The sequence below is a fragment of the Marinifilum sp. D737 genome, assembly GCF_026672275.1.
Classification (GTDB): Bacteria; Bacteroidota; Bacteroidia; order Bacteroidales; family Marinifilaceae; genus Marinifilum.
This window is the reverse complement of sequence record NZ_JANQCD010000011.1, coordinates 1-57,671: the sequence shown is the minus strand read 5'-3', so window position 1 is coordinate 57,671 and position 57,671 is coordinate 1. Positions and strand designations below refer to the sequence as shown.

45 protein-coding genes and 1 tRNA gene (1 of these 46 running past the window's edge) are annotated in these 57,671 nt (G+C 34.6%); 29 read left to right on the top strand and 17 right to left on the bottom strand.

The window, feature by feature from the left end; translation table 11 throughout:
• The 9 genes from NQ163_RS08620 to NQ163_RS08580 form a co-directional block, all read left to right on the top strand.
• Nucleotides 1-1,668 carry the end of a SusC/RagA family TonB-linked outer membrane protein gene (locus tag NQ163_RS08620; RefSeq protein ID WP_268189929.1) on the top strand. It extends 1,962 nt beyond the left edge of the window, so only the last 1,668 of its 3,630 coding nucleotides appear in the window; its start codon lies beyond the left edge, outside the window; it ends in the stop codon at nt 1,666-1,668.
• A 21-nt stretch (nt 1,669-1,689) separates the two neighbouring features.
• A complete protein-coding gene (locus tag NQ163_RS08615) occupies nt 1,690-3,111 on the top strand; it encodes a RagB/SusD family nutrient uptake outer membrane protein (RefSeq protein ID WP_268189928.1) in 1,422 nt (473 codons plus the stop codon).
• Between the two features lie 2 nt (nt 3,112-3,113).
• Nucleotides 3,114-4,022 (top strand): substrate import-associated zinc metallohydrolase lipoprotein, encoded by a 909-nt coding sequence (locus NQ163_RS08610; RefSeq protein ID WP_268189927.1) that lies wholly within the window; start codon nt 3,114-3,116, stop codon nt 4,020-4,022.
• A gap of 89 nt (nt 4,023-4,111) precedes the next feature.
• Complete coding sequence (locus NQ163_RS08605; protein WP_268189926.1) at nt 4,112-5,125, top strand: GntR family transcriptional regulator; 1,014 nt, start codon at nt 4,112-4,114, stop codon at nt 5,123-5,125.
• A gap of 126 nt (nt 5,126-5,251) precedes the next feature.
• Nucleotides 5,252-6,415 (top strand): galactokinase, encoded by a 1,164-nt coding sequence (locus tag NQ163_RS08600; protein WP_268189925.1) that lies wholly within the window; start codon nt 5,252-5,254, stop codon nt 6,413-6,415.
• A gap of 17 nt (nt 6,416-6,432) precedes the next feature.
• Entirely contained in the window at nt 6,433-7,479 is a 1,047-nt protein-coding gene (locus NQ163_RS08595; RefSeq protein WP_268189923.1) for a UDP-glucose--hexose-1-phosphate uridylyltransferase, read from the top strand.
• Between the two features lie 87 nt (nt 7,480-7,566).
• A complete protein-coding gene (locus NQ163_RS08590) occupies nt 7,567-9,228 on the top strand; it encodes a sodium/sugar symporter (protein WP_120240956.1) in 1,662 nt (553 codons plus the stop codon).
• 80 nt (nt 9,229-9,308) lie between these two features.
• Complete coding sequence (gene galE / locus NQ163_RS08585) at nt 9,309-10,325, top strand: UDP-glucose 4-epimerase GalE (RefSeq protein ID WP_268189921.1); 1,017 nt, start codon at nt 9,309-9,311, stop codon at nt 10,323-10,325.
• A 27-nt stretch (nt 10,326-10,352) separates the two neighbouring features.
• Nucleotides 10,353-11,360, top strand: coding sequence for an aldose epimerase family protein (locus tag NQ163_RS08580; RefSeq protein WP_268189919.1), 1,008 nt, complete (start codon nt 10,353-10,355; stop codon nt 11,358-11,360).
• Between the two features lie 410 nt (nt 11,361-11,770).
• Here the strand turns inward: NQ163_RS08580 and NQ163_RS08575 are convergent, their stop codons facing one another.
• Both NQ163_RS08575 and NQ163_RS08570 read right to left on the bottom strand, forming a co-directional pair.
• On the bottom strand, nt 11,771-12,754 hold the full coding sequence (locus NQ163_RS08575) for a LuxE/PaaK family acyltransferase (RefSeq protein ID WP_268189918.1): 984 nt from the start codon (nt 12,752-12,754) through the stop codon (nt 11,771-11,773).
• 172 nt (nt 12,755-12,926) lie between these two features.
• Complete coding sequence (locus NQ163_RS08570) at nt 12,927-14,114, bottom strand: phosphoglycerate kinase (RefSeq protein WP_268189917.1); 1,188 nt, start codon at nt 14,112-14,114, stop codon at nt 12,927-12,929.
• A 352-nt stretch (nt 14,115-14,466) separates the two neighbouring features.
• Between NQ163_RS08570 and NQ163_RS08565 the strand changes: the two genes are divergently transcribed.
• From NQ163_RS08565 to NQ163_RS08520, 10 genes are all read left to right on the top strand, one after another.
• Complete coding sequence (locus NQ163_RS08565) at nt 14,467-15,591, top strand: DNA polymerase III subunit (RefSeq protein WP_268189916.1); 1,125 nt, start codon at nt 14,467-14,469, stop codon at nt 15,589-15,591.
• A 95-nt stretch (nt 15,592-15,686) separates the two neighbouring features.
• Nucleotides 15,687-16,841, top strand: a complete 1,155-nt coding sequence (locus NQ163_RS08560; RefSeq protein WP_268189915.1) for a PSP1 domain-containing protein — start codon at nt 15,687-15,689, stop codon at nt 16,839-16,841.
• A complete protein-coding gene (locus tag NQ163_RS08555) occupies nt 16,838-17,311 on the top strand; it encodes a gliding motility lipoprotein GldH (RefSeq protein WP_268189914.1) in 474 nt (157 codons plus the stop codon). Before NQ163_RS08560 ends, NQ163_RS08555 begins: the two co-directional genes overlap by 4 nt.
• Before the next feature lie 18 nt (nt 17,312-17,329).
• Nucleotides 17,330-18,073, top strand: a complete 744-nt coding sequence (gene trmB / locus NQ163_RS08550) for a tRNA (guanosine(46)-N7)-methyltransferase TrmB (RefSeq protein WP_268189913.1) — start codon at nt 17,330-17,332, stop codon at nt 18,071-18,073.
• On the top strand, nt 18,074-18,412 hold the full coding sequence (locus NQ163_RS08545) for an MGMT family protein (protein WP_268189911.1): 339 nt from the start codon (nt 18,074-18,076) through the stop codon (nt 18,410-18,412).
• 233 nt (nt 18,413-18,645) lie between these two features.
• Nucleotides 18,646-19,743, top strand: coding sequence for an Mrp/NBP35 family ATP-binding protein (locus NQ163_RS08540; RefSeq protein WP_268189910.1), 1,098 nt, complete (start codon nt 18,646-18,648; stop codon nt 19,741-19,743).
• Nucleotides 19,744-19,969: 226 nt separating this feature from the next.
• Nucleotides 19,970-23,551 carry a type IX secretion system periplasmic lipoprotein PorW/SprE gene (gene porW / locus NQ163_RS08535; RefSeq protein WP_268189909.1) on the top strand — a complete coding sequence of 1,194 codons (3,582 nt, stop codon included), beginning with the start codon at nt 19,970-19,972 and terminating at the stop codon, nt 23,549-23,551.
• 27 nt (nt 23,552-23,578) lie between these two features.
• Nucleotides 23,579-25,138, top strand: coding sequence for a T9SS response regulator signal transducer PorX (gene porX, locus NQ163_RS08530; protein ID WP_268189908.1), 1,560 nt, complete (start codon nt 23,579-23,581; stop codon nt 25,136-25,138).
• Nucleotides 25,139-25,159: 21 nt separating this feature from the next.
• Nucleotides 25,160-25,576 carry a tRNA (adenosine(37)-N6)-threonylcarbamoyltransferase complex ATPase subunit type 1 TsaE gene (tsaE, locus tag NQ163_RS08525; RefSeq protein WP_268189906.1) on the top strand — a complete coding sequence of 139 codons (417 nt, stop codon included), beginning with the start codon at nt 25,160-25,162 and terminating at the stop codon, nt 25,574-25,576.
• Nucleotides 25,577-25,670: 94 nt separating this feature from the next.
• Nucleotides 25,671-26,894, top strand: a complete 1,224-nt coding sequence (locus NQ163_RS08520) for an alanine dehydrogenase (RefSeq protein ID WP_268189905.1) — start codon at nt 25,671-25,673, stop codon at nt 26,892-26,894.
• 4 nt (nt 26,895-26,898) lie between these two features.
• Here NQ163_RS08520 and NQ163_RS08515 read toward each other — a convergent pair whose 3' ends face one another.
• Nucleotides 26,899-27,747, bottom strand: coding sequence for an HAD family hydrolase (locus NQ163_RS08515; RefSeq protein WP_268189904.1), 849 nt, complete (start codon nt 27,745-27,747; stop codon nt 26,899-26,901).
• A gap of 70 nt (nt 27,748-27,817) precedes the next feature.
• Complete coding sequence (locus NQ163_RS08510; RefSeq protein ID WP_268189903.1) at nt 27,818-31,267, bottom strand: hypothetical protein; 3,450 nt, start codon at nt 31,265-31,267, stop codon at nt 27,818-27,820.
• A gap of 139 nt (nt 31,268-31,406) precedes the next feature.
• Here NQ163_RS08510 and NQ163_RS08505 point away from each other — a divergent pair, with 139 nt between their 5' ends.
• From NQ163_RS08505 to gltX, 4 genes are all read left to right on the top strand, one after another.
• Nucleotides 31,407-32,636, top strand: a complete 1,230-nt coding sequence (locus NQ163_RS08505; protein ID WP_268189902.1) for a 3-deoxy-D-manno-octulosonic acid transferase — start codon at nt 31,407-31,409, stop codon at nt 32,634-32,636.
• Between the two features lie 369 nt (nt 32,637-33,005).
• A complete protein-coding gene (locus tag NQ163_RS08500; protein WP_268189901.1) occupies nt 33,006-35,558 on the top strand; it encodes an adenosylcobalamin-dependent ribonucleoside-diphosphate reductase in 2,553 nt (850 codons plus the stop codon).
• 416 nt (nt 35,559-35,974) lie between these two features.
• Nucleotides 35,975-36,361 (top strand): response regulator, encoded by a 387-nt coding sequence (locus tag NQ163_RS08495; RefSeq protein WP_268189899.1) that lies wholly within the window; start codon nt 35,975-35,977, stop codon nt 36,359-36,361.
• An 80-nt stretch (nt 36,362-36,441) separates the two neighbouring features.
• Entirely contained in the window at nt 36,442-37,974 is a 1,533-nt protein-coding gene (gltX, locus tag NQ163_RS08490; protein ID WP_268189898.1) for a glutamate--tRNA ligase, read from the top strand.
• Nucleotides 37,975-38,041: 67 nt separating this feature from the next.
• On the opposite strand, the gene NQ163_RS08485 is transcribed toward gltX, so the two are convergent.
• On the bottom strand, nt 38,042-38,638 hold the full coding sequence (locus NQ163_RS08485; protein WP_268189897.1) for a hypothetical protein: 597 nt from the start codon (nt 38,636-38,638) through the stop codon (nt 38,042-38,044).
• A 480-nt stretch (nt 38,639-39,118) separates the two neighbouring features.
• The gene (locus tag NQ163_RS08480) at nt 39,119-40,831 is read right to left on the bottom strand and encodes a glutamine--tRNA ligase/YqeY domain fusion protein (protein WP_268189896.1); all 1,713 of its coding nucleotides are present in this window, start codon (nt 40,829-40,831) and stop codon (nt 39,119-39,121) included.
• A gap of 304 nt (nt 40,832-41,135) precedes the next feature.
• On the opposite strand from NQ163_RS08480, the gene folB reads away from it, so the two are divergent.
• Nucleotides 41,136-41,486: a dihydroneopterin aldolase gene (gene folB / locus NQ163_RS08475; RefSeq protein ID WP_268189895.1), complete on the top strand. Its 351-nt coding sequence runs from the start codon at nt 41,136-41,138 to the stop codon at nt 41,484-41,486.
• A 118-nt stretch (nt 41,487-41,604) separates the two neighbouring features.
• Nucleotides 41,605-41,675, top strand: a tRNA-Cys gene (locus tag NQ163_RS08470).
• 344 nt (nt 41,676-42,019) lie between these two features.
• On the opposite strand, the gene NQ163_RS08465 is transcribed toward NQ163_RS08470, so the two are convergent.
• The 10 genes from NQ163_RS08465 to NQ163_RS08420 all read right to left on the bottom strand — a co-directional run bounded on the left by NQ163_RS08465 (nt 42,020) and on the right by NQ163_RS08420 (nt 53,274).
• Nucleotides 42,020-42,760 carry a DUF2971 domain-containing protein gene (locus NQ163_RS08465; protein WP_268189894.1) on the bottom strand — a complete coding sequence of 247 codons (741 nt, stop codon included), beginning with the start codon at nt 42,758-42,760 and terminating at the stop codon, nt 42,020-42,022.
• A gap of 127 nt (nt 42,761-42,887) precedes the next feature.
• Entirely contained in the window at nt 42,888-43,943 is a 1,056-nt protein-coding gene (locus NQ163_RS08460; protein ID WP_268189893.1) for a hypothetical protein, read from the bottom strand.
• Between the two features lie 39 nt (nt 43,944-43,982).
• A complete protein-coding gene (locus NQ163_RS08455; protein WP_268189891.1) occupies nt 43,983-46,946 on the bottom strand; it encodes a type I restriction enzyme HsdR N-terminal domain-containing protein in 2,964 nt (987 codons plus the stop codon).
• A gap of 166 nt (nt 46,947-47,112) precedes the next feature.
• The gene (locus NQ163_RS08450) at nt 47,113-48,336 is read right to left on the bottom strand and encodes a hypothetical protein (protein ID WP_268189890.1); all 1,224 of its coding nucleotides are present in this window, start codon (nt 48,334-48,336) and stop codon (nt 47,113-47,115) included.
• A gap of 1,157 nt (nt 48,337-49,493) precedes the next feature.
• Nucleotides 49,494-49,787 carry a hypothetical protein gene (locus tag NQ163_RS08445; RefSeq protein ID WP_268189889.1) on the bottom strand — a complete coding sequence of 98 codons (294 nt, stop codon included), beginning with the start codon at nt 49,785-49,787 and terminating at the stop codon, nt 49,494-49,496.
• A gap of 23 nt (nt 49,788-49,810) precedes the next feature.
• On the bottom strand, nt 49,811-50,161 hold the full coding sequence (locus tag NQ163_RS08440; RefSeq protein WP_268189888.1) for a hypothetical protein: 351 nt from the start codon (nt 50,159-50,161) through the stop codon (nt 49,811-49,813).
• A 130-nt stretch (nt 50,162-50,291) separates the two neighbouring features.
• Nucleotides 50,292-50,921, bottom strand: coding sequence for a recombinase family protein (locus NQ163_RS08435; RefSeq protein ID WP_268189887.1), 630 nt, complete (start codon nt 50,919-50,921; stop codon nt 50,292-50,294).
• Entirely contained in the window at nt 50,918-52,276 is a 1,359-nt protein-coding gene (locus NQ163_RS08430; RefSeq protein ID WP_268189886.1) for a hypothetical protein, read from the bottom strand. The genes NQ163_RS08435 and NQ163_RS08430 overlap by 4 nt, the downstream gene beginning before the upstream one ends.
• A gap of 423 nt (nt 52,277-52,699) precedes the next feature.
• Entirely contained in the window at nt 52,700-52,993 is a 294-nt protein-coding gene (locus tag NQ163_RS08425) for a helix-turn-helix domain-containing protein (RefSeq protein ID WP_268189885.1), read from the bottom strand.
• Between the two features lie 44 nt (nt 52,994-53,037).
• Complete coding sequence (locus NQ163_RS08420; protein WP_268189884.1) at nt 53,038-53,274, bottom strand: helix-turn-helix domain-containing protein; 237 nt, start codon at nt 53,272-53,274, stop codon at nt 53,038-53,040.
• 134 nt (nt 53,275-53,408) lie between these two features.
• Between NQ163_RS08420 and NQ163_RS08415 the strand changes: the two genes are divergently transcribed.
• The 4 genes from NQ163_RS08415 to NQ163_RS08400 all read left to right on the top strand — a co-directional run bounded on the left by NQ163_RS08415 (nt 53,409) and on the right by NQ163_RS08400 (nt 57,340).
• Nucleotides 53,409-54,068, top strand: coding sequence for a helix-turn-helix domain-containing protein (locus NQ163_RS08415; RefSeq protein ID WP_268189882.1), 660 nt, complete (start codon nt 53,409-53,411; stop codon nt 54,066-54,068).
• A 316-nt stretch (nt 54,069-54,384) separates the two neighbouring features.
• Nucleotides 54,385-55,185, top strand: a complete 801-nt coding sequence (locus NQ163_RS08410) for a hypothetical protein (protein WP_268189881.1) — start codon at nt 54,385-54,387, stop codon at nt 55,183-55,185.
• A gap of 297 nt (nt 55,186-55,482) precedes the next feature.
• Complete coding sequence (locus NQ163_RS08405; protein WP_268189880.1) at nt 55,483-55,755, top strand: hypothetical protein; 273 nt, start codon at nt 55,483-55,485, stop codon at nt 55,753-55,755.
• A gap of 619 nt (nt 55,756-56,374) precedes the next feature.
• The gene (locus tag NQ163_RS08400; RefSeq protein WP_268189878.1) at nt 56,375-57,340 is read left to right on the top strand and encodes a hypothetical protein; all 966 of its coding nucleotides are present in this window, start codon (nt 56,375-56,377) and stop codon (nt 57,338-57,340) included.
• On the opposite strand, the gene NQ163_RS08395 is transcribed toward NQ163_RS08400, so the two are convergent.
• Nucleotides 57,302-57,671 (bottom strand): hypothetical protein (locus tag NQ163_RS08395; RefSeq protein WP_268189877.1); only part of this gene is annotated, 370 nt, incomplete at its 5' end. The two genes, NQ163_RS08400 and NQ163_RS08395, sit on opposite strands and share 39 nt — an antisense overlap.

Sequence of the window (57,671 nt, the reverse complement as noted above, 5' to 3'; positions counted from 1 at the left end):
GATCCAGATCATCCGGAAAAAGAGCCGTATTCGGTTTTAAATCAGGGAGGGTTTTATAACACCACTAAAAATTCATTAACAGGTTATTTTATCAGAAATATTGTTGATTGGAATTTAAAATCAGACCAGGACCATATTGTCAATCTGTTGTTCGGACAAGAAATAAGATATACAAATAGAAAGGAGACTCATAATGAGATTTGGGGGCATTTGTACGATAAGGGAGGGATTAGTATTACCGATCCAATGGTTGTAAAATACCTAAAATTTCGTGATCAAACAGATTATTACAGAAGAAAAGAAAAGTACAGGTTTGCAGGAGTATTTTTAACTGGAGCATATTCTTACAAAGGGAAATATATTTTGAACTCTACTTTTAGGTTCGATGGAGATAATCGACAAGGGAAAAATAGTGATTCAAGGTATCTGCCTACATGGAATGTTAGTGGGGCTTGGAATGTTCATGGTGAGAATTTTATGAAGTCAATTGGTTTTGTGGATCGCTTAAAGTTAAAGGCAACTTATGGATTGTCTGGAGATAATGGAATTGGAGCGAGCCCCTCCCTAATTTTAAAGTCAGGAGAACCATTGAGGCCGAATGATGAGGATGGAGAAGATGTTTTATATATAGATGAGCTGGCCAATAAAAATCTTACCTGGGAAAAATTATATGAATTTAATTTAGGGATAGAGTTAGAAATATTAAATGGAAGATTTTATACTGATATAGAGCATTTCAGAAGAAGATCAAAAGATTTACTTGGTTTTGTTACAACAAGTGGGATTGGAGGCATAAGAAAGAAATACGGGAATGTTGGTGAAATGAAAATTAATGGAATTGAATTTACAATTAGTTCTCAAAATATAAAAACTAAAAACTTCAATTGGGATACACGATTTACCTATTGTTATGCCAAGGATAAAATTACCAAATACTTTGATGAACCTAGAATTGCAGATGCCATTCAGTCATTGGGAACAAATTTTAAAGCTTACTCTTCCAACAGTTTATTTTCTATCCCATTTGCAGGCTTAGATGGTAATGGAGTTCCTCAGTTTTTTGGACCAAATGGTAAGACCATTCAAAAGCTTAATTTACAGAAGAGAATAGATATTTTAAAATATCTGAAATATGAAGGACCAACTACACCAACTGGTTTTGGAGGTTTGGAGAATATTTTTAATTACAAAAATTGGACTTTATCAGTAGGATTAAATTATCGATTTGGAAATAAAATCAGGCTTGAAGATGCTTTCAGTGACAACTATGATGATTATTCAAGCCTACCTGGTGGGCTTAAGAATCGTTGGAAAAAAGCTGGCGATGAGAATAAAACGAATATACCCGTAATATTAACACGGTGGAAATCTGAAGAATTAAATGATAGCGGATTAAACCCATATCAACTTTATAATAAAAGTACTGCTCGTGTTGCTGATGGCAGTTTTGTAAGGCTCAAAAATATTGGGATAGTGTACCAATTGCCCAAATCTTGGTTAAATTCAATGAATTTGAGTTCGGCAAGTTTAAAATTTCAAGCCTATAATATTGCCTTGCTTTATTCAGATAAAAAGTTAAATGGAGTTGATCCTGAGTTTTTTCAATCAGGAGGAATTTCACTTCCAATGTCCAGAACTTATAGTTTTTCTGTTAACTTAGCCTTCTAAGTTTAAACTGATTGCTCTTTCATGAACAGACTTTTTGGCATATTACTTATAACTATACTTTCGATTTCTTGTGATTCTTATTTAGATGAAAACCCAGATGACAGAAAGGAGTTGCAAACAGTTAAAGATATTGCCAAGTTAGTTGCTAATTCGTATAATGAGAGCACATATCTTTTTATTGAATGGATGACGGACAATGTGTCGGCTATTCCTGATAATACCCAAAAAGATCATATGACTGAAGCTTTTCAATGGATTTCAATGGATTCTTATGAAGCTCAGGAGTCTACCACTTATTTTTGGGAAAATACATATTATGCAATTGCTCATTGTAATGAGGCACTGGCTGTTATTGATAAAGTTTCAGGAGATGATGATCATAGATCTGTAGTGAGAGGTGAAGCACTAATTTCAAGAGCTTATAATCATTTTTTGCTCGTGAATGTTTTTTCAAAACATTACAGAGGTGAAACATCCGAAGATGAGCTTGGCATTCCTTATGTCGAAGTAGTGGAGGATAAACTGTTTGAGAATTACTCAAGAGGATCGCTTAAACAGGTTTACGATAAAATCGAAAGAGACTTAATTACCGGACTCTCTTTACTAAAAGATGATTATTTTATTGGATCAAAAAAATACCATTTCACAAGAAAAGCAGCTTATGCATTTGCTGCTAGATTTTATCTTTATAAGAAAGATTATTCAAATAGTTTAAAGTATTGTAATTTGATTCTCGATGATAATCCCAATGATTATGTGAGGGATTTATTTAAAATTTATCAAGGGACTACTTTTGATGAAATGGCGGCTAAAAATTCCAATGTAAAAGAAAAATCCAATTTAATTGCAATACGAAAAGAATCGTTCTATGCCAGAGCTAATTATGGTTACAGGAGTGACAAAAAGATTTTTAATGAACTATTTAATAATAATGTTCAAGAAGAAATAGATGTTAGGGATCAAAGATGGAGTTATAGTACTGGAGCTGTTGTTGTTCCGAAATACCATGAGCTGTTCCGCTATACAACTTCTAATACCGGATTTCCTTATTTTATTCAAAGTGAACTAAAAGGAGAAGAGGTGCTTTTGAATAGAATGGAGTGTTACATTATGCAAGGAGAGTATGAAAATGCATTGCATGATTATCATATCCTTGCGGCTAAGAGATATATAGAGGGTGGTAAATTGGATCTGAATAAGATTAAAGAGCATTATTCTTTGTCAGATACAAAAAATGCTATGAAACTTTTTTTATTGGATGAAAGAAGAAAAGAGTTTTTAGATGAGGGATTGAGATGGTTTGATATTAAAAGATTCGAACTTTCGATTACCCATAAAGACATTCAGGGCAATACTTTTCAACTTATCCCAAATGATATAAGAACAGCAATACAAATACCACAATCTGCCATTGTAAATGGCTTAAAGCCTAACCCAAGATAGTGATGAAATACACGAACTTTAATATTGCACTTTTTTTAGTTGGTATTGTAATGGCAATATTAATTATAGCCTGCAATAAATCAGAGGATGTCGAATATAAAGTACCTGATATAAAACTGTCTGATCATCCAAATGATGTTTATATTAGGGAGAATATTCTTGAAAAATATGGAACTGCAATAAGGTGGGAGTGGGATCAGCGGTTTTTAAATAAAGATCAAACAGCAGATCCGATTAAAGAAGATTTGGTGATTCCAGTTACTAAATTGATAGATGAGCTTTGGGTAAAACCTTTTCTTGTATTGTCTGAAGAATCAAAATTATTTATACAGGAATATATGCCTAAAGAGTTGGTATACATAGGATCATATATTTATGAAAGCGAAGGGGAAAGAATGTTGGGGTATGCCGAAAATGGTGCCAGGGTAATTTTAATAAATTTAAATGCTTTTGATTTGGATGATCGAATTTGGTTAGAAAATCAATTGATTACAATGCATCATGAATTTTCCCATATTGTTCATCAAAAGAAAGGATTACCCAATGGGTTCAATAGCATTTCACCTCTAGGATATATTGGAGAAGGTTGGAGAAATGGTGTATCATTATCAGATGCAATTAGGCGAGGGATGGTGAGTGCTTACGGGACGAAAAATCAATTTGAAGATTTTGCTCAATTAACGTCTCACTTTTTAGTTCAGGATACGGTATATTTTAATTCAACCTACCTAAAAGATTGGAATTGTGAGGATTTTTCCGATCCTAATTCATGTATTGAATTAAACAAAGGAAAGGAATTAATAAGACAGAAGCTGGATTTGATTAGAAAGTATTATTCGGAAGAGTTTAGTATTAATATTGATGTATTAAGAGATACAATTCAAAGTAGAATGACTGCATATAAGAATTAAAATCGAATCTTTCATCTACCCTACTGGTTCGTATCAGTTGTGAATTTATTACCTTTGTATTGATACATATGCAAATAAATACACTTAAGATGCCTTCTAAAATATTTAATGTAACTACTGATTCGGGCACTCCGAAATACAAACAACTTATCAACTCTTTACTGCAATCTATTGATAAAGGACTTGTAAATGTTGGGGATAAGATCCCTTCGATTAATGCAATTTGTAATGAGTTTGGTTTATCCAGAGATACCGTTCTTGTTGCATATAATGAATTAAAAATTCGAGGAGTAATATCCTCTGTTCCTGGTAAAGGTTACTACCTGGCAAGTACTTCAACTCGATTTAAAAGGAATATTTTTCTACTCTTTGAGGAGTTTAATGTTTTTAAAGAGATATTATATAATTCCTTTATTGAGAATTTAGGTGATAAGGCAAATGTTGATATTTTTTTCCATCACTTTAATCGTAAAGTTTTTAAAGAATTAATCGATAATAACAATGGCAAGTATACTTCTTATATAATTATGCCTGCAAAGTTTAATGATGCGTATAATATATTACAGTATTTGCCTAAAAATGAGGTTTATATACTTGATCAAACTAATGCTGCCTTAAAAAAACATTACCCTGCTGTTTATCAGAATTTTGAAAAGGACGTGTTTTCTGCATTGGAATCAGGACTAAATTTGTTGGAAAAATATAAGAAAATCTATTTTGTTTATCCGGGTGGAAAAGAGCCAATAGGACAATTGAAAGGCTTTAAAAAGTTTGCAAGTTGTTATCAGGATAGATGGGAGCTTGAAGTAATTGAATCTTTAGAAAATCATAAAATTGAAAAAGGCGAGGTTTATATAGTTCCTAGTGATAATGATTTGGTAACTCTTGTAAAAGAAGCTAAATCTGAGAAATTGAAAATTGGTTCAGATTTAGGAATAATTTCTTACAATGATACGCCATTAAAAGAAGTAGTTGCCGATGGAATTACCACAATTAGTACAGATTTTAAAGAAATGGGTAGGTTATTGGCTGATATGGTTATCAATTCTAAAAATGATTTGATAGAAAATCAATCTAAATTGATAAAAAGAAACTCCTTATAGAAAATAATTAAACAAGTTGTGAAGCTCTGATTCATATGAATTAGGGCTTTTATTTTTTAATTTTTTTTGCATTTGTATAAAAAAGATCTAAATTTGCCTACCAGTACCAACCAGTAAGATAGTCATATGCAAGTTGAAGAATTAAAAACGGAGTTTGAAAAATTATATGGACAAGGTGATTGTCATGTGTATTTTTCTCCGGGTCGTGTAAATTTAATTGGAGAACATACCGATTACAACGGAGGATTTGTTTTTCCATGTGCATTGTCATTTGGAACCTATTGTTTGATAAGGAAAACAGATAATGATTATATCCAACTTAGATCTTTAAATCAGGATAAATTCTATAAGTTATCACTTGAGGAAATAACTAAACGATTAGGAAAAGGGAATTGGGCAAATTATGTTCTTGGCGTAATTGCTCAATTTAAAAAGGATGGGCAATTTCCTAATTGCGGTGCAGATTTATTATTCTGGGGAAACGTGCCCAATGGTGCAGGTTTATCATCTTCGGCTTCTTTAGAGGTAGTTACAGGGGTAGCAATTAACGAAGAATATAATTTTGGCAAAGATCAGTTGAGTATTGTGAAATATAGCCAAAAAGCTGAGCATGAATTTGCTGGTGTAATGTGTGGTATAATGGATCAATTTGCATCTGGAATGGGACAGAAAGACCATGCCATATATTTGAATTGTGATAATCTTGAGTACGAATTAGTGCCTGTAAATTTAGAAGGTGCTAAAATCGTTATTGGAAACACCAATAGTCCTCATAGTTTAGATGAAGGAAAATACAATGAACGAGTTGCTGAATGTCAGGCAGCTGTTGAGGCAATCAACCCCTCCAGAAAGATTGCTAATTTAGGTGAATTGTGCCTGACAGAATTCAACTCATTAGAAAAGCTGATTGATGATAATGTTATAAGAAGAAGAGCGCGTCATGTGGTTAGCGAAATTGAAAGAACAAAGAAAGCTGTAGTAGAACTTAAAAAAGGAAACCTAAAAGAGTTTGGTCAGTTAATGAATGGTTCTCACGATTCACTTCGTGATGATTATGAGGTAACAGGTCATGAATTGGATACTATGGTTGAAGCAGCAAGAAAGATTGAAGGAACGATTGGTTCCAGAATGACAGGAGGTGGTTTTGGAGGATCAACTGTTAGCCTGGTAAAAGATGAGTATGTTGAAGAGTTTATTGAGAGAGTAGGAAAGGAATATACCGAGAAGACAGGTATTGTTGGAGAATTTTATGTCGCTGAAATCGGTGACGGAGGAAAAAGAATAGAATAATCAAGAAAATGTTCCAGATGGCGAAATTTGATTACATTGAAAATCCACATCGTAGATATAATCCATTAACGGGGGAGTGGATATTAGTATCACCTCACAGGTCGAAAAGACCATGGCAAGGTCAGGTTGAAAAAGTAGTTGAGGAGAAAAGACCTGAATATGATTCACAATGTTATTTGTGCCCGACTAACGAAAGAGTTGGTGGAGAAAAGAATCCAAACTATGAGGACGTTTATTCATTTCAGAATGATTTTAGTGCTTTGTTGCAAGATACTCCTGAGGGAGAATTCTCAGATGGAGATTTGTTTAAAGCCCAAAGTGAATCCGGAATTTGTAAAGTAATTTGCTTTAGTCCAAACCATAGCCTTACAGTTCCTGAAATGAAAGTAGAAAATATCCGTAAGGTAGTTGATCTTTGGATCAAGGAATATAAGGAATTGGGAGACAGAGAGGATATTGGCTATGTGCAGATATTTGAGAACAAAGGTTCTATTATGGGATGCTCTAATCCACATCCTCACGGACAAATTTGGGCTTCTAAACTGGTGCCTCTAGAGACTTCAAAAGAATCTGAAAATCAATTGGCTTATTTCGAAAAGTATGGAAGAACCATGTTGTCTGATTATCTAAAATCGGAACTTGAGAAAAAAGAAAGAATTTTGGTTGAGAATAATTCTTTTGTAGCTTTAGTACCGTTTTGGGCAGTTTGGCCTTTCGAAACAATGATTATAAGTAAACGAGAGGTGTCGAATCTATTGCAACTGACTGATGAGGAAAAAACAGATTTGGCTGATGTTTACAAGAAATTAACGATTATGTACGACAACTTGTTTGAGGTGTCGTTTGCATATTCTGCAGGATTGCATCAAGCTCCAACAGATGGAGAAGAACATCCTGAGTGGCATTTACACATGCATTTCTATCCACCTTTGTTACGCTCGGCTAGTGTTAAGAAATTTATGGTAGGATACGAAATGCTGGGTACGCCACAACGTGATATTACTGCCGAAGGTGCAGCGAAAAGATTAAGAGAACTATCAAAAACACATTATAAATTGAGGTAATAATCAGTTTGGTATGGATGTTAGGGAGAAAATTTGTACTCGCCTAAAGCTTCCAAAAAACTTTAACCTCAACTAAAATCAAATACAATGGCTAATACATTTTCTTTTCTCGATTATGTGATTTTTATCGTTTACGGTATTGTAATCGTTGGAGTAGGTTTATGGGTGTCGCGTGATAAAGAAGGGCATCAAAAAAATGCAGATGATTATTTTTTAGCTTCAAAATCTTTGCCTTGGTGGGCAATTGGGGCTTCATTAATCGCTGCAAATATTTCCGCAGAGCAATTCATAGGAATGTCTGGATCTGGTTTTGCAATTGGGTTGGCAATTGCTTCTTATGAGTGGATGGCTGCTTTAACTTTAATTATTGTAGGTAAGTACTTTCTGCCAATTTTCATTGAGAAAGGATTGTATACGATTCCTGAATTTGTAGAGAAACGTTATTCAAAAAACCTTAAAACCATTTTGGCTGTTTTCTGGATTGCATTGTATGTATTTGTAAATCTTACCTCTGTATTGTATTTAGGTGCTTTGGCGCTTGAAACTATCATGGGAATTCCAATGATTTATGGAGTATTAGGTTTGGCCTTATTTGCAGCTAGTTATTCGCTTTATGGTGGTCTTTCTGCAGTTGCATGGACAGATGTAATTCAGGTTGTTTTCTTGATTTTAGGAGGATTGGTAACTACTTATCTTGCATTAGATACTGTTTCAGGAGGTGAAGGTGTACTTGCTGGTTTTAAGCACATCTACGAAGCTGCTCCAGATTCTTTCCATATGATTTTAGATAAAGCTCACGATCAATATAAAAACCTTCCGGGACTTGGAGTAATTGTTGGTGGAATGTGGGTTGCTAACCTTTATTATTGGGGCTTCAACCAGTATATTATTCAAAGAACTTTAGCAGCTAAGTCATTGCAAGAATCTCAAAGAGGGATTGTATTTGCCGGTTTCTTGAAGTTAATCATTCCTTTGATTGTTGTAATACCTGGAATTGCTGCATATGTAATGGTGAACGATGGAACAATTATGACATCTTTAGGAGATGCAGCTCAGAATAATATTCCAACAATGGAATCTGCAGATAAAGCATATCCATGGTTGTTGCAATTTTTACCAACAGGTTTAAAAGGTGTGGCGTTTGCAGCATTGGCAGCAGCTATTGTATCCTCATTAGCATCTATGCTAAACTCTACATCAACCATTTTTACAATGGACATTTACAAGCCATATTTTAATCCAAATGCAAGTGATAAACAAACGGTAAATACTGGTAGAATTTCTGCGGCAGTTGCATTATTAATTGCAGGATGTATTGCTCCCCAATTGGCAGGTTTAGATCAAGCTTTTCAATTTATTCAGGAATACACAGGAGTAGTTAGTCCGGGTATCCTGGCCGTATTTATGTTGGGATTATTCTGGAAAAAATCAACAAATAAAGGTGCTATTGCAGGGGTGTTGGCATCTATTCCAATTGCCATGTATTTTAAAGTGGCTCCTAATGGATGGGTAGCTGGTACAAGTCTCGAATCTATATTTGTTAATGTTCCATTTATGGATCAAATGGGTTATACAGCAGTTCTTTCAGCATTGGTTATCATTTTGGTTAGCCACCTACAGAATAAGGGTGCTGATGATGAAAAAGGTATAGAGATTAGCAGAAAAACATTTGCAACAGGTAAGGTATTTAATATTGTTGCTTATACCATTTGCATTTTATTGGTTGCTTTGTACGCAATCTTCTGGTAGAGAAAAAATAAAACAAAATATTGCGATGACACACTTGCTCAATGAAGTGTGTCATTGTTGTGAAGTATCAAACTATAAGGATGAAAAAAAAGGTTTTAGTTACTGGAGGAACTGGTTATATAGGTTCTCACACTGTTGTAGAATTGCAAAATAGTGGATTCGAAGTTGTAATTGCTGATAATCTCTCAAATTCTAAGATTGAAGTTTTAGATGGAATCGAAGCTATTTCCGGCATTCGTCCATTATTCGAGCAAATCGATTTAAGTGTTGAGAGTGAATGCAATGAGTTCTTTAAAAAGCATAGAGGAATTGATGCCATTATTCACTTTGCAGCATCAAAAGCTGTTGGCGAATCGGTTGAAAAACCTTTGCTGTATTATCGCAATAACCTTAATTCCTTGATGAATATTTTGGAAGCAATGAAGGAACACAATATTCCAAACCTGGTTTTCTCGTCATCATGCACAGTTTATGGACAGCCTGATAAACTGCCCGTAACTGAATCGACTCCACGAAAAGAGGCTGAGTCTCCTTATGGAAATACAAAGTCAATTTGTGAAGATATTATTCGAGACACTACAAAAGCTCATCCCGAATTAAAAGGAATTGCATTAAGATATTTCAATCCAATTGGAGCACATCCAAGCTCTAAAATTGGAGAATTACCATTGGGTGTTCCTAATAATCTTATTCCTTTCTTAACACAAACAGTGGCGGGCATTCGACCAGAACTTAGTATTTTTGGAGATGATTACAATACGCCTGACGGATCTTGCATTAGAGATTATATCAACGTAGTAGATTTGGCAAAAGCACATGTTATTGCAATTGAACGTTTGCTACAAGATAAAAATGCTTCGAACTACGAATATTTTAATGTTGGTACAGGATCTGGTGTTTCAGTATTGGAAATTATTGAATCATTCGAAAGATCAACAGGGGAGAAAGTTCCTCATAAAATAGTTGGAAGAAGAGCTGGAGATATCGAGCAGATTTATGCAGATACTTCATATTCTAATAGAGAGTTGGGATGGCAATCGGAAAAAAGTCTTGATGAAACTTTGCTTTCGGCGTGGAATTGGCAAAAAACTTTGTAAGGGCTTCCGAATATAAATAAGATAAACATGCAGGTTTATACACTTAAAAATAAAAATATAGAGATTGATTTTATTGCTCGTGGCGGTCAAATCATTTCATTAAAAGTTCCTGATGCAAAAGGCAATGTTGCCGATGTTGTAGTAGGGTATGATACCATTGAGGAAACGCTTGAAGGCGATGCGTATTTTGGCGCCCTGTGTGGTCGTTATGCCAACCGTATCGTAAATGGTGAATTTGAAATTGATGGAGAAAAATTTCAGTTGGATTGCAATAACGAAACCAACCATTTACATGGTGGTGTGGATGGATTCAATCGAAGAAATTGGAAAGTAAGCGCTGTTGATATTGATAGATATGTACAGGCCTATCAATTAAACCTGGTTAGTGAAGATGGCGATCAGAATTATCCGGGCAAATTGGAGGTTTCAGTAATATACGGATTGACAGATGATAATCAATTTGTTATTGACTATGAGGCACAAACATCAAAGCCAACAGTAATTAATTTAACAAGTCATCCTTATTTTAATCTGAATGGTGCAGGCAATGGATCGGCAATGAATCATGAGTTGCGATTAAATGCTTCAAACTATACGCCTATTTCAGCAGAATTGGGAACAACATCCGGAGAAATAGCATTGGTAAAAGATACGCCATTCGATTTTACAAATGCAAAAACAGTAGAATCAGCATGCAAAGCAGATCATGAGCAAATCAGGATGTTTGATGGTATTGATCACAATTTTGTTTTGGATGATTTCGATGGAACGATAAAGCTGGCAGGAGTACTTTCAGACCCTAAATCGGGACGAAAAATGGAAGTGTATACAGATCAGCCAGGTATTCAAATTTACACAGGTGCTCATTTCGATGGCTCTGAAACAGGTAAAAAAGGAGCGCCAATTATACAATGTGCAGGGCTTGCTATGGAAACGCAGGTTTTTCCAAATTCTCCAAACTATAAGCACTTCCCAAATGCAATTTTAAGGCCAGGTGAGAAGTATAAGCATGTGTGTATTTATAAGTTTTGCTAAAGATTAACATCGGATAAAATCTGATGTTGCTTAAAGATAAAAAGTAGTTATAACAGACTAGATTCCTTTTGTAAAGGATACTTTTAACATCAAACAGAGTTGGTTTACATTCATTTAATCTCTGTTTGGTGTTTTTTATTTTACTGATTTTAAAGCCTTGAGCTTTGAATTTGATGGGAATATCATCGACAAGCAATCCTTTAGGATCGATTTTTAATCTTCCAGTCTTGAATTTGATCGGTTTAGCTTTGATTTTCAATCCTAAAAGCATGAAAAATGAGCTTTTAGCCGTTAAATTCTATCCTAAAGGAAAGAAAATCATAGGTAAAGGGATGCTGATCAAGCTTTAAGTATTGTTTTTCGATTTTTGAGTAAAATAGCTCAAGTCTTCTGTGGTGTGAAAATCTGATTTATTCGTTTACAAGTAGATTGCAACCACGAATATCAGAATGATCGAATCGACCAAGAATTTCAAATTTTCCATCTTCGTGGATTTTACCAAGATCTTGAGTTTCGATAAACGAGCAAGAATGAACATTGGCCAAATCGATTACATTCACACCTCCAGTTCTACCTGATTTTTCATAGCTAAATGGATCGTAAGCATCACGAATCATGATTTTCATCCAATTGGGAGTCTGGAATAGACTCTGACCTTTAGAGTATGCTTGCGAAAGCAATTCTGTCATTCCATACTCAGAATGGATTTCATTTATGCCTAATCGGGAACAAAGAAATGCATGTAACTCTTCACGAGTAATTTCTTTTCTTCTTCCTTTCATGCCACCAGTCTCCATGATGATTACATCGGAAAGATCCAGCGTATATTTTTCAGCCAAATCAAGCAAAGCAAAACTAACCCCAAGCAGTAAAATTTTTTGATTCGATTTCTTCAAATCAGCAATGCATTCAATCAATTCTTCATGATTGTGCAGGTAGAATCCACTTTTAGCATGCTTGCTATCTTTAATCAGGTGTTCCATCATATAGATTAAAGATGAACCTTCGCGCTCCAAATAAGAAGGAAGTAGAGCCAGAACACAATAATCTGTTATTGGTCCATAAAAATCCTCGAAACCTTTCTTAAAACTCTCTTCGTAAATACTAATATCGGGAACAAAGTGCCTGCTGGTTAGCTTGCCAGTTGTTCCGCTGCTGGTGAAAATTTCTTTTGCAGGATCGTTGCAGGAAACCACCTTTCGGGATTTGAAAAACTCTATGGGAAGAAAAGGAATATCTGTAAGCTTGCTGATTTGATTTACATCCTTTTTTAGATATTGAAGATATTCACGATACACCTCATTATTTTCCGCTTGATAACGAAAAATTTTCAGTGCTACTTGTTCAAATTCAGTTTTATTTGATATCGAAAATATTTTTTCCTTCCAGTTCATTTCTATTTTCTATTTGTTGTGATTACAAAGGTAATTGAACCAAGTTTATTGCATAGCATTAATCAGTGAGAATCTTAAACAATCATAAAATTCTACCTCTAAGAATAAAAAAAAGCAGCCTCGAAAGACTGCTTTTAGAATCCCTGTGAAGGGAAATATTATGGATCGTTAATTATCCTCTAATAGCTGCAACACCTGGCAATTCTTTACCTTCGATGTATTCCAAAAGAGCACCACCACCAGTTGAAACGTAGCTTACTTTATCAGCTAAGTTGTACTTGTTGATCGCTGCAACAGAGTCACCACCACCAATTAATGAGAAAGCACCTTTTTCAGTAGCTGTTACAATTGCATCAGCAATTGCTTTGGTTCCTTTAGCGAAAGTATCCATTTCGAATACTCCAACAGGACCATTCCAAAGAATTGTTTCTGATTCTTCGATTACTTTCTTGAAGTTTTCAATAGTTTCAGAAGCAACATCTAATCCCATCCAATCAGCTGGAATTTCTGATACGTTACATTCTTTAGTATTTGCGTCGTTAGAGAAATCGTCAGCAATTAATGCATCCACTGCAAGGTGAAGTTTTACATTGTTTGCTTCAGCTGCACTTAAAATTTCTCTTGCGATATCTAACTTATCATCTTCAACCAATGAGTTACCAATCTTACCACCCATCGATTTAACGAAAGTGTAAGTCATACCACCACCAATAATCAAGTGGTCAACTTTAGGCATTAAAGTTTTAATGATATCAATTTTTGAAGATACCTTAGCACCACCCATAATTGCAGTCAACGGACGCTTCGAGTCTTTCAATACTTTATCAACGCTCGATAACTCACCTTCCATTACGTAACCAAACATCTTGTCGTTAGGGAAGAATTTAGCAATAACAGCAGTCGAAGCGTGAGCACGGTGTGCAGTACCAAATGCATCGTTGATCCAAAGATCAGCTAAATCAGCTAATTTTTGAGCGAAAGCTTCATCACCAGCTTTTTCTTCACCGTAAAAACGAAGGTTTTCCAACAATAGAACTTCACCTTCTTTTAGGTCAGCAGCCATTGTTTTAGCACTTTCACCAATACAATCATCAGCAAATTTTACATCAACACCTAATTTTGCAGAAAGGTGAGCAACGATGTGTTTCAATGAGAATTTTTCATCAACACCTTTTGGTCTACCAAGGTGAGACATCAAAATAACTGATCCGTTTCCTTCTAATACTTTTTTGATAGTTGGAAGTGCAGCACGGATACGTGTGTCATCGGTAATTTCGAACTTATCGTTCAAAGGCACATTAAAATCTACTCTGATAATCGCCTTCTTTCCTGAAAAATTGTATGAATCAATTGTTTGCATTGGAATATGTCTTTATATTTTTTTCTTCCAAACAAAGGTATGTTTTTATTCAAATTGCTGCAAAAAAAGAAAGAGAAATGCTTTTAAGTGTCATGTAATCAGATGGTAACATTATGTAGAGCTTTGGCTTTGAAACGATTGCATAAATTTTTCCTTATTGCAAATTAATGGTAAAAACGTCATTTTTTTCTCAATTGACTTTGAACTTAAGCTTTAATGATAATGCTCTCCTTTATTTTTTTAACTTTGGATACCCCGATGTAACTTTGCACCATATTCGGGATTAAATGATTTTTGATCAGCAGATGAGGCTTGAACTGATCTGTTCGAAACCATTTCATATTGAAAATTCATGCAATTTAAAGATATAATTGGCCATAAAGAGGTCAAACAGCGTTTTATTCAAACCGTTAAAGAAAACAGAGTTAGCCATGCACAATTGTTGATTGGTCCCAAAGGAGTTGGGAAACTATCAATGGCAATTGCATTTGCGCAGTATGTTTCCTGTTTGGATAGAAAAGACAATGATTCGTGTGGGGTTTGTACTTCGTGTAAAAAATACGCGAAATTGGTTCATCCCGATCTTCATTTTGTTTTTCCAGTTGTTAAAGGGAAGGGATTTACCAATCCTGTGAGCGATAATTTTGTTGAATTGTGGCGTTCGCAAATTGAGAGTGATTCTTATTTTGACATTGGAGATTGGTACAGAACCCTTGGAGTGGATAACTCACAGGGGATGATCTACTCTGGTGAAAGCAATGAGATTATCAGGAAACTAAGTTTAAAAACTTACGAATCCGACTATAAGGTAATGATCATTTGGTTGCCTGAAAAAATGCATACTTCATGTGCCAATAAGCTTCTGAAAATGATTGAGGAGCCACCGTCGAAAACTTTGTTTTTTATGGTGTCGGAAGAGCCCGATAAAATACTTCAAACCATATTGTCACGAACGCAACTGATTAAAATTCCGGCAATCGATCAGGAATCATTGTCTGTTGCGGTTAAAAATGAGTTCAACCTTAACGAGCAGGAATTAAAGAATGTGGTTCGTTTATCGGAAGGAAGTTACCGTAAGGCAAGAATCCTTATTCAGAATTCAGATGAAAATGCAGAGAATTTTGAGAACTTCATTACCATTATGAGACATTGTTATGCTCGTAAAGTGTTGGATATAATGGATTGGGCCGAAGAGATTGCTACCATAGGACGCGAACGTCAGAAAAGTTTCTTGAATTACGCGGTTAGAATGATACGTGAGAATTTTATTCTAAACTTAAAGCAGCCTGAAATGGTTTATTTAAGTGGCGAGGAAATGAATTTCTCGCAACGATTCTCCCCTTTTATCAATGAGGATAATGTTTGGATGATATCAGATGAGCTCTCTAAAGCCTATACTGACATTGAAAGAAATGCCAACGCAAAGATCGTTTTTCTTGATTTGGGTTTAAAGCTGGTTAAATTATTACGCCCCTAATCACCCAATAATTTCTCGAAATAGTTACCTTTAAAGGTTTGTAAAATAAATTAGCTAATTTTGCGGTCGATTATCGACTAATAATCAATATATATATGACAGAAAATAAGGAACCAAAAGGGAAATGCGCAGGCTGCGCATCCAATAAAAGAGACCATCGTCTTCTGGCTGGTAAGCTTGATGTTTACGATTGGTTGAAAGATGTTCCTGAAAGTGCACAATGTCCTGATGTTGTTGAAATAAAATTTAAGAATACCCGTAAAGGATTCTATTCAAATACAAATCAATTAAGATTACAAAGAGGTGATGTGGTAGCAGTTGAAGCATCACCAGGACATGATATCGGTATTGTATCCTTAACAGGCGATTTGGTTGTGGAGCAAATGCGCAAACAAAAGCTTGATCCGAATACATACGAGGCAAAAAAAGTCTACAGAAAGGCAAAGCCTGTTGATATCGAAAAATGGCACGAAGCCATTGCACTGGAACACAAAACAATGATTAAAGCGCGCCAAATATCTGCTGAATTGAAGCTGGATATGAAAATTGGCGATGTTGAATATCAAGGAGATAAGACAAAAGCAATTTTCTACTATATCGCCGATGATAGGGTTGACTTTAGACAGTTGATTAAAGTATTGGCAGAGCAATTTAAAATCAGAATTGAAATGCGCCAAATTGGTGCACGACAGGAGGCTGGGCGAATTGGAGGAATTGGTCCTTGTGGTAGAGAACTATGCTGTTCAACCTGGATTACCAATTTTGTTTCGGTAACAACCAATGCTGCTCGTTATCAGGAGATCTCCTTAAATCCTCAGAAACTTGCAGGACAGTGTGGAAAACTGAAATGTTGTCTGAATTTTGAGTTGGATTGTTATATCGATGCTCAAAAGGATTTTCCGAATACAAGTATTCCGTTGGAGACCAAGGATGGAACTGCTTATCATCAGAAAACAGATATCTTCAAACGCCAGATGTGGTACTCATTCGATAAGTTTAATTCGATGAATATGGTACAGGTTTCTGTTGATAGAGTGAAAGAAATTATCCGATTGAATAAGAAAGGAACTAAGGTTGATAAATTGATTTCTGAAAAATCAATTGACAACAAAAAATCCTTGGACTATGAAAATGTAGTAGGACAGGATAGTTTGAATCGATTTGATAAGAAGGAAAATCCGAATAAACGAAGAGGAAAAAGAAAATTCCGTCGTAAACCAAGAAAACCAAACAAGCCAGCAAAATCATGAACAAATTGATTTGGATTTTTTGCATGGCAGTAATTGCACTGTCAACACAATCGTGCGATTCGAATCGTGTTTACGAAGAGTATAAAGAAATCCCGGATTACACCTGGAGCATGAACAATACTCTTCGCTTTGAAGTTGATGTTACAGATACCATCAGTGTTCACAATTTGTATATCAATGTTAGAAATACTGGTGGATATGCGTACAGCAACCTTTGGTTGTTTGTGAAGAGAACTTCGCCGGATGGAAATGTACTCGAAGATAAGTTCGAATGCAGTTTGGCTACCGAAAAAGGAAAATGGTTTGGTAGCGGATTTGGCGATATTTTCGATTTAAGAATTCCATTCAAGCAGAATGTGGTTTTCCAAAAATCGGGAATTTACGTATTCGAAATTGTGCAGGGAATGCGCGATGAGGAATTGAAAGAAGTAGTGAATATTGGCTTAAGACTTGAGAAAGCAAATCAATAAAATTTTTAGCGTTTAGTCGTGGGAAAGAACAAATTACAGCGTTTTGCTGAGATGGATACATTTGATAATGTATTTCAACCAACTCATAAAGAGGTTTGGGAGACAAATTATCATTTGAAAGGAAAGTGGAATAAGGAAGTTTTTAAAAACGATAATCCAATTGTATTGGAAGTTGGATGTGGAAAAGGGGAGTATACCGTAGGTTTAGCTCGTAAATTTCCTAATAAAAACTTTATTGGAATTGATATAAAAGGCGCAAGAATGTGGCGCGGTGCCAAAACGGCTATCGAAGAAGGTTTGGGTAATGTTGGATTTATCAGAAGCAAAGCAGAACTTCTTGAATCAATTTTTGAATCAGGTGAGATTTCTGAAATCTGGATTACATTTCCTGATCCACAAATGAAAAAAGAAAGAAAAAGACTTACCGGAACACGCTTTCTGAAGCTTTATTCAAATCTTTTGACAAATGATGGTATTATTCACCTGAAGTCAGATAGTAATTTCTTGTATGAATATACTTCGTATGTAATTAAGGAAAACTCTCTTTCGGTTGATGTTGATACCAATGATTTGTACAATTCAGGAAAGGCCGATGATATTCTTTCGATCAGAACATTCTACGAACAGCAATTTCTTGACAGAGGAATTCCAATTAAGTACTTAAAGTTCAGGCTTGATGGAAAAACCGAATTTATTGAGCCTGATGTTGAGATTGAACTGGATTCATACAGAAGTTTTGGCAGAGAGAAGCGCAAACAATAAATGTCTGACCTCTATGATAAAATTTACGAAGTAGTTCGGCAAATTCCTGCCGGAAGAGCTACCAGTTATGGTGCAATTGCCAAGTTTGTTGGATCTCCAAGAGGTTCCAGAATGGTTGGATGGGCCATGAATCAATCTCATTCCAGCAAAGCGTATGTTCCAGCTCATCGAGTCGTAAATCGTTTGGGAATGCTGAGTGGGAAACATCATTTTCCAGGCGAAAATTTAATGCAAGAACTTCTCGAAAATGAAGGAGTTGTTGTGATTGATGACCAAATACAAGACTTCGACAATATATTTTGGGATCCCATGAAAGAACTTGATTGGGATTCTATTTAAATTCAGTCTAAATATATACCTTTGTTGGTATCTTATCGAATTCAATATCAAATTGAAAGGAATTCGATCAATACCGATTATTAATCAGTAAAAGTCATTTAATCGTTTTTTACTCTAAATGACTAACAGATTATATATCGGCATTTCAGTTTAATATTTCATCGTTTCGCCAGTGGCTCGCGCTGAGAGTTAAATTGATTAAAAATATTTTAAAGAATTAATATTCATAAATCATGAGTTACACTCAAAAGCAAATTACGGACGCTTTAAAATTGGTTCAATATCCTGGTACCGATAAGGATATCATGGGGTTGGATATGGTTCGTAATATTAAAATTGAAGGAAAGAAAATTGGTTTCGATTTGGTATTCCAAAAATCAGACGATCCTAATATCGTTCCATTGAAAAAAGCCTGTGTTTCAGCCATTCTAAAATTTGTTGATAGAGAAGCTGAAATCAAAGGAAACATTAAAGTAAAGGCAATGCATGTGGTTGAAGAACCAAAAGTTTTGCCAAAAGTTAAAAATATTATTGCTGTTGCTTCGGGTAAAGGTGGAGTTGGAAAATCTACTGTATCATCGAACCTGGCAGTTGCATTGGCGAAAGCTGGAGCAAAAGTTGGTTTGATTGATGCCGATATTTATGGTCCTTCGGTTCCATTGATGTTTGGCGCTGAGTCCGCTCGTCCTAACCTGGTTAATGTTGACGGTAAGGATTTGATTGAGCCTCATGAGGCTTATGGTGTAAAAATGCTTTCTATTGGTTTCTTTGTTGATCCTGCCCAGGCAACTGTTTGGCGTGGACCAATGGCTTCCAATGCTTTAAAGCAGATGATTGAAGAGGGAAACTGGGGAGAGCTGGATTACGTATTAATCGACTTGCCACCAGGAACCAGCGATATTCACCTTACTTTGGTACAAACTGTTCCTGTAACAGGAGCCATTGTGGTAAGTACTCCACAAGAGGTTGCCTTGGCTGATGCCGTAAAAGGAATTAGCATGTTCGAAGGACCAGGTGTTAATGTTCCGGTATTGGGTATGGTTGAAAATATGGCTTGGTTTACTCCTGCTGAGTTGCCAGAAAATAAATACTACATTTTCGGTAAAGATGGATGTAAAAAACTAGCTGAAGAAAAAGGAATTGAATTGCTAGGTCAAATTCCTATTGTTCAAAGTATTCGTGAAGGTGGCGATAATGGTAAACCTGCTGCTGTGAACGAAGATTCTGTAGTTGGTATGGCTTTCGCCGATTTGGCAGCTAAATTAAATGCAGCTGTTGATGCTAGAAACCAAAAATCAGCGCCAACTGAGCGAGTGAAGATTACACGATAAGGATATAAAACAGTACAAAGAGTAAAGGAGCATTTATTGCTCCTTTTTTTATTCCTTGAATAGAACTATTTTTAGATTTTATTTAATAAATTTCAGTTTTTAGAATAATAAAAATCAACAGATAACAGTTATACCATTTTGGGAATCTAATAAACTCAGAATAATACCAGTAGCCTTGGTGTATAAAACGCGAAGATTACGGTGTTATCAAACAAAACATTTAGCCTTGACTCGTAAACTAATTCAACAAGCCTTAACGATAATAGCCATTCTGATTTTTGCATATGCATGTTCTAATCAGAAAAATACTTTCATGAGCCGCCAGTATCATGCTCTTACCACACATTACAACGTGTATTTTAATGGTAAAGAGAGCTTGAAGGAAGGTCAGCAGAAAATTAAAAACGGACTTCAGGAAAATTATACCATTTTACTGCCCGTTTTTGAATATCAGGATCCAACTGCGAGATCTTTGTCTTTTTCGAACATGGATAGAGCATTGGAGAAAGCAACCAAGGCCATTAAAATTCATTCCATTACTCGTAAGCCGAAACGTAAAAAAGGAAATCAGTCAGACAAATACAAAGAATTCCGTAAGAAGAAAGAATACAACAATTGGATTGATGATTGTTACCTGCTGATTGGAAAGGCACAATTTTATAAGGGAGAATATCACGTTGCCGAGAAAGCTTATGATTTTATCATGAGAGAATATCCTGAGTCGGATTTGGTTCCTGAGGCTAAACTTTGGAAAGCAGTTAGTTTAATTGATAGAGGTGAATTTATTGCAGGTAGTGAAATTTTGGAAAGGCTTTCGGATGACAACAATTTGTCGAAAGATGATTTGGTTCGAATAGAAGCTTTACATGCCGATGCAGCAATAAGACAAGAGAAATTCGAAGATGCCATTCCTGCTTTGGAAAGGTGTATTGCCATATCTAAAAACAAACACACAAAAGCAAGATATTACTATTTGTTGGCACAAATTCATCAAAAATTGGGTAATCCGAGTGAGGCATCAAGAGCTTTTCAGCAGTTGATTGATTTGAATGCAAACTATGAAATGACTTTTAATGCAAAAATCAGCCGGGCTTTATCGTATACAGGTGCCGAAAATGGAGAGGAAATAAGAAAAGGATTACGCAAAATGTTGCGTGATGAGAAGAATAAGGAATACAAAGATCAGATTTACTATGCAATGGCCGAAATGGATGTTGTAGATGAGAATATGGAATCTGCGATTACCTATTATTGGGAATCAACAAAAGTGTCTTTGTACAATGAGAATCAAAAGGCAATTTCATTCTTAAAACTGGGTGATTATTATTTTGGAGAGGAAACTTACCCCAAAGCTCAAATGTGTTACGATAGTTCAATGACCTATTTGGGTAGCGATTATCCTAACTACAGAATAATATCAGAAAGAGTTGGGAATCTTACCGAACTGGTGAATAACCTGAATATGGTTGTGCGCGAAGATAGTTTGCAAAGAGTTGCTTTAATGAGCAAGATCGATAGAGACAAGTTGATTAATGGCTTAATCAAGAAGATAAACGAGAAGGAGAGAGAACAGCGATTAATAGAAGCTGAAGCTCAATCCGACAGAGCTTTCTTTAGTCAGAATAACATGTTGGGAAATAACAATTTCAATAGAAATCAAAGTCAGGGGAATTGGTATTTCTATAATCCAACAAACATAGGGTTGGGAAAATCGGAATTTCAACGCAAGTGGGGCCGAAGAAAACTGGAAGACAATTGGAGAAGAAAGAACAGATCCAATTCATCAATTGAGGATATTGAAATTGCTTTGGAGCAAGAGTCAGGAGATGGCATTAGTTCTCAGTCGCAGAAGAAAGATCCGAAGAGCAAAGAGTATTATTTGGTGGATTTGCCAATGACAAAAGCCGCTATGGTAAAATCCGACGAGAGAATTATGAAGGGATTGTACCAAGCAGCGTTGGTGTATGAAGAGAAACTGAATAATGAAGAGAAAGCCCTTGAAAGTTTGGAAATCTTGTTGGAAAGATTTCCCGAAAATCCATATTTGCTTTCAGCATACTATCATTGTTATGCAATCAATAAATCGTTAAACAGATATTCAAAATCAGATTTTTACAAGAATAAAATTTTAACTGAGTTTAAAAATAGTGAGTACGCAAAAGCTTTGAGTGATCCTAATTACCAGTCAAAACTGGATGCCAAATATCAAAGAGCACATCAGCTTTATGCTCAGGCTTATGAGGATTTCCAGAACTACTACTATTTTAGAGTGGTAAAGTCTTGTAATGAAGGTTTGTTAAGATATCCGGAAAGTGATCTTCGTCCAAGATTCTTGTTCCTTAGAGCCTTGTGTGTAGGAAGAACACAAAATGTTAATGTATTCAAGCAATCACTTCAGCAGGTATTGGAGGCTAATCCAACCAAGGCAATCACTCAAACGGTTAAAGCAATTCTTGCCGGATTGGAGAAAGGAGCTACTCCTGTTATGTACACAGCCAAAGATATGGAGCTGGCCCGACAAAACAGACTACTTCGAAATTGGCGACTTGAAGATGAACAGGCAATGGTTGAGGTGAAGGATAATAAATCTAAAAATGAAAAGCCAAAGAGTTTGTATAAATTTAAAGCTGATGAGGAACATTACTTTGTGTTGATGTTTTCTAAGCAGGATGGCGACCCGAACAGATCATTGTTTAATGTATCAAGATACAATGCAGATGCCTACAACAGCCGTACTTTTAAAGTTGATCGCTTATCGCTGAATAAGGATCACATCATGATCATGGTAAAAGGCCTGAAAAACAAGGAAGATGCATTAAATTATTTTAATGGAATTATTACCAGCAATAAGGCGTTTAGTGGATTAGAGGATGTTGATTACAGGAATTTTATCATTTCACAATCAAACTTTGAATTGTTGAAGCAAAGCAAGGACGTTGAGCAGTACCTTAATTTTTACACAAAAAGCTATTTTAATATAGAACGAAAATCAAAACAATCTACAGTTAAAAAGCAAGGTAAATTGGTGGCTGTAAACAACAATTTAGATTCTACTGCGTTTGTATTTAATCCGGCAGATAATCACAAGTTTATTCTTTTGGTACCGGCACGAAAAGTTAATATCGGAAAGCTGAAAAATGATATTTACAATCATGACAAAGATTATAGCGTGTTAAAAGAACAATACGATGCGGATTTAAATATGATTGTGGTGAACAACATTGGTTCGAAACTTGATGCAATGAGCTATTTCAGAAGTTTGGTTTCAAATGATGCAATCTATACTCAGCTTGAAAATGTTGATTACCGAAACTTTGTGATCAGTGAGGAGAATTTTAAGAAGTTTTATGTAGAGAAAACTTTGTTCCCATATTTGGATTTCTTTAAAAAGAATTACCTGGATGCGAAGGATGTTGCTCCGGTTAAGAAAGAAGAGAAAGTTGTAAAGGAGGGATTGTATCAATTCAATGATAAACTGCCGCATTATTTCGCCTTGATTTATACAAGAGAGAATGTGAACAAGAAACAGTTGATTTCAGGAATTAAGAGATACAATACCGGGCCATTAAAAATTGAAGTTCGTGAGCTGGATGATAAGCGTGATGTGTTATTGGTCGTGAACATGAGAAGCAAAAAGCAGGCAATGATGTATTTCCGTGCTATTGTTACCAATCGCGATTTGTTTGCGCCTGTGGAAAAAGTGGGGTATCGCAATTTTGTGATTTCCGATGAGAACTTTAAGGTATTTGAGAAAGATGGAGATACCGCAAAATATCTTCAGTTCTTTAAAAAATACTATTTGAAATAGATTTTAGGTTGATTTAATTGTGTAAGCGTGAAAGAAAATACGATACTTTGGGTTGATGATGAGATAGAGCTGTTAAAACCTCATATTATTTTTTTAGAGGAAAAAGGATACGAGGTAGTGTCGTGTAATAATGCTTACGATGCGCTCGATTTGGTGAAAGAATCACACTTTGACTTGGTTTTATTGGATGAAAATATGCCAGGAATGAGTGGGCTGGAAGCGCTAAGTGAAATCAAATCGATAGATTCTGCCTTGCCTATTGTAATGATTACAAAAAGCGAGGAAGAAGATATCATGGATGAGGCTATTGGGAAGCAAATATCCGATTACCTGATTAAACCTGTGAACCCAAAGCAAATTTTGCTTACCCTTAAAAAACACATCGATAAAAAGCGATTGGTTTCAGAGAAAACAACCATGGCTTATCAATCGAAGTTTGGGCAAATGGGAATGGAAATTAACGATTGCCGCAACTTTGAGGATTGGATGAAGATGTACCGAAAATTGGTGTTTTGGGAACTGGAACTTTCCAATATCGAAGATTCCGGAATGGATGAAATTCTAAAAATGCAGAAAACCGAGGCCAATAATCTATTCGCTCGCTTTGTAAAGAAAAATTACCTTTCCTGGATGGATCCGGATGAAGAGGATAAGCCATTGCTTACACCCAATGTATTCAAAGAAAAAGTTTATCCACTACTGGATCAGGGACAGAAGGTAGCCTTTATATTAATTGACAATTTGCGTTACGATCAGTGGCAAACATTGTATCCGGTAATAAGCAATTACTTTGTACTTGAAGATGATTCGATGTATTATTCTATTCTTCCAACGGCTACGCAGTATGCACGTAACTCAATGTTTTCTGGTTTAACTCCTTTGGAAATCAAAAAAAGACACCCACAGCATTGGATTGATGAGGACGAAGAAAGTAGCAAGAACATTCATGAAGAAGATTTTATAGGATTCCAACTGAAGCGCCATTATAAGGATTACACTTATCATTACGAGAAAATTAACAATGAAAAAATGGGAGCAAAGGTTTTGGATAATCTTAACTCCATTTTAAATTCTCAGTTAAGTGTTTTTGTATACAATTTTGTTGATATGCTTTCTCATGCCAGAACCGAAAGTGAAATGATTCGGGAATTGGCAGCAGACGAGGCTGCATATCGATCCTTGACCTTATCGTGGTTCGAACATTCCATGTTGCTAGAGTTGATTAAAAAGTTATCGGAACAGAATGTAAAGCTCGTAATCACTACCGATCACGGCTCCATTCGTGTGCAAAATCCGATTAAGGTAATTGGCGACAGACAAACCAATACCAACCTGCGTTACAAGCAAGGAAAGAACCTGAATTATAAGTCGAAAGAGGTTTTTGAGGTTACAGAACCACGAAAAGCGAACTTACCGCAAGTAAATGTTAGTTCTTCTTATATCTTTGCATTCGGAGAGGACTTTTTGGCTTACCCGAACAATTTTAATTATTACAGCTCTTATTATCGAAATACTTTCCAACATGGAGGAATTTCTTTGGAAGAGATGATTGTTCCGCTGGTTACTTTAAGTCCTAAGAAAAATTAAAACACAAAGATTTAGCAGGAAATGACGGAATTAAAAATCAATTCGCTGGAAGATATTAACTCTGTTGCAGCTGAATTTATTAAGCTGGTAGGAGATAAGAGAATTTTTGCAATGCATGGCGCAATGGGTGTTGGAAAAACAACATTTGTAAAAGCCATTTGCGAAGAAATGGGAGTGCAGGATACCATAAATAGTCCAACCTTTGCCATTGTAAACGAGTACCATACGGCCAAGGAAAATATAATTTATCATTTCGATTTCTATCGAATTGATGATGTTCAGGAGGCTTATGATTTTGGGTACGAGGATTATTTTTATAGTGATGCCATGTGCTTTATTGAATGGCCTGAAAAAATTGATTCTATTCTTCCTAATGATACTATTGAAGTTCACTTCAATGAAGAAGCGGATGGTAGCAGAAGTATTCGCATACTTTAATGAGAAATAGTATAAGCTGAAAAAAGGCAAAAATTTCTTAAATTGTAATGGCTTACCCAAAGTAAGTATTCCATTAAATATTACAATATAGCATATGGCGCCGTTAAGTGAAGGATCAAAGAACTTCCCACTAGGTCATGAATTCTATCAGCCTAAGGAAGAAATGTTGGAATTAGAACGCCGACGCAAACAATTGGTTATTGGTATCCCCAAAGAGGAATACCGTGGTGAAAATCGTGTTTGTCTTACTCCGCAATCAGTGGAGTTGTTGGTAAACAATGGTCATGAAGTGGTTCTTGAGCGAGGAGCTGGTTTGGCATCGAACTATACCGATAAAGAATACAGCGAAAACGGTGCACGTATTGTTCTTGAAAAAAAAGAAGTATATCAGTGTGATACCATTATGCAGGTATCACCATTTTCAAGTGCCGAAATCGATATGCTTCGAGGCAATCAAATCTTATTTTCGGCTCTTCAAATCAAAAGTCAGTGTGGCGAGAATGTTCGCAAGTTGATGCAGAAGAAAGTAACTGCCATTGCCTTGGAACTGGTTAAAGATCGAGATAATTATTACCCAGTGGTGCGTTCAATGGCTGAGATTGCCGGTATTTCATCTATCATGATTGCCGGTGAGTATTTAAGTAAGGCACATGGTGGAAAAGGTGTTATGCTGGGTGGCATTACTGGAATTACACCAACCGAGGTTGTAATATTGGGTGCAGGTACTGCTGCTGAATACGCTACTCGGGCAGCTCTTGGTTTGGGCGCAATGGTTAAGGTCTTCGACGATTCCATTTATCGCTTGCGCAGATTGGAAGATCATTTGGGACACAGGGTATTTACTTCCATTTATCATCCTCAGGTACTTGAAAAAGCTTTGGCTTCTGCAGATGTGGTAATTGGGGCAATTCGCAACCATAAAGAACATGTAGGTTATATGGTAACCGAAGAGATGGTTGAGAATATGAAAGCGGGCTCCATTATTATTGATTTAAGTATTGATCAGGGAGGATGCTTCGAAACCTCTATGCTGACCAATCATAAAGATCCGGTTTACAAGAAATATGGCGTACTTCACTATTGTGTTCCTAACGTACCATCGCATGTGGCTCGAACAGCATCATTGGCACTAAGTAATATTTGTGCTCCGTTATTGCTGAATATTGGACAGAATGGCGGCGTTCATAAATTTATTAAAAACGATATGGGTCTTCGTAAAGGTGCATATGTGTATCGCGGTATTTTAACCAACCGAAGATTGGGAGATACTTTTGGAATCCTTGCAAAAGATATTGATTTGTTGCTGGCAGCGATGTAAGTCTTTAAGCATTGTTTTTTACAGAGCATTCACTTAAAACTTTCTGTACGGCTATGGCAAAACCGTCTTTAATTACATTTTCGGTTACTTGGTATTTGTCTTTTAATTCATGCGGAGCATTGTCAACTACATAGCTGTGTTTTCCCCATTCCAAAAGATCAATGTCGTTGTAGTCATTACCAATAACAAAAGAATTATCTGCACTTATTTTTAACCTGTTGCACAGCCATTCGCAGCCATGCCCCTTGGAAATGTGCAAGGGGAATATCTCCATCCAAATGGATTCATGATCCAAAGGAGAGGTGGCTCTAATGATTTTAATGTCATCAAACTTGGTTTTTAGCTCTTCAAACCACGCTTCTTTGTTTGGTAGAATTGCCAGAATTTGGCAAGCATCTCGCTTTGTGTCCTGAATGTTGCCCACAGGTGTAGAAAATTGTTTGTACAGATTTAATCTTCTGTCAAAATCGGAATTCTTGTTTCCCGTTTTATAATACCAGAATTGATGATTGTTAGGGATTGGATCTAAAATCATAAAGTCAATTTCATGATCCATTAAAATTTGGGAAAGCTCCAGTACTTCTTCAGCTTCAATTTGCTGTGAGTAGATTAATTCCTTGCTTTTCCAATCCATGATGCCTGCACCAGAAGAGAAAATTAGATAATCGATAGGAAAATCTTCAGGCAAAACAGCCATGGCAGAATATAAAGTTCGTCCTGTGGCAATCACTCTTGTAATTCCCGATTCCTTAAGTTGTTGTAAACACTCGTAATTTCTGTTGCTAACCTCGCCCATTGATGGTAGCAAGGTTCCATCTAAATCGCTTACTACAATTTTAATCTGATCTGTCATAAATTTCTACTTTACCTAACAGCTAAAATTACATTTTTAAGTTGAAAGATAATTACAGAATCGAGTTTAATTAAAAATAAGCTCTCAACTCCATGCTGCCTACATGTATGGTTTTTCCTCCTTCACTTTGACGACCGCTATAGGAAATATTCATTTGAAAGACTTTAGATAATTGTTGGTTGTAAGCCAGGTTCCAGGTTGAGTTGTTTCCAGGTAAAAATCCCTCTAACATTTCGTAGGCTATAGAAGTATTTGAATCAGAATTGTATTCCAGATTTAGGAAATTAATTGCAGCCTGAAGTTTTCCGGTTTTTGTTAATGCATATTGACAATTGGCTCCAAGATTATGAGTTTTTGATTCTTCGCTTGATAGTTTGTTGTCTTTTTGCTGATAAGTGTAGCTTAAGCCAAATTGAAATACAAGACTGGTTTGAAATTTTAGTTGGAGCTCGTTTTTGATCTCCTTTAAGCGATAGTTTTGATTGGAAAATCCTTCCTGATAAAGGCTCTTTGTGCCGAAATCGATACGATTCGAAATTTGACTCGATTTGCCAATGTTCCAGTTGTAGCGGAATCCGTTCTGTTCTAACTTGCGTCTCTCAAATCCTTGCGTAAGCAATTGTTTGTTTCTGCTACTTAAATGAATAATATCCCAATTGGTTTTCGATTTGGGTTTTCGGTACGAGAAAGTATTCTGAAAGCTTGAGTTCACAGTAATTAAATTTTCGTCTGAAGCATGCGATTGGAATGGATTAGCGTAAAGATTAAAATCATTTTTTAAACTTTTTTTAGACAGACGATAAGCAAAGCGATTGCTAAATCGGGAAATGAACGAACCAATGCTCGATTTTGCTTTTATACGCTTAAATCGCAAATTAAAGGTTTGCCTAAAATCGCTGGTATAAACTTTATTGTATTTGTTCGTATTGGTGGCTATTCTAATGTAGTTGGCTTCATCTTTAAATGAGGCAATTTCGAATTCATTAAGCTCTTTTATGTTGTTGTTGTTGTAATCGGTCCAACGGTAAACTCCTCTTCCATCATTCACTTCAACATATGAAAACTCTTTTTCGCTTTCTAGTCCTGAACCCAATTCGTAGTATGTAGAAGTTTGTAATAATCCTTTTTTTACTTTGGCCTGATGTTCCAGTTTTCCAAGAAATGTATTTTCCGGTTTTTCCTTGCCAATAGCGTTTTCACTAATCTTTAATCGTCGGTAAATACTTTCAATTTTTAATTGGTGCTTCCTGTTCTTTTTAAGCCATATTTTACCACCAAAATCCTCCGATTCACTTTGGGTTTTTAACTCATTATCCAGTGGAAGAAAATCTTTTCGTTTGCGGTAATAGGCTTGAAATTGATTTTTAGTTGAATCCTGATTTTCGATATAGAACTTATAAGAATAAAAGGAGAAGCTACTAGCCAACAGGCTTTCACTTTCGGAATTTTCAATCTGATTGTTTTCATTTTCGGTTTCAATACCAATTTTGGCAATTTTTGTTGAGTACGCAGCATTCAATGTGTGTCGATAAAATTTACTTTCCAGATTTTTCTGATCAGTAGTTAATAAATTACCATTGAACTGTATAGAATACCTGCTTTTCTGATAAGCTAAGTTTAAATTTTGATTAACACCTTTGTAATCAGATTCTCTTTTTAGTATAGATATATTATGAGTAATTGAACCCCAATTTGCATTGTTGAATTGATTTACCAGGGCAATGTGGTTTTCGTTGCTTTTATTGGCACTTTCTTCAATATTCCAATCTCTATTGAATTCAACCGATCTAAAATTTTCTATTTGCTCAAAGTTTTTTTGAATAAAATGCATGTTGAGCTGAGTGTTTAGAAATTTAGTTGTGTCGGCAATTAAAGTTTTTTTAGCCAGGGAAAATTCTGCTGCAATACCTTGATTGTCGCCATCATCAATGGAAGAAAATGTATTTAAATCTTTATTGCTTAAGGCAATCTCAAATCGCGAATTGAACGTTTGTGATAGCTTGTAATCTGCTCCTGCACTAATCATCTGTTGTTTTTGTGGAGTGATTAATTTCGATACGGGAGCATAATCGCCTTGTGCCACTCCATCTATTGGATCAACCCATTGATAAACTCTACCATTGGCTACGCTATTAATCTGAATGTAATTCCCTCTATTGCTTCCAACAAAGGAGAAATTCACCCTGTATATTGCTTCTTCTGGTAGGGTAGAGTATTCGTATACAGAGTAAGTGGCTTCGCCCACAGTTTTGGAAATTTTTCGGTACAGAACAAAATCATTGGAATATTCCACCACCTCTTCGTTAGGAACTATGGCTAAATTAAGATTATCACCAATATTACTTAATAGTTGTTTGTTTTCCTGGCTTAAGGTTTGATCCAAGGGTTGATTCTTGCTATCCTGCTCATGATAAATATTGAACCAAATTTTTCCATTCTTGGTTTTGTACTCATTGGCATTAAAAATCAGGTAACGAGAATAGTTCTCTTCAGAATATTCAAACTCCACAACGATGCGAGAATTTCTTGTTATTGGCTGTTGGGTAGTAAAACTCAATTCCGCAGTGTTGTAATTGATCACATAATCGTAGTTTTCTCCGCGCATTAACTTTTTACCATTTACAAATACTTTTTCCGAACCCGCCAGAACTACAATATAGCTTTCATTATTCACACCAGTTAATCGGTATGGACCTTGAATTCCTTCCGATCCTGGAATTTCCATTCTTCTGAATTTCCCTTTGGCGATTGAAGCACTAATTGTTGATTTCAACTCATTGCCATTCTTGTTTTTGCTAATCAAACCAGAAAACTTCCCTCCTTGCACTTTTTTATAGAAGCGCATAAAATTTCCTTCCGGCGATTCTATTTCGTAATCACCAAGGGTAAGTTCTTTGGTATCATCAAAAAGCTTGATGTAGATTCTATCAAAATCCTGAATGGATTGTGTATTTCCGTCGGGTTGAATAGGGATGTTATTGTCGGAAATGGCTGCCAGAATATTAACATCATCACTCAATTTACCAGATAACTGAAGGTTTAAATTAGAGTTGGTGACCACATCCTGATTGTTTCCATATGAAATGCCCCTGGAGTAATTTCCTTGCTTTTGCAACTGGCTGTCGTTAAGAATACCTCTGTTGCTATAAGCTCTTACAGTTGAAAATGCTCTTGGTCTTGCATCTCCTGCTAAATTAATTTCAGAGAGATCTCTTGTGTATATCGGTTTACTGATATTGTAATTGTAAATTCTATATTTAATGAGGATTGAATCGTTAATTTCCTTTAGTTTTGGACTGCTGATCAGTTCTCCTTTTGCAGAATTAATTTGATACCAATTCTTTTGTATTTCTTTCTTATTATAGAATAGTTTTACGGTTGATGGTAAAATAATTAAGGAGTCTAGCTGTATGGTATCTCTATTGACTAAAATTCTTTTGGATCTTAGATTATTTTGAGAGAATCCGATCTGCTTAAGACCGAAACAAAGAAGTAATATGATGAGGATCCGAAGTTTCAATAGAAGATATTCTTTAGGCTGACTTAAGGCATTAAATGATTCGCTTCTCTAATAACGAAATCTGATCTCTAAAATTATTAGTTTTGTAGAGAATAAATATAGCGAAGCTGTTCCGTTAAACATTAATTTTTTTTCAAATATGGTTCTTTTTTACAACCTGTCGATTCGATTGTATGTTCTTTTAATTAGAATTGCTGCATTTTTTAACCCCAAAGCCAAGCAGTGGGTTGTTGGTAGAAAGAATGTATTTGCAAAGCTTCAAAAGGCAATGTATGGCGAAGAAGATATTATTTGGTTTCATTCTGCCTCTTTGGGAGAATTTGAGCAAGGTAGACCAGTTATTGAGAGTTTCAAAGAGAAATATCCAAACAGTAAAATTCTACTAACATTCTTTTCACCGTCGGGTTATGAAGTTAGAAAAAACTACGAAGGAGCTGATTATATTTTTTATTTACCACCAGATTTTGCCAGTAATGCAAAGCGTTTTATGGATATCGTAAATCCAAAAATGGCATTTTTTATTAAGTATGAGTTTTGGCATCACTATCTTAAAGAGTTGAAGAGAAGAAATGTGCCAACTTATATTTTCTCTACGATTTTCAGACCAGATCAATTGTTTTTTAAAGGATATGGAACTTTTCACAGGAGAATGTTAAGTGCATTTACCCATTTGTTTGTGCAGAACCAGGAATCGGTTGATTTATTAAATGGTATTGGTCTTTCGAATGTAACACTTACTGGTGATACCCGATTCGATCGTGTATATACAATTGCAAGCAGATCTAAAACTTTGCCAAAGGTGGAAAGCTTTGCACAGGGTAAGGAGGTTCTTATTGCAGGCAGTACCTGGCCAAAAGATGAAGAGAATATCATCAAATATTTAAATGAGACTAAAAATTCCTACAAATATATTATTGCTGCGCACGAAGTAGATGACGATCATATTAACAACATCACTTCTAAAATTCAAAAATCATGGGTGAGATATACCAAGGCAACAAAAGAAGAAATTGATGTAGCAGAAGTATTGGTGATCGATTGCATTGGTGTTTTATCTTCTTTGTATCGATATGGTACGGTTTCCTATATCGGAGGAGGATTTGGAAGAGGAATTCACAATACATTGGAAGCAGCTACTTTTGGATTACCTGTAATATTTGGACCAAATTACCATAAATTTCAGGAAGCAAAAGATCTTATTGAAATAGGTGCCTCAAAATCTTATGAAAACTATTCTGAATTGAAAAATCTTCTTGATATCTTCTACGAAAATTCAGAAAAAAGAAATTATTCAGGGCTCCAGGCTAAAAATTACGTAGATAGGATGCGTGGAGCTAGCGATAAAATCTTATCGGAAATTCAGGTCTGATTTATTGTCTTTTTTGGATGCTCAGCTTTTACTGGGGGTGCCACGTTTTTGACTTTGTATTTTTATAAATCACCTTAAAATGGTGATGAACGGATTTGTTTAAATCGAGAAGTTTTATTATCTGAGAAGAGATGTGAGTTTTTCTTTTTGGACAACTTTTCAAAAAAATGAAAAAAATAAAAATCACAATATCAATAAATTAACATGTTTTTGTGGATAACTTTTTATTAAAAAAAGATTTTGATGTTGTACGGTAAGTGTGCTTTGTGTAACTTGCATATTACAAAAATGGACCGGGTGAAGCCGGTCATTTTGCTGATATATAGAGACAAGTTATTCGCAGTAAGAACCACTTTTTTGAGAACCTGAATGGAAGTTAAAGAGAAGCAACAACAAGGAGAAAAAATGAAAGAGACTTTCAACCCTGAAGAAGCCTTTCAAGCGTCTTTTAAATATTTTAATGGAGACGAATTGGCAGCACGTGTTTGGCTGAACAAGTACGCACTGAAAGATTCATTTGGAAATATTTATGAAAAGACTCCGGATGATATGCATCACAGAATTGCAAGTGAAATTGCAAGAATTGAAAAACGTTATCCGAATCCGTTAAGCGAAGAAGAAATTTTTGCCGTACTTAAGGACTTTAAATATATCGTTCCTCAAGGAAGCCCTATGTCAGGAATTGGTAACAAATTCCAAATTGCATCTTTGTCTAACTGTTTCGTGATTGGTAACGATGGTGATTCCGATTCATATGGTGGAATCATGAAGATCGATCAGGAACAAGTTCAGTTGATGAAACGTAGAGGTGGAGTTGGACACGATTTATCTCATATCCGTCCTAAAGGTTCGCCGGTAAAAAATTCAGCTTTAACTTCAACAGGAGTTGTTCCATTTATGGAGCGTTATTCAAACTCAACCAGAGAGGTGGCACAAGATGGTCGTCGTGGAGCTTTAATGCTAAGTGTTTCTGTAAAGCACCCGGATTCAGAAGAATTTATTGATGCTAAAATGGAGCAGGGTAAAGTTACCGGGGCAAATGTTTCTGTGAAAATTCACGATGAGTTTATGCAGGCAGTGTTGGATGGTAAACCATACACCCAACAATATCCTATCAATTCAGAAAACCCAACCTATAAGAAAGATATAGATGCAGGAAAGCTTTGGGATAAAATTGTTCACAATGCTTGGAAATCTGCAGAGCCAGGAATCTTATTCTGGGATACCATTGAAAATGAATCGGTACCTGATTGTTATGCTGATTTAGGCTACAGAACGGTTTCGACAAATCCTTGCGGAGAGATTCCTTTGTGTCCTTACGATAGCTGTCGTTTGTTGGCAATTAACTTGTACAGCTATGTAGAGAATCCATTCACTAAAAAAGCGAAATTTAATTTCGATTTGTTCAAGAAGCATGTGGCTCTTGCGCAAAGAATCATGGATGATATCATTGATTTGGAATTGGAGAAAATTGATGCAATTATAGAAAAGATTGATTCAGATCCAGAAGGAAGTGAAATTAAGAGAGTAGAAAAAGATCTTTGGAACAATATTAAAACCAAAGCCAACGAAGGTAGAAGAACTGGTGTTGGTATAACTGCTGAAGGTGATATGATTGCTGCTCTTGGAATGTGTTATGGTAGCGATGAAGCTATTGATTTCTCAGTAGAAGTTCACAAAACCATTGCGGTTGAAGCTTATCGTTCATCAGTTTATTTGGCAAAAGATCGTGGAGCTTTCGATATTTTCGACATCAAGAGAGAAAGTAAAAACCCATTTATTTTACGTTTGAAAGAGGCTGATGAGAGTCTTTATGCAGACATGCAAAAATATGGTCGTAGAAATATTGCTTGTTTGACCATTGCTCCTACTGGAACAACCAGTTTGATGACTCAAACAACATCTGGTATTGAGCCTGTATTTATGCCTGTTTACAAGCGTAGAAGAAAAGTAAACCCTAACGATAAAGACGTAAGAGTTGACTTTGTAGATGAGGTTGGTGATAGCTGGGAAGAATTTGTTGTATTCCACCACAAGTTTGTTACCTGGATGGAAGCAAATGGAATTAACGCAGCTCAGCACTTCACAAACGAGGAAGTTGATGAATTGGTGAAAAAATCACCATACTATAAAGCAACTTCGAACGATGTAGATTGGGTACAAAAAGTTCGTATGCAAGGAAAAGTTCAGAAATGGGTTGATCACTCGATTAGTGTAACGGTAAACTTGCCTTCTGATGTACCGGAATCATTGGTTGGTGATTTGTATGTTGAAGCATGGAAAAGCGGTTGTAAAGGTTGTACAGTATACCGTGACGGATCTCGTTCAGGTGTATTGATCTCTAACGATAATAAAGAGGAAGAGACTAAGCTTGTACCAGAAAAACGTCCTGCTGAATTGGAAGCAGAAATTGTTCGTTTCCAAAATAACAAAGAAAAGTGGATTGCATTTATCGGTTTGTATAAAGGACAGCCTTACGAAATTTTTACCGGTATTGCTGATGATGAAGAAGGTATCTTGTTGCCAAAATCAGTGAATAAAGGTATTATCATTAAGAGAAAAGATGATGAAGGGAATACTCGTTACGACTTCCAGTTCTGTAACAAGAGAGGATTCAAAACAACATTCGAAGGTTTATCTTACAAATTTGATAAGGAATTCTGGAACTATGCAAAACTGATTTCAGGAGTATTGCGTCATGGTATGCCAATTGAACAAGTAGTAAACCTTGTTTCTGGTCTTCAGTTGGATAGTGAAAATATTAATACCTGGAAAAATGGTGTTGAACGCGCACTTAAAAAGTACATTCCGAATGGAACCAAAGCCAAAGGGATGAAATGTACTGATTGTGGTTCGGATCATATCATTTACCAGGAAGGATGTTTAATTTGTCAGTCTTGTGGAACATCAAAATGTGGGTAAGCACTTTATAAAATAACAAACTACTATTTAAATAAAGGAGTCTTTTAAGACTCCTTTTTTTTGTTTTGAGTTTTAAAAATAGCAGATGTGTTTATTTTGAATTGTAAGTAAAATTGTTTTAAAGCACTTGTTTTGTAAGCAAAAAATCTTATTTTTGTTTCAATCAGTTTAGATTTCAGTTTTAAAACTTATAAATATAAAGTTGATTCCCATATCAGCAATGGTGAGTTCAAGAAATTGACATACGACTGTTTAAATTTATTTCTGTTGTTAGGGCTTTTCATTGAGAAGCCCTTTTTCTTTACATTAGGTATAAAAAAGTTCATATTAGATTGGGATTTTTTTTGTCTTATCATAAAATATTCTAACTTTGATATACGACAATTATTTAACTAATAAATAAGACGATACAGCATATGAATTTCTCCTCTGAATACAATTGGGAAGGTAAAGTGTTACTTGTGGCAGAAGATGAAGATTTTAACTATATCTTTCTGGAAGAAGTGCTTACAGATACCAATGCTCGTTTAATTCGAGCCAGAGATGGGGAAGAAGCCATTCGTATTTTTGAGTCCAATCCTGAAATTGATTTGGTGTTAATGGATATGCAAATGCCAATAATGAATGGTTATGATGCTACTCGAAATATCAAGAAATTAAATCAACAAATTCCTGTAATTGCACAAACAGCTTACCATTATGGTGAAGCATACGAAGAGATTATGGCTGCCGGCTGCGATGATTTTGTGACAAAACCTATTGATATTAACGGCCTAAAGGATGTGATTGCTCGATTTATTTAATTTTAAGCAGTTTCTTAATTTTCTACAAAAATTTCTTTTTCCATTTTCTTATCTTTGCAGCGAAATTAACGGATATAAAAATGAGCGAAAAGAAAGTCAGAGTTCGATTTGCACCAAGTCCGACCGGACCGTTGCATATGGGTGGTGTAAGAACAGCCTTATTTAACTATTTATTTGCGAGAAAGCACGATGGTGAATTTTTGTTGCGTATCGAGGATACCGATCAAACAAGATATGTTCCAGGAGCTGAAGATTATATTGTAGAAGCGCTAAAATGGTGCGGAATTACAATTGACGAAGGAGCTACCGTAGGTGGAGAATATGGCCCTTATCGTCAGTCGGAACGTAAGCCAATGTATCGTGAGTATGCCGATAAGTTGATTGCTTCGGGTGATGCTTATTATGCATTTGATACTCCTGAGGAGTTGGATGCTATCCGTAAGAAATGCGAAGAAGAAAAGAAGACTTTTATATACAATCACGAAACTCGTGAAAATTTGAACAACTCATTGGCATTGCCTGCCGAAGAGGTTCAAAGAAAAATTGAAGCGGGTGAAGCGTATGTAGTTCGTTTTAAAATGCCAGTTGGCGAAGAATTACACATGGATGATGAAATTCGTGGACATGTTGTTTTCAATACCTCTACTTTGGATGATAAAGTATTGTTCAAGTCGGATGGAATGCCAACTTACCACCTGGCAAATGTGGTAGATGACTACTTGATGAAGATTTCTCACGTAATTCGTGGTGAAGAGTGGTTGCCATCAATGCCATTGCACGTGTTGCTTTACAGACAACTAGGATGGGCTGAAGACATGCCTAAATTCGCACACTTGCCGTTAATTTTAAAACCAGTTGGTAAAGGAAAATTAAGCAAGCGTGATGGCGATAAGTTAGGTTTCCCAGTGTTTCCATTGTTGTGGACCGATCCGAAAAGCAATGACATTTCTTCAGGATACCGCGAGGATGGATATTTCCCGGAAGCTTTCGTAAACATGTTGGCTTTCTTGGGTTGGAACCCGGGAACTGAGCAGGAAATCTTCTCAATGGAGGAGCTTTCGCAAGCATTCTCATTGGAGAGAGTTAATAAATCAGGAGCGAAGTTTGATCCGGAGAAAACCAAATGGTACAATCGCCAATACCTGGTAAACAAATCAGATGAGGAGATTGGTAGCCTATTTACCAAAGAGGTATTAACAGCAAAAGAGATTGAAGCTGATCAAGCTGTTGTGAACCGTGTATGCGGAATGGTGAAAGATCGTGTAGATTTTATTGCTGAACTTTGGGATCAGGTGAACTTCTTCTTCGAAGCTCCAAAAGAGTACGACGCCAAAACTGTGAAAAAAGGATGGAAAGCGGATACTCCTGAATTGATGACCGAATTAAAAGGCATTTTAGAAGGCATCGAAGATTTCTCATCAGCAAATACAGAGGAAGTAGTTAAAGAATGGATCACCTCAAAGGAAATAGGCTTTGGAAAAGTGATGAACCCATTCCGCTTGGCTATGGTAGGTGCAGGTAAAGGCCCTCACATGTTCGATATTATCGAAATTCTTGGAAAAGAAGAAAGCATTGCTCGTTTGGATTTTGCAATGGAGAATATCAAAAAATAAATCATTGATTTTAGATATAAAAAGGGCTGTCGATTATTAATTGGCAGCCCTTTTCTTTTAATGTGTGTTAGCCTCTGCGTCTTTCCAAAAGAATCATCATCATAAGACTCAACATGATTCTGTCATTATCTTCCTCGTTCATCTCACCCAATTTTGTCAATTCGAATCTACGACCAAAGAAGGAAGGCATCTTTTTCAAGCGAATAATTTCTTGTTCATCCTGATCTTTTACAATGTAGGATGGATTGAAAAGGTAACCCGTAAGAATTCCCAATACAGGAACTTGCGATAGAATTGAATCCAATACTTTGATCCAGCCATTTTCTTCGCGAATATTGTATTTCTCTTGTTCGCTTCCGTTAAATATTTTGTATTCTGCTTTCCAAATGGATTTCCAGCCCTTGCGAACTACCTTACCAAATTCTTTTTGATCTTCATCCAGGAACTTATAGGCAGTAGAAAAATCTAACCACTTGTCGGCTTTAATGCTATAGTTTTGTTTTGTGCGGCTTTCGTCACTATAAATTTGAATGTCCTCTTTAAGCTTGAACATTTTCTGGCGGACGTAAGCTAATGTTTTGCCATCGGCATCGGTAGCCGTAAAGTCGTTGGCAATGGTAGAAACTTTGAATTCAAAGTTCACCGGGAATTGTATTTTTTGCATTTGATGTGATTTTAAATAATGAGGGCGGCAAAATTAGAAAAAGAGTTCTTTATGAACAAAACAAAAATATTATAAATATATAATTGAGATCATTTGCTTTTGATATCCGTGGGTTAAAACCCATAGCAATAGATTGGGATTTTGTATTAATTTATGGATATCCCGAAAGAATTTTATCTAGTGGGGTGTTGTAAATTGTCAACTCGAATTTATACAAATATCAATTATCACGGGTTTCAACCCGGGGAACTCCAGACATATCATTATAAAAAAACAGCCAGGAAAATCCCAACAGGTTTAAGTATTTTGTTTTGAGATTCTCACTTTGAGTGAGGTTCTCAATATTTTAGATTTTTATTGCAAAAGAATATTGGTAAGCCGAACTATAGTCGGAATACCAAAAAAAGCTAATTCATAAAAAAACCTGTCAGGATTCTACATCCTAACAGGTTTGTATTTTATCTGGCTAACAGCTAAAAATTATTTCTTCTTCTGCGCTTTTGCCCAAGAATCTTTCAAGGATACAGTACGGTTAAAGATCAATTGATCAGCATTGGTATCCTTATCAACCGAGAAGTATCCCAAGCGTGTAAACTGGAAGTGATCTTCAGCCTTGGCATCTTTCAAGCATGGCTCAACGTAACAGTCTTTCAAAATCTCCAATGAATCAGGATTGATGAAATCCTTGAAATCTTTGTCCTTGTGTCCGTCAGGAGCTTCGTCGTTAAACAAACGATCGTAAACGCGAACTTCAGCCTTAGCAGCATGTTTTGCAGATACCCAGTGAAGTGTACCTTTTACTTTACGCTTGCTCTCTTCGGTTCCGCTACCACTCTTCGATTTAGGATCGTAAGTACAGTGAATTTCGGTGATGTTTCCATCAGCATCATACACCGCTTTCTCACACATTACGATGTAAGCAGCCTTTAAACGTACCTCGCGACCCGGAGTCATACGGAAGAATTTCTTAGGAGCATCCTCCATAAAGTCGTTGCGCTCGATATACAATTCGCGCGAGAATGGAATTTCGCGAGTTCCGGCATTCTCATCTTCCGGATTGTTATCAATGGTCAACAACTCTTCTTCGCCCTCGGCATAGTTGGTGATTACCAATTTTACCGGATCCAACACACCCATTACACGAGTTGCAGTTTTGTTCAAGTCTTCGCGAACACAGAACTCCAGTAAAGAAACATCAATAACATTGTTACGTTTTGCTACACCAATGGTATCGGCAAAATTGCGAATAGCAGCAGGAGTGTAACCTCTACGACGCAAACCAGAAACGGTTGGCATTCGTGGATCGTCCCATCCATTTACATGACCATCGGTAACCAATTCCAATAACTTACGCTTACTCATTACCGTGTAGCTTAAGTTTAAGCGGGCAAATTCGCGCTGCTTAGGTCTGTATTCTGTATCAGTAATGTTATCGATAAACCATTCGTAAAGCGGACGGTGAACTTCGAATTCCAATGTACAAATAGAGTGGGTAATTCCCTCGATATAATCCGACTCGCCATGAGCATAGTCGTACATTGGGTAAATGCACCACTTGTCGCCAGTACGGTGATGATTCGCATGCAAAATACGATACATCAACGGATCGCGCATGTGCATGTTTGGTGAAGCCATATCGATTTTAGCACGCAATACTTTTTCTCCATCCTTGTATTCACCATTCTTCATTCTTGCGAACAAATCAAGGTTTTCCTCAACGCTACGGTTACGGAAAGGACTTTCGGTTCCCGGAACCGTTGGACTTCCTTTTTGCTCTGCAATTTGCTCAGCAGTCTGATCATCAACATAGGCTTTGCCATCTTTGATTAACTGAACTGCCCAATCGTATAACTGATCGAAATAATCAGAAGTATAATGTGGTTCACCTTCCCATTCGAAACCCAACCATTTGATGTCTTCCATAATAGAATCAACATACTCTGTATCTTCCTTAACCGGGTTGGTATCGTCGAATCGTAAATTACATTTTCCCTGGTATTGTTGGGCAAGGCTAAAGTTTAGGCAAATTGCCTTTGCATGACCGATGTGAAGATACCCATTTGGTTCTGGTGGGAATCGGGTGTGTACTCTTCCATCATTTACATTGTTTTGCAGATCTTCCTCGATGATCTGTTGGATAAAATTCAGAGATTTTTCGTTAGCACTCTCTTCCTTTACAGTTTTGTTATCCATGTTTTTCAATTTAAAATGATACAATGATTTGCCTCGGATTCGATTGAATCCTGCCTTGCTTTTCGTTTCTGAAACGCACAAACATAAATTTACAATAAATCTTTACATCTGTACCTCTTTGAAAACGAAAAAACAAAAGTACGTTTTTTTTGTGATTTTGGTAATTAGTGAATGAGTAAATGAGGATTAAACGAAGTATTTGCTGATAGCTGACTGCTGATTGCTGATAGCTGAATACTGCTAGCTTTTTTGTACTTCTAAGATTTTCTTTAATTTCGCCCCAGAATATCAACAACAAACAGAGATGGGAATTATCGAATTGGAAGGCATGGAGTTTTATGCCTATCACGGATGTTTTAAAGAGGAGCAGATTGTAGGGAACAAGTTTACCGTGTATGTACGCATGGAGTACGATGAAACAAAGGCTGCACAAAGCGATTGCATTGGCGATGCCTTGAACTACCAGCGTGCCTACGAAAAAATTAAGGAGCAACTGCAAATTAAATCACATTTGTTGGAGCATGTTTGCCAGCGAATTTTGGATATGTTGTACGAAAACTTCCCGGAATTGCAGCATGCAACAGTAAAAGTATCGAAAATGAACCCGCCAATGGGGGGACAAATAGAAAAAGTTAGCCTAACACTAAGCCGTTAAGCTATTGATAATGCTAACTTTGCATTTTGGGTGTAAAAATTTTGTTACAAAAGCTAGCAAAAAGTTTGCATAGGTAAAACAGAAATTTATATCTTTGCAACGCCTTTAAGGGAGATAGGGTCTCTTGGCCGAGTGGCTAGGCAGCGGTCTGCAAAACCGTCTACGGCGGTTCGAATCCGCCAGAGACCTCAGGAAAATTCGAATAAAACCCGTAACTACTAAGTAGTTGCGGGTTTTTTGTTTTTTTAGTGTTGCCGTTTTTGTTGCCGATTTAGAATTTTCTTTAATTGAATTATTATTCTATTGGAGATTTTCAAATACGAAATGATAATTCCACAATAAGATTTTCGTAGGTATTAGGTGTAAGTCTCACCAGAACCTTGTTTTTCTTTCTAATTAGCTGAATTTATGGGCGTTGTAGAAGATGTGTTTGAGTGGATTAACCTCATTTACTCCCCCTCTGACATTTAGGAAATTATGGATTTTCATGTATTACATCCATTCATTTAGTAGCTATGATCCTTCTATAAATCTTATCGAATGAGCCCTTTCAAACTACTTTCTTGAATAGTAGCACTTCCATTATAAGTATTCACTAAAGCATGAACAATTTCTTTATCACCATTTTTAAGCTTTGGGCTAAAACGTATTTTCATTTTTCTAAACGATTCATCCTTTATTTTAACCATATATCCTTCAATTGGAGGTGGTGTTTGATTATCTATTAAATGTTGATATCGATCAGGAAAATATTCACTTTGTATTGTTTTATCGACAGGGTAGATGTCGAGTCTATATCTACATTCCTGTTCAACTTTCCATATACTTCTTTTACATTTTGCTAAACTTTCTACGTGTAAGCCTGTTGTATTTCGAATTGATGGTTGAAGTAATTTAATATCATCAGTATACTCAATTCTATAAGGTTCATTTAATCCTCCAACAATAAAATAACCATCCTGTTCATTCAAAAATTCACTTTTGCTAAATAATAGATTTTCAGTTTCACCAACTTTGTAAGATTCAAATAACGGTATTTCTAATTCGATACGAACACCATTCATATCGGGAGTATACATGTTCCATAATGCTAAATTCTCCTCTTCATTTTCAGTCCAGCATGAAATGAAAATATAAGATGATAGAGAATGAAAATCATCCGACTTTCCCTCTGTTGGATCATTAACGTAATCAAGCCTCCCAAACCTAATAGATCCTGACTTTAGTATTAATGCCAAATTATTAATACTTGTATAGTGATATAATTTTTTCATCAACATTAAATATATTTAGTGCATAAAACCTGTTAAATTCCTGCAAGAGAGTGCAGGCTCAAGATTGTAAAAAAAAACAACAATTTGCAGCCAGAAACTACCTAACCCATTTATTAAATACTGGTTACTAAAAAGTCTTGGTATATTCTACTTCGGATTGATTATTAATTTTACTATTAAAAGCCTTTAATTTCATAAAACTATCCATTGGGATTGTCTCCTGCTTGCTAATCAATTTTTTTAATACTTCAATAAGGTGTATTATTGAAGAATATACTTGCTTTAACTGTTGAACACGAGAATCAAATCTATCGTTCACCGATACGTCAAGAGAAGCAAAGAGTCCATCCACTTTTTTCAACCAGTTATTAGTACTATGAATATTTTGAAATTCCGCAAAACCAATGATATCAAACCTCCTATTAGCACCATTAATTTCTTCAATCATTACATCTCCAATCGCAGTTTGCCAATCACGATAGATCCAACAAAACTCCCTTGAAATTTCATTAATCGCAGTAGCAATTTTCTCACGAATAACTTTTTCCTCGATTGTAGATTGTTTAGTTTTATAGCAAATATGATCTAATATTTCTTTTACCATATTTATTTGCTTATCAATCTTAAGTAAACTCGCATCCCTCTTAATGCTATTAGGTATATATTTGAATATTATTTTTTCTAATTCAACTCCAAGTAATGCACGATCATTTTCTGACAAATTCACAGGTTTCAAATTATAAAGCTTTACAAGATCATCTAAAATTGATACTTCAATATGGGAGCCATCAGCTAGTTTTTTTTGAAAATCTATAATTGCAAGTTGAATTTCTTTATGGTGATGAATTTTAAAACCTTCAAAATATGATTGTTCTTTCCTAGCTGCCTGTATCCAACCTAATAGAGAACAGAGCCGGTAAACTGTACTATCAAATTTATATTTAAAAAAAACATTCGGTGGTGCATTAGGTAGTAAATATGCACCCTGGAATTCCAAGATTTCTTTTAATCTCCAAGCTAATTGTTCAGAAGCAGAAATTATTGGATTTGCATACTTTTTAAAGGCATCGTACTTTTCTTTCTTTTGCTTTCCTTTTTCGTATTGTTTGTTAATAAAAACTACAGTTAATGCAATAATTGCACTTAAAGCTGAACTAATTATTGTTGCTTGTTCTGATGTCATTCCGTATCTAAATTCATTATCATTATGTTATTCTTCATCTTATATATTCTCACCATTTTCTTTAAAAAGCTTTCTCATATCATTCTTAAGAATTCGATAAATCCAATTCCTCATAACACAAAAATCATCGACTCGTGGGGTATTGATCCCATCTATTGCCTTTATTCTATTGTTATAGTCGTTATGTAGAATTTTATCAAGTGAAAATCCATGTAATGAAGTTAGTTTTTCAACTTTAAAGGCTAAGTTATGAGTATCTTTATCATACTCTCTGAAAGTAACATCAAATTTTTCAGTATTAGAATGGCGGTATCCAAAACAACCTAAATCAAGTACATCTTTATTTTTCATATAAAAGATATACTCATGTGGTATAGTATTATAAAATAAAAACTCATCTTTCATTTTAGGAAAGCACCACTCAACAAAATCTTTATAACATATTTCTAATAGCTTAAAAAATTCCCTAATATAGAGCTTAGCTTGTTCTTCACTGTATTGTACACTCCTGATTCTCTCATAACTATTTTTATAATTTTGAGCCTGAATTTCTTTGGCTTCATCTACTGACTTGTCAGGGTATGGAAGATGATGTTTTTCTATAACATCATACCCCTTTTCAAGTAGAATATTTACTATTTTATACAACTCTTCAAAAGGAGGAAAATCGCCAGTAATATTTAATTTAGGTATGTTCAAATTTGTTGTAATTGCTTCATGTACTTTTTGGGTAATAGTACTTGAATCTCGTTCTTTTCTTTTATAGTATTCAAAAGCTCTAAATTTATAGATTCTACCCCATAATTCCTTTAAATCAATTGGATAGATATATACGTATCTTGGTAAATTAAAATCCTTTAATTTAAAATTATAATCTAATTTTTTATAATAATAATAAAGTATTGTTGCCACCTGTTCTTTTAAGAGAATATCAGAATTATATACATTAAGTTTTCCTTTTTGGATTATTTCTCTTAATTGTTTAAATATATTCTTATTAATGATTTTATCTTGATCATAAACCATTATTGAAATATTACTACTATGAACTCTTTTCACTCCTTTTTGAATAATTCTGTTCTCATCATAAGGTGAGGAAAAAGGATTCAATAAGTTCTCATATTCTATTTTACTCTCAGAATCGGAATTCATAGGAAAAAGGGCATAACCATCTTTTTCCAAAAGATCTTTTGGAAGCAAAATACCTATATCACCCTTAGTATTAGGGTTAAACTTCTCTTTAATCTTACTGAAATTAAAATCTAAGTAAGAATTATAACCATTTACATATTGTAGAGCTTTATCTTTTTTATATTTGACTAAAGTGTCTCTGTGTGTAATATTTGCATTTTCCATATAAAACGAAAGAGCACTTTGTCCAATGTGGTTCTCGTAAAACTTTGGAAGTAATTTATAAAATTCTTCGTTATTGAGTTGATTTAATTTAAATGAATGAAAACAGATTACGTAATCACGAATCTTGGAATAATAAAATGATATATTATAAGAATCTTCCTTATTAGATTTTATTAGAATGTTTCTATCAAATAAATCCTCTGGTAATACTTCATCAATTGAAAAGTTTAGATTGTCCAGTAGGTTTTCTACTTCCAAACCTTCATCCTTAAAAGATTCCCATTCATGGTATTTATGATTTATCAATATATATCCAATTTTTGAAAGAATTCTCAAGCCAGTGGTGACCCCTATTTTTGTTTTTTCAAGAGATTGATTAATGTACCTTTTTATTAAATCTTTATCATCTATTTTTTGCGGGATTAGCTTATTACAATACACTTCACTGAAAATTCGCAAAAAGAATCCATTTCTTAATTCATTTAATAATGTTTCGGAAATACATCCTTTAAAGCCGAAAGCCTTTTGATACAATGGAATAATCCCTTTAAGCTCATCAGTTCTGAAATCTTTTAATAAAAATCCAGGGGTATTGTCTAAAGAGCCAATTAAGTCATGAAATTTATTTAACTCTTCAAATAAATGAGTACAATTACCATTTATAGTTAAAATGTTCTTCCAAATAGTCGATTTACAGCTAATACATATTTTAATTTTACTGAAATTCCTAATTGCAAAAGCTATTTCACTTAATTCTAAAGATATATTTGAATCAACACTTTCATCAATAGCATCAATGAAAACTAATACTCGTTTATTTACAAACCGTCCAAATTCATTAAGTTTCTTCAATACTAAACTACTTTCACTTTTACTTGAAAAAACTCCATTGAGATCCTGAGAGATATGCTCTAAAGGCGATTTATTAATTATAGCAGCATTGTAAAAAAATACAAAATCATGATTTAACCTTTGAAGTGCTAATGAACACATTGCGCTTGTTTTACCAACGCCTGCTGAACCAACTATACTAAAAATAGATGCATCTGAATTAATGAATTTGTTAAAATTATCTTGTAAATCTTGCCTTTGGATGTGTAGTTCTTTTATAAATTTTGATAATGGGTCATCAATATTTCCAATAATCGGTCCCATTCTATCTCGCACCTGCATTTCGCAAAATTGTTTTAGATTTTCTGGCGAAAATGACACGAAATTTTTAAGTGCTTCAAATCTAATTCTAAGGTCTATATCTGTTGAAAGTGTGGACTCGTTTTGCCAATATGTTGATTGCTCTGAAATATTACTACCTATTAATTCTTTTTTTGTTATAGAATCAAAAATCCTTGTTATTTTACCATTCGTTATAATGGTAAAAGGTGCTATATTATCTTCAAGTAATCTGGCATATGAAATTCCTTGATCAATATCTTTTTGACTAATAGTGATAGAATCATTTTTCAACTCAATAATGAACAAATTTTTGCCATTTCTCTTGCATAGAATGTCTGACCTTCCACTTATTTTATGACAAGATTTTCCTAATCTAATTGTGAATGATTTTTCTAAGAAAATTTCAGAATTATCAAAGCCAAGATCATATAGAAATGGTAATAATATCCTACCTCTTATATCTTCTTCGTTCATTTATATTACATTTAAACCTGTATATTGATTTTAATCCTACTAGTATAGCACTGTGTTGAGGTGATGAAAGATGATTGTAAAAATCGATCTTCATATTTCTAAATTCAACATCCATTTAAACCTAATTAATAGGCAAACAATCTAATTCGATATCAAAAAAAATTAGCTATTCAATCTTATCCAATTCTTTTACAATAATGCACACATAACTTTTCTTGGACTCTAAAAACTTAACAGCTTGACTTAATGTGAAGTTATATTTTTCTATAAGGACATTTTCAAACTGAGAAAGTTGGGTTTCGGTGAAACCAATTATTTCTGCAAGGTTTTCTTTGTACTTGTCTGTTTTGACAGTAAAGAAAACCGTCAGCAATGTACCGGTTAGAAGTAATCCAGTAAAAGGAGCCAGTATATCTAAAACTTTTCCTAGTACGCCAGATGGTACTATATGAGGTATTGTGCCATGTAGCATCGAATGAAACGTATAATAAACAAAGTCAAAAAAGTTTGGAGCGTTATTTACAGCGAAGTTTGATTCAGAAATTTTATATGCTCCATAATTGAGTAACGAAATTAGAAACCAAGCATTTAAAAAAGCCACAAGTATTTTTAGGAAAAACACAACAATATAAGTTTTCCTACTCAGGAAATCTTTCATTCGTATTGTTACAAAAGAAAATATCGACTTTATTAGAATAATTTGCTCTATATTTTCTTTTTGCTTTTTTTCAACAGATAATTCATTTTTAGTAGAATCTTCTTCATCTAAATTTTCAACATCTTCTGTTTCTTTCAAATTATCGATAAACTTAGAAGCTACATTATATTTTTCCTTGTCCTTTAGATTTGATAACTCTAGGTTTAATTTAAATAGTCTTAATGGTTGAAATGCTGTTTTGAACTTATCAACAAGCAGACTAATTAATAATCCTAATATAAAAAAGTTAACAACATAAAGGATAATTACATTATTTGATTTAAAGATCAAAATTAATGAAACCATAAGCAGTAGAAATCGCAATATATTGTATTTCAACTGCCAAAAATGATTTATCCAAGAGTTTATATAGGCATAGATTAAAAGCCAACTTTTGCTCTTGTATAAGATTTTTGGTATTTGCCAGAAAAATATTTTTGGTACTTTCCATAATAGCAAGATAATTGGGTAGAAAACTAAATAACCCAAATTCTTAAAGAACCTCTTATTTCCAATGATATACCAACATACAATCAAAATAAGTGAGTAAAAAAATACTCTATAAGCAAAATATGGTTTAAACTCCATAAAGTAATATTCAATAAATTGTCTTTCAACATCTACAACAAATAATTTCATGAAAATCACAGACCATATTATAATAAAAATAACCTCTTTAATGTATCTCTTCATTGTTTTTATTAGTACCATGGAATAATTTAATTAACTATGTAGTTAAAACCTATTTTATCTTATATTCTGCTGCCAAATATCTCAAACTCTCCCCCCCAAAAAAAATACATCCTTAAGAGTATCTTTTATTGGTTTGCTTTATCCAAGAATGTAGATACTTATCCAATAATTTTATTGAATAATACTTCAGCAAACTTGATTTATAAAATTAAAAGATTGATTACGAAATATATTAGCATCATAAAATTATTATTGGATCGAATGATAATTTTTATTAAGACAAAATAAACCATGCGGTTGATTATTAGTTATTACACATTATTAATAAGTATATATAATACTTCTGGATCATGCAATAATATTACTTAAAGGTGGTAAACGGGATAAATTGGTAACTGACAGATAGCCACATTGATACTTTTGATTTATTTTCAAGCCTTTAACAATACCAAAGTTACCTATCAAGCTAGCCTATACCATATATCCTATATAATCTACCTTTTATTGCAAATCAAAATATAGGTATAATAGCATTGCAAATTCCATCTTTACAACTGATTTTCAAAAACTTTACATTATCAATAAGCGCATATTACACTTCTGAAACATCCAATAACATCATGTAAAGGGGGTAAGCGGGATAAGTTGGTAATTGCTAAATGATCATATTTGCACTTTTCCCATGTTTTCAAGACTTTAACCATAGCAAAGTAAACTATCAAGCCTGTTTATGCAGTAGATACTGGCTAACCTACCACATATAGTTGAAACAACACAGCACTAAAAAACAACTTCATAACTGACTATCAATACATTTACATTGTTTTTACGCATATATTACTCTATTGATATAACCTATTTATACCATGTAAAGGTGGTAATCGGAATACATAGATAATTACCAGATATTTATATTAGAACTTACTATAATACATAGGATTAACCACACTTAAGCCTAATTTTATCTAGGTATAATGCTGTATAAGCGGATTAATACCCCTTACAAGCCATTTGAAATACACACCAATTTCCTGTTTTATTTGAAAATTCTATCCAAATAATCCTAGCATTCAATACATCTAATAAACAAATATGCCCATCAGTAATTTAAACTAATGGGCACATTTAAAAGGTTCTTCTCGAATAGAATTATAATTTTAGAACAATCTCTCTGGTTTTCCTAATAGTTTGGTATTGTACCATTCTCCTTCATCTTTTTTGAATTTTTCAACTATCTCTTTTATAAATTGAGCTTTCGGAATACTATAACCCTTTCCGTATCGTTTAGCCTCTATTTTTTTCGTTTTATCCTTTGTGTAGATTCTATTTTTTACAGTTTTCTCATGAACACCAAGAAATTCTGCACATTCAGCAACACTCATACAAACATTAGTAGCATCAAATAAAACCAAAGCGATATAATTGGCTTCTATCATTTCATATTTATTCATAGTGATTTTTTAATTAATCTGTCTTAAGCAGCAATAGATTTTAACTGAGGACGTTTTTTCAAATCCCCATATACCTCCGTTTCTGTTTTGGAAAAAATTAAACGAGCAGCATCCGCACTAGATATCTTAGACTCACAACCTTTTTCAAATATTTCAGTGTATTTATCTAGAAGTTCATCATCTCTAATACTATTTGAATCGAGATCAAGACCCATTAAAAAAACAATAGAAACCCAAGCGTTAACTGAACCTATTAAATCGCAACATCCAGTTACATTTTCAATGTTTTCAAATACACGGTTTGCAGTAACAATGGTTTCAAGTATATCAATAATATTTTCTTTTGCTTTTAGTGTATTTTTTTCCTTATTCATTTTGTATAGTTTACTTTTTTGATCTGATTTTATTTTTGTATTCATTTTAGCGTATACCCTTTAGGTTATATAGGAATACACACCTAATAGGGTCAAAATTGTCCTGTTTTGTGTATTCATTGTGGTGAGCCTAATTTGAATACGTTTTTTGTGTCTCGATATGCTTTTTCACTCGTTGAACCGTAGTGACTGATTTTTTTACCAATTTGGCAATATTCCGAATGGATTTCCCATCACCTAAAAGTTCAATAATATCAGCATGCTGCTTTTCGTATTGCTCTTTTGTCATTTTTCCTTTTCCAGCATGAAGCTTATAAACTCCTTTGGCTTTTGCTATGGCTATACCTTCAGCTTGTCTGTCCTTGATTCTGTCATACTCCATTTTTGCAGCCAATACCATTAGGGCCGACATGAAATCAAACATTTGGTTGTAATGACCATCGATATAGCTTTTCATTCCCATTTTGTAAATGGTAACCGTTACCTGATTTTCTTTCATCAATTCCAGTGTTTTTAAAACATCAGGAACACTTCTACCCAGTCGATCAAAGTCATAGACAACCAATTCGGAAATCTTATCTTTTCGAACTGCATCAATAATAATCTTTCCACTTGGTCTTTCTGCAAATGGCATCATGCCTGAATACTTATCTATGACCAATTCACCTTTAATGTCTTTTAGTCCATCAACCTGTCTGTCTTCATTCTGTCCTGTGGTTGATACTCTGGCATACTTGTAGACTTTCTTATCTGTACTCATGCTCTTTTTAATTTATTTTTAGGGTTGATATCATTTGTTTCTGCCTTCTTTTCAAATTCCTGAATAAAGTACCTTGCTGCTGATCCGTGGAAGTATCTTTTTCTTCCATTGGCTGAAACAACTATTGAGGTTCTTCTCATTGGTTTTCCTCTTGGATGATTTCTTTTGCTTTTGGGGTTGGTAGTTCTAACAAGCTGTAACTGGCTACCTATTTCCTTTATAATTTTGGTAATCTCTTTTTCCTGCTTAAGTCTTTTGTTTTTTCTCTTCTCTGAAATTTTAAGGTTATAGGCCGTATCCCTGCACTTTCTATTGTGGGAACAATATCTAGAACCTTTTCTCTGGTGTGTTATTTCTTTTCCACATACCTCACAATATATTTTCTCTTTTTTTACCTCCCCTTGGTCGGTTGATTCGCACCATACAATACATGGTGTATTCGTTACCTTTTTTTCTGCGTTTTTTGTATTATTTATAGATGGAAAGAAAAGACTTTCAAATTCGGTGTATCTGTAACCTTTTTTACTGCGTGAAAACTCTTGAAGCTCCAATAAAATAAGGTCTTTCAGAATGTTTTTAATATTGCGTTTAGCATACTTATCTATAAGTTTTTCCAGTAGTTTTTTGTTCTGATTTCTCTCTTTCCTGCACCTTTCATCCTTTATCCACCAATCAGGGTTTCTTAAATCCCTAAATTTGTCTTTGTATTTCTTAGGAAGTCTACGGGGCGTCTTGATTTGATTCCATTCAAAGAAAATCGTTTCATCAATGAACCTTAGATATTTAGCAGCTATCAACTTGCTAAGTTTTTCTTTATTCATTAAATCAGCCAATGTTCTTATATGAAAACTTTCAACAGCTCTCATCTTAGTAAACTTGGTTTCTATGCGTAATCTTTCCGACTGCAAACAAGCTTGTTCCATCTTATCATAGAACTTATAGGTGGTATTGGTAGTTTTATAACGATACCCGTAACCGCTTTTACCGTTTATTTCCATGTCTGCACCTTCTACACCACGACAATATAAAATACTATCCAAAAAGACTTTAGTGTCTATTTTTGATTTAGCAGTATCCAGATTCAGACCAATTTCAAAACCTCTTAGCATGGCCTTATCTGGTATAACTCCAAACTCAGAAAGGAGGCTAACTGCCTTTAGAAAATCATCAAATGAAAAGCGATCTCCATTATGTAATCCTTCATTGTAGTACTTGTGTATAGATCCTTTGATTTTTACTTTTCCTTTGGGTTCTATGGTAAACTCCAAACCATTGTAATATGCTTTTTTACTGCCAATTAACTCACCTGTATCAACCGAAGTCAACACATTGAATTTCAGCTTTGGGTTATTCATCCAAAGGCCGATATCAAAGTCAGTAAGCTCTATAATGATACAATCTATCACGGGTAAGAAATAGGATAAAAAAGCAGTTATTTAATTGTTCGGAAAAATGGTGTATGCGTACCAAAAGTTTACGCGTGTACTATTATCCAGAGTGGAATTTTCCTGAGATTTTCAGGCATAAAAAGTGGTGTATCTGTACCTATTTTTATTAGCGTGCTATACTTGCTTTAAAGATATAAGCTTCTTTAGTGTAGTTTTTTACAGGCTTCTTTTTCATCTTTCTTTCTGGTGCAGAAATCACAAATACGCTTGCAAATGCAAGGCAAGAAAATATGTGAAAATAAGCTCCATAGAAAACTCCTATTAAAGCCCCCATAGCCAATATTAAAAACAAGATTCGAAAAACTGTATTGGATCTATTTGAAAATGTAATCATAGCCTATCTGAATATTTCGAACCATCTAAACTCTTAATTATTTCTTCTTTCTTATAAAAAGCTCGGTTACCTAGTTTATACCTGATTAATATGCCTTTTTTAGCCCAATCATTTAATGTTGGAGGAGTAATTTTAAGCCACTCCATAACATCTTTAGGACTTAATAGGGTTTCTTGTTTTACCGGCTTAATGTATTGTTCTAACTCAGACAATTTTTTTGTTAGTAATTGAAACTGCTTTGTTAGATCAGATGCATTCATTTCAGAGACTTGTAGTATTTTTTCAGTCATTCTTTGTGTTGTGTTGTAGTATTTGTTGAGTTGCTTTGTAATCACTAAAGTTTTATAGTATCCACTATAAAATCTACCGCTTGTGATTCTTTCTTATAGTCTTCCACGACTTCACATGTTGCTACAAGAATTTTTTTTACCGTTTTTATAGATGGTAGTTTTTGACCATTAAAGAATTGAGTTACAAGAGATCGAGAAACACCACACTTGTTTGAAATTTTAACCTTAGCTCCTCTTGGGAGCTTAGTTCCAAGCTCTTTTATTTTATTAAGATTTTCCATATTTTTAAATATTGAATTAGTAAACAAACCGCGAACGTTAAAACTCATTCGCTATTACAAAACAACACAATTAATGAATATATAACAACTCTTTTTGAGTTGTTTTGTAATTTATTTTTTGAAATAATCATAAAATGACTGTAGCTGAACGCCTTAAGGAATTGAGAATTAAAAAAAATTTATCTCAAAATGAATTTGCTGAAAAGTTAAACGTATCCCGATCAACCTTAATGTTGATAGAACAAGGCAAAAGAGACATTAGTACTAAAGTATTAGAGGTGTTAAAAGCTGAATTTAATGTTTCTGCGGACTGGTTATTATTTGGTGGAGATGATACACTTACATCTAATGAGAATAGTCCAGATGTCTATCGAGAGATGTTACAAAGCTCCAAAAACATATGGAACATCCTGAAACCCTTCACTTTAGGCTTGGATGTTATGATAACGGTTATTAGACAAGAAGAAGAGAATTATGGAGAGGATGCTTTATATAAGCGTGAGAACTTTACTCAAGAATTGAAATTTCATGAAAAGGTCGCATCAATAGCTATTAAATTGAACGAACTGGAAGCTTTATTTCAAAATATAAGTCTAGATAATCAAACTATTCATAATCAGCGTGAGGATATTTTATTAATGGCAGAGATGTGTAATGCCCTAACTCTTGTGATTTATCCTCCTCTCTTACCATATTTGGTAAAAGGTATGGGAGTTGGAGTTGTAGAGTTTTGGAGGGATAAAAAGAAAGATGATTTTAAGAACTTAGATTTACTAGATAAGTTTATTAAGTAGTAAAAAAGAATGGCGATCCCTAACCTAACAGGACAGACACGAATGATGCAACAAAAAGCAATATAGGCGAATAGAATTTCGCCTTTAACATATCTAGATGAGTTCTAAACAAAGTTAAGAACTCATCTTTTTTATTATTTAGCAATTGTATATTACTGCTATTTGTAACTTTATTAAGTTTACATCCGCAAATTAGACATGTAAACGTAATAGAGTAAAAAGATATAAGAAAAATAAACGTAACTAGTTAAGCTAACATATACGTTAGGCGTAAATTTAAACGAGTCGCAAAGTTATTCTAAACACACAATGTAAAATGATTTTTAAAAATACGCGGATTTATATAGTAGCATTAATAGTATTGATTTTTTGGAGTTGCACAGATTCTGAAACACAGTCTCCTTTCCAAGCTGATTATTTGTCAAAATCAATCAATCTTAACGAAGATTGTCAAAGAAAAATCATTGATTTCTTAGCCCCAATGGAATTAGAAAATGATACTGTGAAAATAACCGACATCTATCAATTAGTTATTTCACCTGACACGACGATTTATAAGGAAGGCGAATTTGATAAAGTCATATTTTTAGGACTAATATTTAATAATGATTCTTCAAATAAAGAAATAATTGCTTGTTACCCTGAACTTGGAATGATTTACTTTACTGAGCTGGTTAATAAACAATCAACCGTATTGATTGCTAATAATTCATCATTTTGGAATAATTTTAAAAAAATTGAAAATATTGATTGCTTGATTACACCAGACTCACTTCATTATGCAAAAATAGAAGAAAAGTCTATTGGATACTGGCAAATTGCAGGACAATCTTCAATTAATGGACATTGGATGCCAGATACTATAAGTCAATTTGCATTTGTTGACAAGGATTTGAATAATGAGTGGCAACTAAGCGGTGATTTAGAAATTAAAAAACTGAAGATTGTTGATTCTGAGAATAATACCTTAGTAGCTGACACATTAGACTTTGAAAGAAGAGGAGTACTATTATTAAATAAGAAAAAGGAATTTATGATTGTGTGTATTGCCCCAAAAGCAATTTATCTTTATGATTTTGACAATGGAGTTACGCATCATTTAAGAAGGACAAAGTAAAAATCTACGCCTAACAAAAGCTAAATTTCATGGGCGGTTATGAGCGATTCGAAAGTTTAGTTCAATTAATAAACACCAGCAAGCCACCTAGATTTGGTTTGCAAAAAAATATAAACAAAATTAAGCGGCTTGCTTTCGCGCGGTTTGAAAAGGGTTGGTTCTTTTAATCGCCCACGAAAACTTAGCAAGACCGTTGTAAAGCATTTACGGTTGAATGCCAAATTTAAAGTTTAGTAGTTTTCAACTATGCTAAAAATGAAAGTAAATAATATTAACCACTGATAATATAAATAACAAATGGACTATAAATTTAATAGAGAAGCCATACAAAAAGCCTTAGATGAAAAAGGGGTCAACAGACCTTGTGTAAGGTGTGGCGAAGGGCGAAAATTTTTGTTTGATGGTTTTTCAAGGTATAATTTATTTGATAGTTTAGGTGATAATATAAATGATGAAGGAAGTGTTCCTATTGTTCTTGTCGCTTGTGCTAATTGTGGAGCCATAACGCCACATGCTGCTTATGCTCTGATTTCAAAAGAAGAAATGGAAGGAGGAGATAATGGAGAATAATTTTACTACACACACAGAACATAACAAATTTGTTGACAAAAGGATGTCAAATGTAAAAAGTGACCTTATTGAAATTACACATGACAAACTTGAAAATATATTATTGAAATATTTAGGTAACTTAAATAAAATGAGATCTTGGATTACTCCATTGTCAATTTTTGTTACGGTTTTGGTTACTTTATTAACGGCAACTTTCAATGATTACTTAGGATTATCAAAGGAAGTATGGAATGCTCTCTTTATATTGCTATTAATTGGCTCAATCATATGGCTGATTATTAGCCTAATAATTATTGCAAAGTGCTGGAAAAAGTCTACACTAGAATATTTGATAGATAAAGTGAAATCATCATAAAAAAACGCTTTACAACACGCGCTCATATAACATAGGCGGGCTGCGGGTTTGCGAAGGTTTAGTGCTTTTAATCAGCAACGGCAAGGTAGCCATTTTAGAATAGTTATAGTTAAATGTAATCCTAAAATGGCTACCTTGCCTTTTTATAAAATTTAAAACATAAATCAATTAAGGCGCCTACGTTACATAGCGCCATCCGTTACCGCCAATTAAAAGGAAGAATAAATGGACACCATTATTATTAATAATAAGCCTCGTCTAATGAAAATGGATTCAATCAAGGTGAATGCGGATTATTCGGTTATTGCCAATGGACTTGATTCATTAAGAATTCAAAATAAATCCAACTTTAACGATTTAAGACAGACTATTTTAGTTTCACAACAAAAGGATGATCTATTAACGTTTGTCTCTAACGATGCTCTATTTACCACTGTTTCAACTATTCTAGTTTTTTCTTTGGGAATAATCTCGAATGTAATAATAAAAGAAATTGGAAAGTATAAACAAAAGAAAAAGATCAGAGAATTTGTAAAGCATCATTTAGATAATATTATTACATCTTTTGCTCCAAGGATAAAATTTGCATATTCTGATCTCGCAAATAATACTACAATTGACAGTGGGATTCGCTTGACACCTCCAAAAATATTATCAAATGATTTTCGACGAATATTACATATTGATTCAAAAGAGTTATTTGATTCGGTAAAAATGAAAATGGAATTATCCAATATTGTCAGTCAAGTTGATTTTATTGACAATTTAATTTCAGATGTTCAGTCATATCATAATCATGCACTTAATGAGAGTAAAAAGTACAGAGAACAGTTAGTTGATGTATTTAAACAATATCAGGATGCACTTGCACAATTTGTTGATTATGAAAGACAAAATACTAAAGATTACGAAACAAGCACTCATTACATAACAATAAATGATTCAATTATAAAGTTTTACAACGAAATTTCCGGAAAAAGGGAATTGCAAAAATTTTATGATGAAATACTCAGACCAAATCAAAAATATTTAGTTTCATCCAATCTATTCAGAACGCATAAATTTGGAAAAGAGATTGCTGAAAAAGGTAAGGATTTGTCCCATTTATTTATTGATTTGAATAATTTAATAAATGAATTCAAAGAACAATATTTAGAGTTTTCAGAGCTTATTGACAATGCTACAAATTCAATGAAAAGTAATATTGACAAAATTAACTGGCGGTAACAGCGGGTCATAGCGCATGCCGCAGTTTGGCTCGTCTTGATACAAAAGTGAGAATTTGAACGATAGAACACTAAACAACCACACTGCGGCAAAGGCGGCACGTCGCCATACCCGCGAAACGTTAGGCACAACTAGGCTAAAATGAAAACTTCTCAACAAAAATAACAATCCGTCAGGTATTCCGTCAGGCATAAAAAACAAAACGCTTAACTTGTAATAAGTTAAGCGTTTTTCCAGAGGTCTCTGGCGCATGCCGCGGTTTGGCTCGGCTGGATACAGAAGTGAGATTTTAACAACAGAACTATAAACAACAGACCTGCGGAAACAGCGG

Coding starts and splice junctions, on each gene's coding strand:
- NQ163_RS08615 (WP_268189928.1), top strand. CDS start 1,690: ATGAACAGACTTTTTGGCATATTACTTATAACTATACTTTCGATTTCT.
- NQ163_RS08610 (WP_268189927.1), top strand. CDS start 3,114: ATGAAATACACGAACTTTAATATTGCACTTTTTTTAGTTGGTATTGTA.
- NQ163_RS08605 (WP_268189926.1), top strand. CDS start 4,112: ATGCCTTCTAAAATATTTAATGTAACTACTGATTCGGGCACTCCGAAA.
- NQ163_RS08600 (WP_268189925.1), top strand. CDS start 5,252: ATGCAAGTTGAAGAATTAAAAACGGAGTTTGAAAAATTATATGGACAA.
- NQ163_RS08595 (WP_268189923.1), top strand. CDS start 6,433: ATGGCGAAATTTGATTACATTGAAAATCCACATCGTAGATATAATCCA.
- NQ163_RS08590 (WP_120240956.1), top strand. CDS start 7,567: ATGGCTAATACATTTTCTTTTCTCGATTATGTGATTTTTATCGTTTAC.
- galE (WP_268189921.1), top strand. CDS start 9,309: ATGAAAAAAAAGGTTTTAGTTACTGGAGGAACTGGTTATATAGGTTCT.
- NQ163_RS08580 (WP_268189919.1), top strand. CDS start 10,353: ATGCAGGTTTATACACTTAAAAATAAAAATATAGAGATTGATTTTATT.
- NQ163_RS08575 (WP_268189918.1), bottom strand. CDS start 12,754: ATGAACTGGAAGGAAAAAATATTTTCGATATCAAATAAAACTGAATTT.
- NQ163_RS08570 (WP_268189917.1), bottom strand. CDS start 14,114: ATGCAAACAATTGATTCATACAATTTTTCAGGAAAGAAGGCGATTATC.
- NQ163_RS08565 (WP_268189916.1), top strand. CDS start 14,467: ATGCAATTTAAAGATATAATTGGCCATAAAGAGGTCAAACAGCGTTTT.
- NQ163_RS08560 (WP_268189915.1), top strand. CDS start 15,687: ATGACAGAAAATAAGGAACCAAAAGGGAAATGCGCAGGCTGCGCATCC.
- NQ163_RS08555 (WP_268189914.1), top strand. CDS start 16,838: ATGAACAAATTGATTTGGATTTTTTGCATGGCAGTAATTGCACTGTCA.
- NQ163_RS08545 (WP_268189911.1), top strand. CDS start 18,074: ATGTCTGACCTCTATGATAAAATTTACGAAGTAGTTCGGCAAATTCCT.
- NQ163_RS08540 (WP_268189910.1), top strand. CDS start 18,646: ATGAGTTACACTCAAAAGCAAATTACGGACGCTTTAAAATTGGTTCAA.
- tsaE (WP_268189906.1), top strand. CDS start 25,160: ATGACGGAATTAAAAATCAATTCGCTGGAAGATATTAACTCTGTTGCA.
- NQ163_RS08520 (WP_268189905.1), top strand. CDS start 25,671: ATGGCGCCGTTAAGTGAAGGATCAAAGAACTTCCCACTAGGTCATGAA.
- NQ163_RS08515 (WP_268189904.1), bottom strand. CDS start 27,747: ATGACAGATCAGATTAAAATTGTAGTAAGCGATTTAGATGGAACCTTG.
- NQ163_RS08505 (WP_268189902.1), top strand. CDS start 31,407: ATGGTTCTTTTTTACAACCTGTCGATTCGATTGTATGTTCTTTTAATT.
- NQ163_RS08500 (WP_268189901.1), top strand. CDS start 33,006: ATGGAAGTTAAAGAGAAGCAACAACAAGGAGAAAAAATGAAAGAGACT.
- NQ163_RS08495 (WP_268189899.1), top strand. CDS start 35,975: ATGAATTTCTCCTCTGAATACAATTGGGAAGGTAAAGTGTTACTTGTG.
- gltX (WP_268189898.1), top strand. CDS start 36,442: ATGAGCGAAAAGAAAGTCAGAGTTCGATTTGCACCAAGTCCGACCGGA.
- NQ163_RS08485 (WP_268189897.1), bottom strand. CDS start 38,638: ATGCAAAAAATACAATTCCCGGTGAACTTTGAATTCAAAGTTTCTACC.
- NQ163_RS08480 (WP_268189896.1), bottom strand. CDS start 40,831: ATGGATAACAAAACTGTAAAGGAAGAGAGTGCTAACGAAAAATCTCTG.
- folB (WP_268189895.1), top strand. CDS start 41,136: ATGGGAATTATCGAATTGGAAGGCATGGAGTTTTATGCCTATCACGGA.
- NQ163_RS08465 (WP_268189894.1), bottom strand. CDS start 42,760: ATGAAAAAATTATATCACTATACAAGTATTAATAATTTGGCATTAATA.
- NQ163_RS08460 (WP_268189893.1), bottom strand. CDS start 43,943: ATGACATCAGAACAAGCAACAATAATTAGTTCAGCTTTAAGTGCAATT.
- NQ163_RS08455 (WP_268189891.1), bottom strand. CDS start 46,946: ATGAACGAAGAAGATATAAGAGGTAGGATATTATTACCATTTCTATAT.
- NQ163_RS08450 (WP_268189890.1), bottom strand. CDS start 48,336: ATGAAGAGATACATTAAAGAGGTTATTTTTATTATAATATGGTCTGTG.
- NQ163_RS08445 (WP_268189889.1), bottom strand. CDS start 49,787: ATGAATAAATATGAAATGATAGAAGCCAATTATATCGCTTTGGTTTTA.
- NQ163_RS08440 (WP_268189888.1), bottom strand. CDS start 50,161: ATGAATAAGGAAAAAAATACACTAAAAGCAAAAGAAAATATTATTGAT.
- NQ163_RS08435 (WP_268189887.1), bottom strand. CDS start 50,921: ATGAGTACAGATAAGAAAGTCTACAAGTATGCCAGAGTATCAACCACA.
- NQ163_RS08430 (WP_268189886.1), bottom strand. CDS start 52,276: ATGAATAACCCAAAGCTGAAATTCAATGTGTTGACTTCGGTTGATACA.
- NQ163_RS08425 (WP_268189885.1), bottom strand. CDS start 52,993: ATGACTGAAAAAATACTACAAGTCTCTGAAATGAATGCATCTGATCTA.
- NQ163_RS08420 (WP_268189884.1), bottom strand. CDS start 53,274: ATGGAAAATCTTAATAAAATAAAAGAGCTTGGAACTAAGCTCCCAAGA.
- NQ163_RS08415 (WP_268189882.1), top strand. CDS start 53,409: ATGACTGTAGCTGAACGCCTTAAGGAATTGAGAATTAAAAAAAATTTA.
- NQ163_RS08410 (WP_268189881.1), top strand. CDS start 54,385: ATGATTTTTAAAAATACGCGGATTTATATAGTAGCATTAATAGTATTG.
- NQ163_RS08405 (WP_268189880.1), top strand. CDS start 55,483: ATGGACTATAAATTTAATAGAGAAGCCATACAAAAAGCCTTAGATGAA.
- NQ163_RS08400 (WP_268189878.1), top strand. CDS start 56,375: ATGAAAATGGATTCAATCAAGGTGAATGCGGATTATTCGGTTATTGCC.